Origin of the sequence: uncultured Clostridium sp., assembly GCF_963527835.1 — a bacterium.
GTDB lineage: Bacteria > Bacillota > Clostridia > Clostridiales > Clostridiaceae > Clostridium.
On the sequence record NZ_CAURTC010000008.1, the window covers coordinates 57,672 to 114,774 of the forward strand.

The window sequence follows — 57,103 nt, forward strand, 5'->3', positions numbered from 1 at the left end:
CAATAGTGTATATATTGGGTTTAGCTATGAACTTTTATATTATCCATAGATTTCAAACTGCTGGATGGCAAATTAATTATGAATTCTTCTTTAAAGATTATATGACTTTTATTGCTCCAACTATATTATTTCTAAGCTCTCTTATAATGTTCTTAGTATTATTTCTAAAGAAATCTATTGCTGTATTTCCATTGTATATTTTTTATGTTATCTTTAATGCAACTCAAGGTGCTTTTTTAGGTCAAAACCGAGTAAATTCACTTTATAAATGTGTCATTCGTTTAGATAATATAATTCCATATAATAATTTTATTTTATTAAATCGAGGATTGTATTTAGTGTTATCAGTTATTTTAATTATTATTTCTTGTATACTTTATAAATATTCAAGAAATAATCCAAGGAGGGCTGTAACCTTATGAGATCTTTAATTCATTATAATTTAAAACTCTTATTTTCACCACTTAAATGGCTTTGTTGCCTTCTATTTATTATTCTTATGTCTATATCAATGTATACTCCTACTTATTATGATTTTACAAATATTTGTGAGATATATATCCCACTGATAGGTATTATACTTATAACAGATATTATGTTAATTGATAAGCAGAATGATATGACAGAAGTATTATATGTTTCAAATAGCAATTTAAAAAAGACCTTTTGGTTTAGATATTTTATAATTGGAATTTTGCTTGCTGTCTTTATTTTATTAGCAAATGAAATTTTTTATATTAAAATGTACTTTAATGGTGAGCCATCTTTAAATGAGCCTATTACACATTTACAATTTTTAATTATTTCATTATTTAGTACCTTACTTTTGGGAACATTATCTATGACTATAGCAAATATTTTTTCTAACTCATATATAGGGTATGGATTTTCCATTGTATATTGGTTATATTGGATTATTAATCCCAAGAAGCAGTCAATATTTAATTTGTTTCCATTTGTAGCTAAGCCTACTGAATATATATCTTATATTTTAATAGAATTTGGATTTATTATTTTCTTATTATTACTAAATTCCATATTAGTTCAGAAGAGTCCATTTTTTATTATAGATAAATTCTCAAAATGTATATTTAAATATTAAGTAAGATAAGTAGAAATAATGATTAGATGACAAGCAATTTTAACTAAATACATACTTAAAACAGAGCCAAATTTATTAAAGAATTAAATGTATTAAGTACACTAAATTGCAAATAATAAAATAAATAGGTAAATGCAAGGAGTGTTCTTATGAAAAAATTACTTTATATAACTGTAAACTCAAAGCCTGAGGAGTTGTCTGCAAGTAAAACTGTAGGAAGGGCTTTTGTAAATAGATTTTTAGAGAGACATGATGACTTTGAAATGAAGGAGCTAGATTTATATAAGTGTCATATACCAAGACTTGAGTATGAATATTTTGAAAAGAGAAGCTGTCTAGTAAATAAAGAAGCATTTAATAAGCTAGATAAAAAACAGCAAGAAGAAGTCAATAAAATAATTAAACTAACAGATCAATTTAAAGATGCAGATGTATATGTAATTGCTGCACCAATGTGGAGTATGTCTTTTCCAGCTCCATTAAAAGAATACATTGATTGCATAGTTATGGATGGAAAAACAGTTGATATAAAAGATGGAGAAAAACCAGAGGGGTTATTAAATGATAAACCAAGAGGTGCTGTATATATACAATCATCTGGAGCAAAAATGAATGTATTATTAAAGATGGTGATGGATAAAGGTGTTCATTATATAGAAAGTATAATGAAATTTATGGGGATTGAAAAATTTGAAGAACTATTAGTAGATGGAACAGGAACAACAGAAGAAGAAAGAACCAAGGCCATAGAAAAAGCTATTGAAAAGATAGATTCTGTAATAGATGGTATATCTTTCGATAATGCTATAGATATTTTTGTGCAGTTTGTAAATTAATTATTAAAATATTACTGGAAATTGTGAATTCCAGTAATATTTTTTTATTTTAGAACTAAAGTTATTTTCTCAGCAGATATTTCGAGAAACATATCTAAAGTTTTCATTTCTTTTCTACAGATATTTAAAATTCTATCTCTTGATAATTTTCTTTGATAATAATCATGTATATATCTATTTCTTAATTTAACAATTCCCTGAAGTCTTTTTGAATCTTCTTTAGATATAAAACCAAAGTCGCTAGATAATTGGATTATATCTGGTCCAGATTTATTGGGTATGAAATTATAAGTTGAAACTAAATAAGTTTCGCACATATCAATTATAAATTCACAAAAAGAATTGAAATAAGATATCATAGCTTCATCAATTATTTCATCTTCACTATTTGGACTTCTTTCTAAACACTCTCGTATTCTAATTAAAGAAACTTTACTTTCAGAAAATTTTTCTTCTAACTTTTCTTTTTTGTATTTATAATAAACCATTTCTATACTCCTTTAAATATTTTAAATTTTCTTCGCTTATTATTTTCAAGTACTCCCTATCTCTTTTAAAAGTAGAGTATCCAAGAACGTAATCTAAATATTTTTCTTCTAAAATAATTATCTTATCATTATTATTTATAAGTAGTTCACCAAATGGATAAACAAAACCATTTATAAATGTTAGATGAATATTATCATGTTGAAAATGACTTTGTAAAATAGGCATTAAATAATCTTCAATTTCCAGTTCGTCTTCCCATTCTAGTTCTTTAATAGGTAGAATCATAATATCTATATCACTTCTGTTTTTATCAAAACAATCTTCATTATAACTTCCAAAAGTACCAATACATATAATGTTTTTTAGATTATTTAAATTTAATGTACAATCAGATAATTTAACTCTATCCATATATTATCACTCCAATTAGATTTTATTATATATATCTTTATTATAGCATAAAGCAATTAATGAAAATATATACTGATATTTAAGGGTATATATTATGCTTGATAAGTAAAAATAACTGGGGATATTTAAATAATTAATAGTCTAAATGGTAACTATTTGTAAAAAATCACTATAAATGGTAGAATGTATAGTGGCAAGATAGATTAATTAAATATTTTAAAGAGAGAGAGTTTAATGATAAATAAGAAATTAAGTAAAATATTAGGGCCAGTTCTTGGTGTTATGGTATTTATGACAAGTACAGGAATAGGACAAGTAAAAGCATTAGCAGATGATAATGTAAGTGAGGCTTCAGCAACTTGCGAAAATACAAGCTGTGATAAGGAGAAAGATTATTCGATTAATATAAATAAAAGTGTTGAACAAAATGGTGTAAAAGTAACTTTAGATAAGGTGATTGGAACAAAACATAATTTAGAAGTAGTAGTTAAAATTGAAAGTGACAAGCCTTTTGATACAGAAAATTATAATAATATAATATCAGAAGTTACATTTGGAAAAAGTGATTGCTGGGGCGGCGGCTCATCAGAGGATTATATAAACGATAAAACCCTATTAGTAACTATAGAAAAAGAAATTGATGATGAAGAGTTTCCTGAAAAGGGAGAATTAAGAGTAGATTTAGTAATGCCTAATTATAAAATTAATGTAGGAATAGATACTTATGTAGATTTTTCAGAAGCATTTAAAAATACATTAGAAATGAAATCATCTTCTAAAATACCTGAATTCAATTTTACATTAAATAAATTGGAGTCTAATGTTATGGGAACAAGACTTGAGTGTACTATACCATGGCAAGACTTTGATGAAAGACGAAAAGATCCTGTAGAATCTCAATATTCTTTAATGATATTAAAAGCTGGAGATAGGATGTATGAAACAGATAAATCAGGCAGTCATTCTTCAAATCATGAAAATATTATAGAAACATATGAAAGCAAATCAGTAACTTATGATAAAGTTAAAGATAACCAAAAATTAAGTTTAATACCAATAGTTTGTTATATGTCTAGAGATGAAATAAACAAAATGTATAATGAAGATGAAATAAAGAATAATGAAAAATTAAATTCTAATAAAGAAACGCTTAATAATGTTAGATATTTAAAATTATTTGAATTTTCTGATGGAACTAAGGGAGAGATATATAATATAGAAAGAAAAGATAATACAGTAAAAGTATATTGCAAAGGAGATTCAGAAAAAGAAAGTTTATTAATGGCAAGCAATATGTTTATGAATTATGATTTTAACGAGGATGAGATTATATTTAGCGATATGTATAATAATAGGAAAAACATGAGCTTTTATAAAGATTCTAATGAGGATTTAGGATATGTTGTAGAATTTAATAATGTGGAGAAAGATAGGATGATAAATTTAAATATTAAACCTGTTATAAATCAAATAGATAAATTTAAGATAGGAAAAGAAGTTGAACTATCTAAGTAACAGTTTAGTTTTTTAGAGTTAAACCTTAGGGCTGTTAGATTTAAAATGTTGAGTTACACCATAAAAAGTAGTTTAAAATAAGACTACTTTTTATGGTGTTTATTTAATTTAGAACTAAAGTTATTTTCTCGGCAGATATTAAAATTGTATTTTGTAAGAATTAATATTCATATTATATTTTAAAAGTTTCTTTCAAAGTTCTTATATCTTGTCCCCTGAAAAGTTAATTTACCAATATCACCCTCTACAAGAATTCCATATTCTGAACCATCAACATGGAATTCTATCCTGTCACCACTATCTACTTCAAAAGTAACGTAGTAAGTAGAACTAGAAGAAGAGCTGATATTATTAGCAGCACCATTAGCATGATGATTTACATGACATCTTTTGGTCACTACTTTTGCATCAACGGTAAGAAGTGGAGATTTATTATTCTTACTCCATTCTTTAATTCCATTAAAAACAATAAAAATAATCATACAAAAAATAAATAAAGGTACTAAGTTAAATAAAAGACCAAATGAATTAAACAAAATAATCTCTCCTTAAATTAATTATTAAATAGATTATATCATAAAACAATTTTTAAGTATAAAATGCATGTTAGAATCAGTTGTGTTTAAGGTGTGTGAATTATATCAAATGTGCATAAAAACACAATTGATGGTAAAATATTATTATAAAGTAAAAATAAGTAAAAATTGAGGGGGAATTTTAATGCTAAATAAAAAGATTAGTAGAATGCTAGGTCCAGTTCTTGGAATTATGGTATTTGCGACAAGCTTAGGTGTAGGACAAGTTAAGATTTTAGCAGATGATAATGTAAATAAGGCTTCAGAAATTTACGAAAATGCAATTTCTGAAAAAGACAAGGATTATTTTATTAATATTAATAAGAGTGTTGAACAAAATGGTGTAAAAGTAACTTTAGAGAAAGCTATTGCAACAAAACATGATTTAAAATTATCAATTAAAATAAAAAGTGAAAAGCCATTTGATATTGAAAAAATGGAGAGAATAACAGCTGAAGTAACTTATGGAGAGATTGATATAAATAGAAGTAGTCAAGCAACGATGCATTTAGATGAGAATACAATTTTAATATATATTGATCAAAGCACATATGAAGATGAAATGTTAGAAAAGGGTGAATTAAGAATAGATTTAATTATGCCACAATACAAAGTTAATGCTGGTATAGATGCTTATGTAGATTTTTCTGAATCATTTAAAAATACAATAGAAAAAGACATAAATGCTAAAATTCCAGAGTTTGATTTTACATTAAATAAACTTGTATCAAGTGTAATGGGTACAAAAATTTTTTATACTGCTCCATATAAAGAATTTGATGATATAAATAATAATCCAGCAGAATGCTCGTATTCTATCATGGTTTTAAAGGCTGGAGAAAGAATGTATACATTAAATCAAATAGGTGGCCATTCTTTTGGTGATGATTTAGTTAATGGAACCTATATTTCAGAAGGAGCAACTTATGATAAAATCAAGGATGCTAAAAATATAAGTATTATACCTTTAATTTGTTATATGACGCAAGATGAAATGGATGAGATATATAAATCAGAAGGTAGAGTTGAAATTTATGAAAAAATGGATAAGCTTAAAGAAATAAAAGATAATGTTAGATATTTAAAATCATTTGAATTTTCTGATGGAAGTAAAGGCGAAATATATAATATAGAGCGTAATGATGATGTAGTAAAAGTGTATTGCAAATGTAATTTAGAAAAAGAAACACTTTTGATGGTGAATAATATTGATATGTATCAAGAACTTGATGATAATATATTCGATGTTAAAGATATGTATGATAGTTCAACTCATATGAGTTTTTATAAAGATTCAAATGATTCACTTGGATATATTGTTGAGTTTAGTAATGTACCAAAAGATAAAATTATGAATATAAATATTGATTCTAATATAAGTAAAATAGATAAATATGAAATAGGAAATGAAGTAGAATTATCTAAATAATAATGTTTTAAGTTAGAAATAAAAAAATTAAATTGAGTTTATTATAGGACTTTAATGAAGCTCTAATTAATAACTTATAAATTATTTTGATTTAATGATTAAAATTTAAAGTTGAATTTTTAAAGGGGAGAGTTTAATGATAAATAGAAAAATAAGTAGAATTTTAGGAGCAATACTTGGTGTTATGGTATTTATGACAAGCTTAGGAGTAGGGCAAGCTAAAGTTTTTGCAGATGATAATGTAAATACAGCTGAAATGAATCTAGAAAATACATTTTGTGACACTTATAAAGATTATTCAGTTAAAATAAATAAAAGTGTTGAGCAAAATGGAATTAAAATAACTTTAGATAGTGCTATTGGGACAAAGCATAATTTAAGTGTGGTTGTAAAGGTAGAAAGTGATAAGCCTTTTGATAAGGAAAAGTTAGATAATTTTATAAGTGAAGTAAGTTTTGCCAATAGTTATGATAATAGTGATAGTAAATGGTTTGAGCATTTAGATGATAAGTCATTTTTGCTACATTTAGAAGAGAAAAATCGTGATGATGAATTTGCAGAGAAAGGAGACCTTAGAGTAGATATTGCATTCCCGCATTATAAAGTTAATGTTGGAATAGAGTCTTACGTAGATTTTTCAGAATCATATAAAAAAATAACCCAAGAAAAATTATTCACTAAAATATCTGAATTTAATTTAAATTTAGATGAATTGGAATCTGATATCATGGGAACAAGAATTAAATATAGTGGATATTATGATGCAAACAATAGTGATGAAGAATCAGTAAATTCTTTTATGATATTAAAAAACGGAAATAAAATGTATAGAGCTGATTCAATTAGTTAAATAAAGTATTTATATATTAGATGGGTCTTTTTAATATCTTAAATTTACATAGTAATTTAGTAGAAATATCGTATAAAACTTTATCTTTTGTAATAAGAAGAATTACTAAATAAGTAAGACTACATAACACAATATCTGTTAGACATAAAATGATAGGACTAAATATATAGTGCTTTAAAATAATAGTTATTGGAATAAACGATATTGAATAGAAAAGATATTTTATATTTTCAAAAGCAAATAAATTAATATCAAGTTTAAGCATTTTCTTTACAACACCATATTGTAATATTATTACTAACAAATTTGCTATTAATGTGGTAATTATAGCTGTTAATATTGTAAACTTTCCTATAAAAACTAGTAACACGTTTAAGAAAAAATTAAAGATTCCACCTAAGAGTATTAACACAGAATCAATCTTTTCTTTTTTATAAAGATATAAAATTTGATTTGATATAATGTTTTGAATTCCTAAACTTAGCATATACATAGAGAATACAGCAAGTACCGGAATTGCTTGTAGGTAGATGCCTTTTCCAAATACTAATATAATTTCTTTTGATAAACATGCAAGTCCAATTGATGCTGGAAATAAAAACAAGAAATAAATCGTAACTATTCTTTTTAATAATATTAAATACTCATTTTTTGAATCATTTCCTAAATAATTTGATAATCTTGGCATTGAAACGGTAACTAGCGTAAGCATTAATGTGTTAACTAAATTCATAATTCTTTGAGCTGTATAATAATAACCTACATCTGTTGTCCCAAGATTTCCTTTTACCATAAATTTATCTAGTTGTGTGTATAAAACACCTACATTTGAAAGTATTACAGCATAAATCATAGGCTTTATATGTCTCATAAAATGCATATTAGAAAAATCAAAAGGTATTTCTTTTTTTATATATATGAAACTTATAATATTATTTAAGAAGTTACTTCCTATAAGTAGATATAAATAAAGCAAATAATCTTCTTTATGCTTTATAAGAAGTAAAGTTAAAATGCAACTAATAATTCTTATAATCACAGTTTTTGTAGCAATGAATCCGTAATTTTCTAAAGCTTGATTTACCCATTCTACATAAAAAATATTAAATGATAAATTTAATCCCATAAGTACATAGGTATAAAAATAAGCTTCATTTCTATAGTTAACAACTGTAAATAACATATATATTGAAACAGCTAAAATATTTGTTATTGTTGTCAAAACAAACAAACTGGGAAAGGTTTGTTTAAGTTTAATTTTATTATCACGAACTCTACTTATTTCCCTTACTCCATAAGTATATACACCAAAACTTGCAAAAATTAAAAAATAAGAAGTTAATGAATCACTAGATCCAATAAAACCATATAATTCTTCACCAATAGTACTTGAAATCATTTGGAATATCATTATTGGAAGAATTATATTAAATAAATTTAAAATTGAATTAAATATGGCATTTTTCGATATTGATTTAGACATTACTAATCTCCTATATATCAACTTTTATTTTACAAGTTTATATTTTATTGGGTTAAATGTCAATTGTGTGGTTAGAAAGTAAGAAAATATTAATTTTATAAGATATATAATTAAAATAACAGAAATAGAGATAATAATAAGTAAATAACAAAGAAAAGGAGAAGTTTTATGAGGTATGTAGTAGTATGTGCAGTAAAAGGGGAAGCAGGAGATTTTAATAATAATTTAAGGAAAGAGCTTTTTAAGAATTTAAAGGCAAAGTCGTCTAAGTTACCAGCTCATTTTACTATTAAGGCTCCTTTTGAATATGATGGAGATATTACAGAATTAATTAATGTTCTTGAAGAAGTAACTCAAAAAGAAAAGATAACACCTTTTAAAATAAGCGGTTATGATCATTTTGGTGATAGAGTAGTGTATATGAATGTAGAGATGTCTGATGAAGGTAAAAGAGTTCATGATAAAATAATAGAAAAAATGAGCTTAGTTCCATATATTGAATTTGACAAAAGTGATGGCAAAGATAAAACATTTCATGTAACTTTAGCATCGAAAAGAATAAGATCTATTTATACAAAGGTATGGGAATATGTAAATCAGTATCCCTGTGAATTTGAATGTTTGTTTGATAATATTACAATATATAATTGGGATGAAGGAACTTGGAAAGTATATAAAGAATTTAAATTTTTAGGCTCTGTTTTAAATATGTGTTGATATATGCAATAGGTAAAGTGGCATTGTAATTGGACTTTGAGAATTCTCAATGAGTATTGTAACATTTACTGCTTGTCTCAATTTTATATTGGGAGCAAGCTAAAATGGGACTATAGTCATTTTAGTATTCCTAAGTTCAATTACTCCGTCCATTTTGCATATACATATATCAACACTCTGCTAAAACATAGCCAATTTTTAAAACAGGTTCTGTTTCAAATATGTGTTAATCTATGCAATTATTTTATCAGGGTTTACTTATGTATACAGGAACACTTTACTAAAATAAAGTATAAAAATAATAAGGGAATTGTTATAGAATTTTATAACAATTCCCTTATTTGTTTGTATATATTTATATAGCGCTTATTGAGGGGAGTGTATAAACACTATTCTAGTGAGGCTTTTGCTATTATTATATCTTGATCAGAAGTACCACCACTAACGCCAACAGCACCGATATAGTTTCCATTTTTAGTAATAGGTATACCTCCTCCAAAGACACAAAGTTTACCTGGAATTATATTTTCTAATCCATAAAATGGTTTACCAGGTTGTACAAGATTATAGAGTTTTTCTGTTGGCATTTTTAAAGCAATTGCAGTGTAAGCTTTATTAAAAGAAGCAGAAAGACTTATTAAAATTGCGTCATCCATTTTATGCTGTGCTATCATATTTCCACCATCATCTACGACTGTTATAACTACAGGAATATTTATTTCATCGGCTTTCTTTTCACATTTATCTATTATATCTTTTGCTGTTCTTAATTTAAGCTTATTATCATTTAAAGAATTAATTAATTTTGTTGTTATTTTTTTAGCTAAATCATCATTAATCATTTTAAATCACTCCAATAAAAGAAAGTATTATAAAGTAATAAAAATCTAGTATAAAGATATTATACATTTTAAATTTGTTCAAAACATGTAAATTACAAGTGTATATTTGTAAAATTCAAACTAATACTTAAACTTAAATGTTTTTAGTTAGGATAGTATCATTATTAATATTTGTAGCTATGTTACCATTAAATTTAATTATAATAATGACTTTGTAGTATAAAAAATAGAAAAGATCTCAATCTTACTATGAAAAGGTCTGCATTTTACATAGAAGAATAAAAGCTAAGAATATTAAAGGTAAAAATACAGATATAAATAAAGACTATTATATGAAGTAAAAACATAGTTTTAAATTTACAATGTTTGAGTCTGAATATTGTTATAGAGATTCAGGTTCCCTAATATATAATGAGGTTAAATCAATTTACAAAAACAATTTTTTGAATTTATTAGGGAGGGAATTAATATGATATCTAAAGGATTTTCAAAACCAACTGAAAGAATTGAAAGGCTAAAAAATATGATTTTCAATGCAGTTCCATATGTGGAATCTGAAAGAGCTGTACTTGTAACAGAATCATATAAAGAAACAGAAGGATTATCTCCTATATTAAGACGTGCTAAGGCGGTAGAAAAGATATTTAATAATTTACCTATTACTATTCGTGAAGATGAATTAATAGTTGGTGCAATTACTAAAAATCCACGTTCTACTGAAATATGTCCAGAATTTTCGTATGATTGGGTAGCTAAAGAATTTGACACAATGGGAACAAGAATGGCAGATCCATTCAAAATACCAAAGGAAACTGCTATGGAATTAAGTGAAGCATTTAAGTATTGGGAAGGAAAAACTACAAGTGATCTTGCTGATTCTTATATGTCACAAGAAACTAAAGATTGCATAGCTAATGGTGTGTTTACAGTAGGTAATTATTTTTATGGTGGAGTTGGCCATGTTTGTGTTGATTATGGAAAAGTATTAGAAAAAGGTTTTAAAGGAATTATTGCTGATGTTGTTGAAGCAATGAACAAAATGGATAAAAAAGATCCTGATTATATAAAGAAACAACAATTTTATAATGCAATAATTATTTCGTATAGTGCAGCTATTAACTTTGCACATAGATATGCAGAAAAAGCCAGAGAAATGGCAGCCATTGAGATAAACCCTACAAGAAAGGCAGAATTATTACAAATAGCAGTTAACTGTGATAAAGTTCCAGAAAATGGCGCGACTAATTTTTATGAAGCTTGTCAAGCATTTTGGTTTGTACAAATTATGCTTCAAATAGAATCAAGTGGTCACTCTATTTCACCAGGACGTTTTGATCAATATATGTATCCACATCTTGAAAACGATAACACAATATCAAAAGAATTTGCTCAAGAATTAATAGATTGTATTTGGATTAAACTTAATGATATTAATAAAACACGTGATGAAGTTTCAGCACAAGCTTTTGCAGGTTATGCTGTATTCCAAAATCTTTGTGTTGGAGGTCAAACTGAAGAAGGACTTGATGCAACTAATGATTTATCTTATATGTGTATGGAAGCAACAGCACATGTACAATTACCAGCACCATCATTTTCTATTCGTGTATGGCAAGATACTCCAGATGAATTCTTATTAAGAGCTTGTGAAGTTACAAGATTAGGTTTAGGGGTTCCTGCTATGTATAATGATGAAGTTATTATACCAGCACTACTTAATAGAGGACTTACTCTTAGAGACGCACGTAATTATTGTATTATTGGATGTGTTGAACCTCAATGTCCACATAAGACAGAAGGTTGGCATGATGCTGCATTCTTTAATGTAGCTAAAATATTAGAAATTACATTAAATAATGGTAAAGTTGGAGATAAACAATTAGGACCTGCTACAGGAGATATGACAACTTTTAATAATTTAGATGATTTTTATTGTGCATTTACAAAACAAATGGAATACTTTGTTCGTTACCTTGTTGAAGCAGATAACTGTGTTGATTATGCTCATGCAGAAAGAGCACCGCTTCCTTTCTTATCAGCTTTAGTGGATGATTGTATTGGAAGAGGAAAATCAGTACAAGAAGGTGGAGCAATTTATAACTTTACTGGCCCACAAGCGTTTGGCGTTGCGGACACAGGAGATTCAGTATATGCTATACAAAAACATGTATTTGAAGATAAAACAATTACTATGGAGCAATTAAAAGAAGCATTAAAGTCTAATTTTGGACATGCAATAGATGGAAATAACACAGTATGTGCAAATCCGAGTGCAGACACAACTGAAATGCAAATTTATGAAGCAGTTAAGAAAATTTTAGCTAATTCAGGATCTATAGATCTTGCTGATATTCAAAATAAGATAGTATCACAACTTAATACAACAACAACTGCTAATAATATTTCAGGAGATTTTGAAGGCATAAGAAGACTTCTTGATAATACACCATCTTTTGGAAATGATATTGATGAAGTAGATATGGTAGCACGTAAATGTGCACAAATATATTGTCTTGAAGTTGAAAAGTATACTAATCCACGTGGAGGTCAATTCCAAGCAGGGGTATATCCAGTTTCTGCAAACGTTTTATTTGGTAAAGATGTAGCTGCACTACCAGATGGAAGACTTGCAAAAACTCCACTTGCTGATGGTGTATCTCCAAGAGCTGGTAAAGATACTAATGGTCCAACAGCAGCAGCAAATTCAGTTGCTAAATTAGATCACTTTATAGCATCAAATGGTACTCTTTATAATCAAAAGTTTTTACCATCTACAGTTGCAGGAGATAATGGTTTGAAAAATTTTGCATCAGTAATAAGAAGTTACTTTGATCATAAAGGAATGCATGTTCAATTTAATGTAATAGATAAGGAAACATTACTTGCTGCACAAAGAGAACCAGAAAAATATAAAAATCTTGTAGTACGTGTTGCAGGTTATAGTGCACAATTCGTTGTTCTTGCTAAAGAAGTACAAGATAACATTATAGATCGTACAGAACAATCAATATAATTTGTAAAATAATTAAAAATTATGACTTTAAAATAAGGAGTTGTGCCTAATGGATACAATTAATTATAGTATGGAAGGATCAGTATTTGATATACAAAGATTTTCTATACATGATGGACCTGGAATTCGTACAATAGTTTTTCTAAAAGGATGTCCTCTATCATGTAAATGGTGTAGTAATCCAGAATCGCAAAAACTAAAATCATCAATAATGTATCAATCAATGAATTGTATTCATTGTGGAAGATGCATTTTAGCTTGCCCAAATGGTGCAATTAGTCCTAATAATAAATGGTTCATTAATCGAGATATTTGTACTGCTTGTGGCGAATGTGCAAATGTATGTCCAACTAGTGCTTTAACATTAAAAGGTAAAAAAATGACTGTAGAACAAGTAATTAAAGAATTAAAAAAAGATGCTACTAATTATAGAAGATCAGATGGTGGAATCACATTATCAGGTGGTGAACCATTAGTTCAATCAGATTTTGCAAAAGAAATACTTAAAGCGTGTAAAGGTCAGGGATGGCATACTGCTATTGAAACTACAGGATATGCAAATTCAGAAGTTATAGAAAAAGTATTTCCATACATTGATTTAGCTCTTATGGATATTAAAACTATAAATTCTAATGTTCATGAAAAGTATACAGGTGTTTCAAATAAAATTATCCTTGAAAATGCACATGAAATTTCTAAAATAACAAAAGCAGTAGTAAGAGTTCCTGTAATACCACAGTTTAACTCAAGAGAAGAGGATATTTTAGAAATTTGTAAATTTGTAAATTCACTTAATAACATTGATACAATACATTTATTGCCATATCATACTTATGGTGAAAATAAATATGAACTTCTTGGCAAAGATTATTTTATGAAAGAATTTAAATCACTTGATAAAGAGGAAATTGAAAATCTTAAATATGTAGTTGAAAGTCAAAATTTAAAATGTATTATTGGTGGATAAAAATTAAATATAGAATGGAGGAATTGGAATGGACCAACAATTAATCGAAAAAGTAATGAAGCAGGTTTCTAATGAACTAGGATTACCTGTAACAAATCAAAATAACGATTCTAAAGAAATCGATAAAAAAGAAGTTAGTATTGGAGTGACTGAATATGTAGGTACTGCAATAGGAGATACAATTGGGCTTGTTATAGCAAGTGTAGATCCCATGCTTACTGAAATTATGAATTTAGGAAAATATCGTTCTATTGGTATTATTGGTGGTAGAACAGGTGCAGGTCCACAAATTATGGCAGTAGATGATGCTGTTAAGGCTACAAACACTGAAGTAATCTCAGTAGAATTACCTAGAGATACAAAAGGTGGAGCCGGTCATGGTAGTTTAATTTATATAGGAGCAGATGATGTTTCAGATGCTAGGCGTGCTGTAGAAATTGCACTTTCAAGTTTAGATAAATATTTTGGTGATGTTTATGGAAATGATGCAGGCCATTTAGAATTCCAATATACAGCTAGAGCAAGTTATTGTTTAGAAAAAGCTTTTGGAACACCTCTTGGTAAAGCATTTGGAATGGTTTGTGCAGGACCAGCGGCTATTGGATCAGTTTTAGCTGATGTTGCTGTAAAATCTGCTAATGTTGATGTTGTTGGATATAGCTCTCCTAGTAAAGGGACTAGCTATTCAAATGAAGTTATATTAACTTTTAGTGGTGACTCTGGTGCAGTAAGACAAGCTGTTAGAGCATCAATTGATGTTGGTAAAAAATTACTAGGTGCTTTAGGTGATGAACCTAAATCAACAACTACACCTTATATTTAATATTATAAAAATTAATTTTAAAAGAAATATTTGTTTATATAAAATTTAAGGAGGTATTATTATGAATTCAGATGCATTAGGAATGGTTGAAACTAAAGGATTGGTCGCTGCAATTGAAGCAGCAGATGCTATGGTTAAAGCAGCAAATGTAAACTTAATAGGATATGAAAAGATAGGTTCAGGATTAGTAACAGTTATGGTACGTGGTGATGTTGGAGCTGTAAAAGCTGCAACAGATGCAGGGGCTGCTTCTGCTAATCTAGTTGGAGAAGTAATTTCTATTCATGTTATTCCAAGACCTCATACAGATACTGAAAAAATTCTTCCTAAAATTGAGTAATTAAAATTTTATATGAAAACACGAATATATGAAGAATTTTTAATAACTGTATTTTAGAGCAGAGGTGACACAATATGGAGATAAGTGAAGAAAGATTAAGAGAATTAATTATAAAAGCCATAGAATTATTTAAATCCGAAAGCTCTATTCAAAATACACCTATTGATAAAAAAAAGCTGTTTGTTATCTGTACAGATGAGTGGAATAGTTTATATTGGAATTTCTTTGAAAGATTAGATAAGGAAAATAAATATGACGTTCATATTGTTATACCATCTAATATAAAGAGTGAATTTTATTTAAATAATTTAAAGAAGTTTAATGTATGTAGAAATATAATTTACGAAAATGATTTGAAAAATTATGATTTAACAGAATATATTACTGTATTTCCTGTAGTACCAAGATCTTTAATAGTAAAAACTGCATTATGTATTGAGGATACTTTTGAAACAAAATGGATTTTTGAAAGCATGGAAAAAGGACAACAAATAATTTTTTTACAATCTGGATTGCGAAAATTCACAGGAAAAGAACCAAAGAATTATGTGAAAAAAATGTTAGATTACTATAGAACTTTGTTAGAATTTGATATTGAAATAAGTGAAGATATTGAGGAGCGAATTGAAGAGAAATCTGATTTTGAGTTAGTAGATTATAAAAACACTTATTATGATTCATCTTTAAACAAAGAGTACAGCAAAAAAATAATTACAGAAAAAGAAATAGAAAATTATATATTAAATAAAAAAATAGTTCTAAATAAGGGAGATATCATAACTGAAATGGCTAAAGATAAAGCGCGTAATTTAAATATTTCAATTATTAGAATGTAATAGATTTTCATAAAATGCAATTTTGCATTTTATGAAAATCTAAAAAATCATTATAGTTATATAAGTTATAAGAGAATTTTATATTAAACAATTTATTAATTAAAAATAAATTTTAAGTGAGGTGACAAGATGAATGAAGCATTAGGCTTAGTTGAAATAATAGGATTGTCAACAGCAATATTAGTAGCAGATGCTATGGTTAAAACTGCAAATGTGCATATACTTGAACTTGAAAATACAAAGGGTTCTGGATATATGACAGTAAAAATTGCTGGAAATATCGGAGCAGTAACTGCAGCGGTTACAAGTGGAAAACAAATAGCATTAGAAAACAATGGGTTAGTGTCATCTAAAGTTATTCCAAGGCCTTCTAAAGATATCGAAGTTGCTTTTTGTCAACCTAAAAAGAAAAAAGATAATGATAAATTAAATGAAAAACAAATTATTAATAAAGAAAATGATTTAGAAAATTGTGATGAAAATTCATCTGAAATAAATAAAGATATAGAAAAGTTAGAATGTAAATCAGAAGTAAAAAAAGAAGTGAAAACAGAAAATTTAGAATATAAACTTCAGGTTGAAAAAGAAAGTATAGAAATAGAAGTTGAAGAAAATCATATAAAACAAGAAAAATTAGAAGACGCAGCAGATCAATTAAAAGACATTAAAATAGAAGAGAAAAAAGCTAAGAAGAATGGAAGAAAAAAGAACGAACATCCTAAAAAATAGAATACTATTTAAAAATTGCTAATAATGAAAGGAATCTGATTAATATGTATATGGCTAAGGTTATTGGAAATATTGTAGCAACTAAAAAGGATGATTCATTAACTGGTTATAAATTAATGATAATAAAAAAAATAAATGCTCAGGGTGAATTTATTGGTCATGAAGAAGTTGCAGCAGATTATGTTGGAGCAGGAATAGGAGAATTTGTTTTATTATGTAAAGGTTCAGCTGTACGTGTTGAAGAAAAAAAACAAAAAGCAGCTATTGATATGGCTATAATTGGAATAATAGACACAATAGATGTTTAAAGGAATGTAAGATTAATTATATAACTAAGAAAGGAGGTTGATTATGGAGAAAAATTATAATTTTTATAATAGAACACAAATAAAAAGTGGTATTTTTTCATCTGTAAATGATGCTGTTTTACTTGCATCAGGAGCCTACAATAGATATATTAAATTAACTTTAAATGAACGACAAGAGATAATTGATGAAATTAAATCTAGACTTTTGTTAAAGGTAAAAGAAATTGCTAAGATGACAGTTGATGAAACAGGTATGGGAAATGTAAATGATAAAGTTGAAAAACTTATATTAGCAATTACCAAAACACCTGGAATAGAAGATTTAATTACTGAAGTAAAAACAGGTGATAATGGAATGACATTATATGAATTATCATCTTATGGAGTTATATGTGCTATTCATCCTTGCACAAATCCATGTGCTACATTAATTAGTAACACAATAGGCATGTTAGCAGCTGGAAATGCAATAGTACATTGCCCACATCCAAGGGCAATTAGGGTAACAAAATATATCACTGAAATAATAAATATTGCTATAAGAGAAAAATGTGGAATTGATAATTTGGTTGTTACATTAAGTGAAAGCTCTATGTCATGCACTAAGGAAATTATGACTCATCCTGATATATCAATGATAGTTGTAACAGGTGGTAATGAAATTTTGAAAGAAGCTATGTCATCTGGAAAAAAAGTTATTGGTGCAGGACCAGCGAATCCAGTAACTATAGTAGATGAAAGTGCAGATATAAAAAAGACAGCAAGAGATATAGTTAAAAGTGCTTCTTTTGATAATAATCTTATGTGTATATCAGAAAAATGTATAGTAGTAGTTTCAAGTATCGCAGATGAATTAGTAGAAGAGTTTTTAAAAAATCAAGTTTATTATGTAAATAATACTGAACAAATGATTAAACTTACAAGCACTACTGTTACTAGTGATATGAATTTAAATAAAAGTTTTGAAGGAAAGAGTGCAAATGAAATTTTAAATGCAGCAGGGATTGAATGCAATAAAGATATTAAACTTATTGTAGTAGAAACATTGAAACAGCATCCATTTGCAACTGTTGAAATGCTTATGCCACTTGTACCCTTAATAAAAGTAGATAATTTTGAATCAGCTTTAGAAATAGCAATTGAAATTGAACAAGGTTTTAAACATACCGCAACAATACACTCTCAATCTATTGAAAGACTAAATATTGCAGCTAAAATGATGCAAACTTCAGTATTTGTTAAAAATGGAGCTTCATTGGTAGGAATTGGTGCTAATGGAGAAGGTGATACAAGTTTTACTATTGCAACTGCAACTGGTGAAGGAACTACTACTGCAAGACATTTTGCTAGAAGAAGACGTTGCTCACTTACTAATGGTTTTTCAATTCGTTAAGAAATAGGAGGATAGAGTGTTGAATACTGTATATATAAAAACAAAAATTTATAGTGGGGAAAATTCATTAAAACATCTAGAAGATTTAGAAAACAAGAATATATGGATAATATGTGATAGCTTCCTTGTTAAAAGTGGAAAATTAAAAGATATATTAAAATTTATTGATGACAGTAATAAAATTTCTGTATTTGACAAAGTTGTTCCAGATCCACCTTTAGAGGTAATTGGAAAGGGGATTGCTATTGTAGGAAAGATAAATCCTGATATCATTATTGCTTATGGTGGAGGATCTGCTATTGATACAGCAAAAGGTATAATCTATTTTGCAAAACAACAAAATATTTTTAATAAAGCTAAATTTATAGCAATTCCAACTACAAGTGGAACTGGTTCAGAAGTTACATCAGCTACTGTGATTACTGATGCAGATACAAAAGTTAAACATATAATTTTTGATGACTGTATATTGCCAGATGAAGCAATTCTAGATGCAAATTTAACAATTTCTGTACCAGCACAAATTACAGCAAATACAGGAATGGATGTTTTAACCCATGCAATGGAAGCTTATGTTTCAAGTAACTCAAATGTTTATTCTGATGCATTAGCAGAAAAATCAGTAGAATTGATAATAGAATCATTAATGCAATGCTATAAAGATGGAAATGATATTAATTCACGAAGCAAGATGCATGAAGCATCCAATTTAGCAGGAATAGCTTTTAATATGGCAGGACTTGGAATAAATCACAGTCTCGCTCATCAAATAGGTGGACAATTTCATATTCCACATGGACTTGCAAATGCATTACTCTTAAACACAGTGATAGATTATAATTGCCAAAATAAAGAAACACTAAAAAAGTATTCTAAACTTGCGTATAAAACTGGAATGATTGAAAAAAATAAAGAAGATTATTTTACAATAAAAGTCTTAAAAGAATATATAAATACAATAATGAAATTAATGAAAATGCCAACAAGCTTAAGAGAATGCGACATAGAAAAAGAGGAATTTGAAAATACAAAATTAATTATGGCTGAAAACGCATTAAAAGATGATTGCACAAAGTCAAATCCAATGAAAATTAGCAAGGAGAGTGTTGTGAATTTACTTGAATTGATATACTAATCCAAACTTGGTGTGGTAGAATATATTTGGGATGAAATATATTCTGATATATGAAGGAGTGGGTTAAATGAAAGAACTCTATAATGATGATAAACCTGAATTTAATTATAATAAACCAATTGATGATAATTTAATTAATAAATTTAATATAATTGATTTATTCGGGAAAAAAAGACTAGAAGATATTCAGGATAAAATTTCTAAAGCAACAAGACTTGCGTTTGTAACTGTTGATTATAAGGGTGAACCTATTACTAAAATGACTTCATTTACAGATTTTTGTAGTGAAATAAGAAAAAAGAGTGGAGCTATTTGTAACTGTAAAGCGTCAGATGCCTTTGGTGGAATCCAAGCAGCAGTTACACAAAAAAAATGTGTATATTTTTGTCCATGTGGTCTTTTGGAAATTGCAATTCCTATTATTGTTGGAGGCCATTACTTAGGTGGATTTATTGGTGGACAAGTACGATGTCTAGATGCACCTTTAGGTGTTAGTAGACTTGAAAAAGTATTAGGACATTCAAGGCAACATAAAGATGATGATTATATGAAAGAATTATTTAATTCGACACCATTATATGAGTATGAAAGATTTGTTAATATAGCAGACTTAATATCTCTAATTATAAATCAATTAGGTGAAAAAGAAGCTTATAGATTGATGGAGCAAGATTCGCTAAAAAAAGAATTAGACGAATTAAGTGACTCTAAAAAACAATTACAGATAGAAAAGAGCTTAAAAGAAATCGAATTGATAAATTTAAAAGCGCAATTAAATCCTTACTTTTTAGTTAATGTATTAAATTCAATTTCAAACTTAGCAACAATAGAGAGTGCAACAAAAACCAATGAAATGATTATAAATTTTGCTGAATACTTAAAACAAAGTATAAGTAGTGAAAAAAACTATATGAGCTTATCTGAGGAATTTGAAAACATTGAAAAATTTTTAAAGATTCAAAAGATTAGATATGGCGACTTACTGCAATATTCTATTGACATAAACGAAAAAATGTATAGTCAAAAGATCCCATCACATATTATTATGCCATTTGTTGAAAATGCTATTTTTTATGGCATTGGTACTAAGAGTGAAGGCGGAAAAGTTAATATAAGTGCTTACTATGAAAATGAAAACGTTATTATAAGTATTGCTGATAATGGGCCAGGTTTTAATGAAGAAAAAATAGAAAAAAAATTCAAGTTATTTAATGGTGCTTATGAAGGGGAATCAATTCGTATAAGTATTGCTAATGCTAGAAAAAAGCTTATAACACTATTTGGGGAAAAATATGATGTTGCTATTGAAAATAGTGAAAATAAGGGTACAAAAAGTATTATTAAATATCCAATAAATTTTGATCAAAGGAATGTGTAGAGATATGTATAGCGTATTAATTGCAGATGATGAACCTCTTATGAGAAGAGCTTTAGAAATCATGATATCAAAGGTGGAAGGGTTTGATATTAAATATTCTGTTGGAAATGGTGAACAAGCAGTAGCAATATGTAAGAATAATAAAATTGATATTGTTTTTATGGATATCATGATGCCAGGAGAAAGTGGAATTGAATGTAGTAAGAAAATATATGAAAACAATTCTGACATTATTATTTTTATAGTATCGGCCTATAACAGTTTTGATTTTGCAATAGAAGCTTTAAAAACTAATGTAAAAGCTTACTTATCAAAACCAGTGTCTTTTTCTCAGATAGAAGTTCTGTTAAATAATTATAATAATGAAAATGAAAAAAATAAGAGTGATAGCAAATATGTTGATCAAGTAGAAGAAATTTTTTCAATAACAAAAGAAAAAGATTTTAGAAGGGTCTATTATGAAATTCCTAAGATAGTAGATGAAATTTATTCTCTATTGATTAATGATTTAAACACTTTAAAGGAAGTTTTTATGAATATAGGCCAGCAACTTATTAATTCGGTGGAACTAGTAGATGGTGAACCTAAAAGAGTAGAAGAGCTTTTTCCAATAAACGAGCTTTTGATTAAAGAAAAAAAAGCCTTTGAATTTTGGTTATTTAAAGTAATAGATTATGTTTTTAAGGAAAATAGTATTAAAAAATACAATGTATTAGAAAACGTTTTTGAATATATTGAAAATTATATAAAAGATGAAATCGGTTTAAATGAAATAATTAATAACTGCTCACTAAGTCAAGGCTATTTAAGCAGAATTTTTAAAAGACAGTTTAATATAAGTGTTATGGAATATTTGCATATGAGAAAAATTAATATAGCTAAAAATTATATCTGCTTTACAGATTTAAGCATAACAGATATTGCATTTAAGCTTGGCTATAATGAAAGCAGTTATTTTAGCAAGGTATTTAAAAAATATGAAAAAGTTACTGTTTATCAGTATAAAAAAATGCGGTGAAGTAAGAATTTTAAGGTGGTGATAAAAATATGAATGAATATTTTGTTACATCAGAATCTGTTACCGAAGGACATCCAGATAAGATTTGCGATCAAATTTCAGATGGAATTTTAGATGCTTATTTAACATATGACAAAAATTCAAGAGTAGCTATAGAAACTATGGTTTCGAAAAATACCATTATGATTGCAGGAGAAATTAGATCAAATGCAGATATAAATACTGTTAATATTGCAAGAGAGATTGTAAAAAATATTGGATACACTAGAGAGAATATGGGATTTGATTATAAAACATGTTTAGTATTTACTAATATAAATAAGCAATCTTCTGATATAGCTTTAGGTGTTGATAAAAGAGAAGAAAATAAAAATTCTAAATACGAAATATTAGGCGCTGGAGATCAAGGAATTATGTATGGATATGCTTGTAATGAAACCAATAATTATATGCCATTAACTTGTGATTTAGCGAATAAACTAACAATGAAATTATCAGAACTTAGAAAAGTTGGAGGAGAAACTTGGATTTTGCCTGATGGAAAATCTCAAGTTACTATGAAATATGACAAAGAAGGAAATCCACTTAATATCTCTAGTATAGTAATATCAACTCAGCATGATAAAGATATAGACTATGATTATCTTAAAAATGCAATAGAGTACGATGTTATTCGCAGTGTTATAGAGAATAAATGGATAAATTATGATACAAAAATTTATATTAATCCAACAGGAAGATTTGTTGTAGGAGGACCTGCTGGAGATACAGGACTTACTGGAAGAAAAATCATGGTAGATACTTATGGTGGCATAGGAAAACATGGTGGAGGTGCATTTTCAGGGAAAGATCCAACTAAAGTGGATCGTTCAGCAGCCTATATGACAAGATATATAGCTAAAAATATAGTAGCAGCAAAACTCGCAAGAAGAGCTGAGGTAAGTTTAAATTATGTAATAGGATCAATTGAACCAGAGTCAATTACTATTGATACTTTTGGTACAGAGCTTATAAAAAATGAGTACATCAATCAAATTGTTAAAGAAACTTTTTTACTTTCTGTTGCAGGCATATTAGAACAACTTGATTTAAGAAAGCCTCAATTTTTAAAAACAGCAGCATATGGACATTTTGGGAGAGAAAATCAAGACTTCAAATGGGAAGAAGTAGATAAGGTGGGAATCATTAAGACAAAAGCAATTAGATATATTTATGATGAATTTAATTAAAAATTTAAGGAGGAATTTATTATGGGTAATGAAGCTTTAGGTATGGTAGAAACAAAAGGTTTGGTAGCAGCAATTGAAGCAGCTGATGCTATGACAAAGGCAGCAAATGTTGTTTTAATAGGATATGAAAAGATAGGATCAGGTCTTGTTAGTGTAATGGTTCGCGGAGATGTAGGTGCGGTAAAAGCATCAGTTGATGCCGGCGTGGCGGCAGCAAACAATGTTGGACAAGTGGTTTCACAACATGTCATTCCAAGACCTCATAATGATACAGAAAAGATTCTATCTAAAACTATATAGTGTTATTTTAGATAACTAGAGAGTGAGTTGATTAGATGCACAGTGAAGAAGTTATTAAAATAATTACTAAATTAGTTATTGATAAAATGAAAGATTTAGAGAGTTATAAGATACCAATAGGAGTATCTAATAGACATATTCATCTTAGTCAAAAAGATTTAGATATCTTATTTGGCGAAGGATATGTTTTAACTAAAAAAGTTGATTTAAAACAACCAGGGCAATTTGCAGCTAAAGAAAATGTAACTATAAGAGGACCAAAAGGTGAATTTGAAAATGTTCGTATTTTAGGACCAGTAAGACAACAAAGCCAAGTTGAAATTTCACTTACCGATAGTTTTAGATTAGGAATTAGACCTCCCATTAAGGAATCGGGTCAATTAAATGATACACCAGGACTTGAAATCGTAGGACCAAAAGGAAGTATAAAGATTTCTAAAGGTACAATCATTGCATTAAGGCATATTCATATGACACCATATTATGCTGAAAAAATGGGTGTAAAAGATAAGGATATTGTTGAAGTTGGAGCATTTGGTGAAAGACAAGGTGTTTTAGGGAATGTTTTAATTAGAGTTTCTGATAAATATTCTCTTGAAATGCATATTGATGTAGATGAAGCTAATGCTTGTGCTTTAAAGAATAATGATTTTGTTATTCTTCATAAAGCTTAAGATGATATTACAATCATCGAAAGCAATGAAATATTAGATGAATTTTCAAAGCTAATGGTGTTTTGAAAAAAAATTGCAATTAAAACTATAAAATCTAATGAACCTTTACTTGTAACACCTTTAGGAATTGCAATGAATTGTAGTAAAGGCTAATAAATTTCAAAATGAGGTGTGTATATATGGAAATAGATACAATTTTAATTGAAAAGTTAATTAAGCAAGCTATAGAAGAAGCTAAGAATAGGAATTTAATAACTTTTGATACAGCTAGTTCTTCAAATAATTATGGAATTTTTGCTACCATGGATTCAGCAATTGAAGCATCCTATGTCGCTCAAAAAAAATTGTTAAAATCTTCTATGGAAGAAAGACAAAAATATGTAGATACTATAAAGAATGTAGTTTTGAAAAAGGAAAATTTAGAACTTATTTCAAGGATGTCAGTAGAAGAAACGGAAATTGGAAAGTATGAACATAAATTAATTAAAAATAAAGTTGCAGCGCAAAAGACTCCAGGTACTGAAGATTTAATTACTGAAGCAATAACAGGAGATAATGGAATAACTTTAACTGAATATTGCCCATTTGGAGTTATTGGTGCAATTACACCAACTACAAATCCTACAGAAACTGTTATATGTAATTCACTTTCTATGATTGCAGGTGGAAACACAGTGGTATTTAGTCCACACCCAAGAGCGAAGGAAGTAACTATAAAATTAATTACAATGGTAAATAAAGCACTAGAAGAAGTCGGAGCACCTGACAATTTAATAACTACAGTCAAAGAACCTTCTATTGAAAATACAAATATAATGATGGAACATCCTAAAATTCGAATGTTGGTTGCTACAGGTGGACCTGCTATTGTTAAAAAAGTAATGTCTACTGGGAAAAAAGCTATTGGAGCAGGGGCTGGAAATCCACCAGTGGTTGTTGATGAAACTGCTGACATTGAAAAAGCAGCTAAGGATATTGTAAATGGATGTAGTTTTGATAATAATGTTCCATGTATTGCAGAAAAAGAAGTATTTGCAGTTGATTCTATATGTGATTATTTAGTTAATTATATGAAGGTTAATGGAGCGTATGAAATTAAAGGTAGACTTGTTATAGATAAACTTCTAGATTTAGTATGTAATGAAAAAGGCGGTCCTAAAGTATCTTTTGTAGGAAAAAGTGCACCGTTTATTTTAGATAAGTTAGGAATTAAGGTTGATGATAATATAAAAGTTATAATTATGGAAGTTGATAGATATCATCATTTTGTTACAGAAGAAATGATGATGCCTATTTTACCAATTGTAAGAGTAAATGATGTTGATGAAGCTATTGAATGTGCTTATGTAGCTGAAAATGGTAATAGACATACAGCTATGATGCATTCAAAAAATGTAGATAAGCTTACCAAAATGGCTAAGCTTCTTGAGACAACTATTTTCGTTAAAAACGCACCTTCTTATGCTGGAATTGGAGTTGGTGGTGAAGGAAATACAACATTTACAATTGCAGGACCTACAGGGGAAGGTTTAACTTCAGCAAGGTCTTTTTGTAGAAAACGTAAATGTGTTATGACAGATGCCTTTAATATAAGATAGGGTTTAAAGATCTCTCAATTAAAATTTAATATAAACTTAGATCATGAAAAATCATTGCAAATTTTAATTTATTATTTGCAATGATTTTTTCTATTAAATATAGAAATCTAAACAGGACTGTATGATATATTTAAGATATATGTATAGTCCTATTCTTATATACATTTTGTTATTTAAGTTTATAAATTAAATGAAAATTTATAGAACACATGTTATGAAAAAATTATATAAATGAGGGTTTATACTTTAATGAGGCTTTAAGAAAATATTAAATTTACTTTTAAAAAATATAATATTTCAACAGTAAATTAAAAATATTGATAGATATATTGTTTTTTTAACGAAGTATTAAGTATAGGGGATAAGGCACATCTTCGAACTATTATTTTATTTCATGTGTCTAAATTAATATTGCAAGCTTGCTTTAGGGAGAAGGTTAAAAATGAAAATTGAAGAAGGAAACTTTATTTTTGAACTAAGAAAGAAAAATGAAAAAGCTTTAGATTATGTTATTGATAATTATGGGTGGATTATTAAATCTATAGTAAAAAAGCATCTATATAATCTACAAAGTATTCAAGATGAATGTATTAACGATATACTTTTGGGTATTTGGAATAATATTGAAAGCTTTGATTCAAGTAAAGGAGATTTTAAAAATTGGGTTGCTGGAATATCTAAATTTAAATGTATTGATTATAAACGAAAGTACTTAAAAGGTTTAGAGTATGAAAATATAGATGATTTAAATATAAGCACGCCAGATAGTGTTCACGAAGAGATTGTAAAGAGTGAATTAGAATCTGATATTGAAGATATATTAAGTTGCTTAAAAGAAAAAGATAGAGAATTATTTTATAAGTTGTATATTGAGGAAAAAGAAATGAGTGATATAACAAAAGAAATGGGAATTAAACGAGAAGTCGTATATAACAGATTATCAAGAGGAAAGAAAAAAATTCAAAAAATATTTAAGATATTAGAAAGTAGAGGGTAGAGATATGAAAAATGATATATATAATATGCTAAATGCAGTTAATATAAATATTGATGATTATGAAATAGAAGATTTTAATGATTTAGAGAAGAAAAAAATAAAAGCTAATTTAAAAAAATCAATATCAAAAAAGAAACCTAAAAAGAGAGGAATGATAGCAGCAGTTGCTATTGCAGCTTTAACAATTGGAGTATTTGGAAGTAACATTGAAGCCTTAACAATATTAAGCTTGAAAGAGGATGTAGCTAATTTTTTAGGGATAGAAAGAAATTTAGACGAATATAAAACTGTTATAAATAAATCAGTAACTGATAATGGGATAACCGTTCAATTAAATGAAGTAATATTAGACGGAGATGAAATGACAGTTTCTTGTAATATAAGCTCTGATAAAAAATTAGAAGAAGATGAATGGAGTATTCCTGATTGTAATATTTATATAAATGGAAAAAGGATGAACAACGGAGCTAGTGGTAGTGCTAAAAAAATTGATGAATACACTTCACAATCAGTTCTTACTTATGATTTAAAAGATGATGACTTAAGTGGAGATTTAAATATAAAAATTGCATGTTCAAATGTAATGTTGCCTGATAGAATGCAAAAAGGAAAGTGGAATTTTGAGTTTAAGACTAATGGTAATCAATTAAAAGTAGATACTAAGGAAATATCACTTAATAATAAATTTACTCTAGAAAATGGTACTGAGTACACACTAGAAAAGTATACAGACAATTCACTTGGACAAAAGATTTATGCTTCAATAAATTACTCTAAAAGTAAATCTACTTATGCTGTTGATTTAAAAGGAACTGATGATTTAGGAAATAAAGTTGAATTTGGTACATCTCATGGTGGAAAAGACGGAGTATTATTTAAAATACAAAATATTAATGGAAACCTTAATGAAAACGCAAAATTATTAAAATTAACTCCATATGCAGCTAAATATCCAGAAAAGAGTGGTAAGATGGATGGTGAATACAAACAAGTAGGAGAAGAATTTACAATAGATTTGTCTAAACTAAAATAAAACTTAAATACTTTTTATAAGGGGATGTTTTAAATATCTGTTGATATATGCAATAGGTAAAATGGCATTGTAATTGGACTTTGAGAATTCTTAATGAGTATTGTCACATTTACTGCTTGTCTCAATTTTATATTGGGGGCAAGCTAAAATGGGACAATACTCATTTTAGCATTCCTAAGTTCAATTACTTAGTCCAGTTTTACTTATGCATATATCAACATTATTGTTATATAAAAATTTCATTTTACTTGGATAATTAAGAGGAGATAATAGAACAATAATAGTGTAAATTAGTTAGAAATATTTAAAAATTAATAAGAAAATATAATAGTGTCTTATAATTTTTATTTAAAATTAAAAACATATTTGCTTTAGGAGGAATAGATAAATGAAGGTAACAAACCCTGAAGAATTAACTCAAAGAATTAAAGAACTAAGAGAAGCACAGAAGAAATATGCTCAGTTTACGCAAGAGCAAGTAGATGAAATTTTTAGGCAAGCAGCTATGGCAGCTAATGATAATAGAATTAAGTTAGCTAAAATGGCAGTAGAAGAAACTGGTATGGGTATTGTAGAGGATAAAGTTGTAAAAAATCACTTTGCTGCTGAATATATATATAATAAATATAAAGACATGAAAACTTGTGGAGTGCTAGAAGAAGATCTTACATATGGAGTTACAAAGGTTGCTGAACCAATAGGAGTAATAGCAGCTATTGTTCCAACAACTAATCCTACATCAACAGCTATTTTTAAAACTTTAATAGCTTTAAAAACTAGAAATGCAATAATAATATCACCACATCCAAGAGCTAAAAATTCTACAATTGCAGCTGCTAAAATAGTTTTAGATGCAGCGGTAAAGGCAGGAGCACCAAGTGGAATAATTGGTTGGATAGATCAGCCTTCAGTTGAGTTATCTCAAAACGTTATGAGAGAATCTGATATAATTCTGGCAACCGGTGGACCAGCAATGGTTAAAGCTGCATATTCATCAGGAAGACCAGCATTAGGAGTTGGAGCAGGAAATACTCCAGCAATTATAGATGAAACTGCTCATATTAAGATGGCTGTCAACTCAATCCTTTTATCTAAGACATTTGATAATGGAGTAATTTGTGCATCAGAACAATCACTTGTTGTATTAGACGAAGTTTATGATGAAGTCAAAAAGGAATTAGCTGCAAGAGGAGCTTATATTTTAAAAGGTAATGAGGTAGATAAGGTAAGAAAAATCATCTTAAATGAAAAGGGTGGCTTAAATGCTGATATGGTAGGCCAACCAGCCTATAAAATAGCTGCTATGGGTGGAGTTAATATTCCTGAAAGTGCAAAGGTGTTAGTTGCAGAAGTTGAATCTGTAGAACTTGAAGAACCATTCTCTCATGAAAAATTATCACCAGTACTTGCTATGTATAGAGCTAAATCTTATGAAGATGCATTAGAAAAAGCTGATAGATTAATAATATTAGGTGGTATGGGTCATACTTCAATACTTTATACAGATGAAATAAAATGTAAAGATAGAATAGCTAAATTTGGAGCTAGAATGAAAACTGCTAGAACACTTATAAATATGCCAGCATCCCAAGGTGCAATTGGAGATTTATTTAACTTTAAGTTAGCTCCATCTTTAACTCTTGGCTGCGGTTCATGGGGTGGAAACTCAGTTTCAGAAAATGTTGGGCCTAAGCATTTAATTAATGTTAAAACTGTAGCTAAAAGGAGAGAAAATATGCTTTGGTTTAGAGTTCCTGAAAAAACTTACTTTAAATATGGATGTTTACCTGTAGCTTTACAAGAATTAGGTGATATGGGCAAAAAGAAAGCATTCATAGTAACAGATAGAGTATTGTTTGATTTAGGATATACTGATAAGATAACTGAAATATTAGAAAGAAATAAAATTCATTATAAGATATTTGCTGAAGTTGAATCAGATCCAACTTTAAAGTGCGCTAAAGCTGGTGCAAGGGAAATGTTAAGTTTTAATCCAGATGTTATAATTTCTCTTGGTGGAGGTTCAGCTATGGATGCTGCTAAAATCATGTGGGTTATGTATGAACATCCAGAAGTTAGATTTGAAGATTTAGCTATGAGATTTATGGATATAAGAAAGAGAGTTTATAAATTCCCTGTTTTAGGTGAAAAAGCTATGATGGTTGCAGTAGCAACATCAGCTGGTACAGGATCAGAAGTAACACCATTTGCTGTTATAACTGATGAAGAAAGTGGAGTAAAATATCCATTAGCTGATTATGAGTTAACCCCAGATATGGCTATAGTTGATGCAGAACTCATGATGACTTCTCCTAAGGGATTAACTGCTTGTGCAGGTATAGACGTATTAGTTCATTCTATAGAAGCATATGTTTCAATAATGGCGTCTGAATTTACTAATGGTTTAGCTTTAGAGGCTATAAGATTAGTATTTAAATACTTACCAGACGCATATAATGAGGGATTAACTAATATTAAAGCTAGAGAAAAAATGGCTCATGCATCATGTATGGCAGGTATGGCATTTTCAAATGCATTTTTAGGAATTTGTCACTCAATGGCTCATAAATTAGGATCGTTCCATCACTTACCACATGGTATGGCAAATTCATTATTATTAAATGAAGTAATAAGATTTAATGCAAGTGATGCTCCAACTAAACAAGCAGCATTTGCTCAATACAAATATCCAAATGCTGAATATAGGTTCGCAAGAATTGCAGATTATTTACATTTGGGAGGAAATTCTGACGGCGAAAAAGTTGAATTATTAATTAAGGTAGTAGAAGAATTACAAAGAAAAGTTAATATGCCAATGACAATAAAAGAAGCAGGTGTAAGTGAGGATAAATTCTATGATTCATTAGATGAAATGGTTGAGCAAGCATTTGATGATCAATGTACAGGAGCTAACCCAAGATATCCACTAATGAGCGAAATAAAAGAAATGTATATAAATGCTTATAATGGGAAAGTAAAAAAATAAGAAAGTGAAAAAAAGCAAAATAAAAAGAAATAGTAAATATCAAAAAGACTAATTACAAATTTATAAGTAACTAGTCTTTTTAGTATATAAAAATGTAGAAATTAAATATTAATTTGTAGTAGATATGTCTATAATATATAATAAAGATAATGTATTTGAAAATATATATAGATTCGTTGAGAATTTTTTATTCTTTAGGAATTTATATTACTAAAGAATCTGTGGATAACTTCTAGAATACTGTATTTTAAAGGTATGATTAGGTCCCCTAAAGAATAAAAAATAATCATATGCCGCACCATTATTCCTGCACTACGTTTGGAAAGGGTGCATGGCTAAAAAAATTGACGCTCCACAGTCGCTTAGCGATTTTTTTATAGAAAATAGTAATTTTTTAAGATTAAGGGATAGAGATTTACTTGATTAATCAAAAATAATATATGATTTTACTACAACTGTGTTTGAAACTATGCTATCATATATTGAAATAATAAATAGAAGAGATGGATGAATGAATGGATAAAAATAAAAAACCAAGTATTGGATTAAACTATAATAAGGCAATAAAACAAAATAAAAATTTTATGTATAATGATTTAAAAAGAAGTAACTGTTATAATTGTGATTTCACAGGATCAAATTTCAATTTTACAAGTTTTAGAGGAGCTCACTTTAAAGACTGTAATTTTTTTGAATGTACATTTAAGTCTGCTGAGTTTGTAGGAAGTAATCTTAAGAAAAGTAGATTTAAAAGAGCAAAATTTGAAGATACTGTATTTGAAGGTGCAAATTTAAGTGGAGCAGATTTTAGAGATGCAAAATTTAAAAATGTAATATTTGTAGGAACTGATTTAAGTACTGCAAAAAATTTAGAATTTGATAAATCAGCAGTTAGAATATTTGAAGAAGCACCAGCAATTGATATAAGTGAAAATCTAAAAAAAGCTATAGATTCAGCACTAGAAAATGAAAAAATAAAAAGATCAAGACTTTTGGATAATAAAGATGGAGATATTAACACTTTAAGCATAATGATTCTTTTAGAAAAATTTAATGAGAAGAGTTTAATATCAGGATTGAAAATTCTTTGTGATAGAGCAGACAGAGATTTTTGTACATTAAGTTACATAATAAAATCCATACAAACATATCAAAAAGAAGGTATATTATAAAATAAAAGCGTGGCATAGCCACGCTTTTATTTTATAGTAGAATTAGTAGTAATGGTATTTTTAGTACTTTTAAGTTTATTAAATTTATCTGAAAATACTATTTTTAAAAGTAGGGGTGTAATTACTGTTGTTACAATTATCATTATTATTATAGGACCAAAAAATACAGATGACATTAGTCCTAAGGCAGCACCTTTATTCGCAATTATCAAAGCGACCTCACCTCTTGATACCATTCCAGTACCTATTTGAATAGATTCTAAAGAAGAAAATTTACATAATTTAGCAGCAAATCCACAACCTATAATTTTAGTTAAAATAGCAACTATTACAAGAACTATAGAAAATATAATCATTGATAGAGTCATTGCTGGTAATTTAAATTTTATTCCTATACTTGCAAAAAATACAGGAGAAAGTAGCATATAAGAAAGTGTTTCAAAACGTGATGCTATATATTTAGAGTAAGTAGTTTTTGAAATTATAAGTCCGGCTATAAAGGCACCAGTTATATTAGCAACTCCAAAAAATACTTCTGCACAGTAAGAAAGTATTAAGCAATATACAAAAGAAAGTATTACAAATCTACGCATACCCTTACCATGTCTTAATTGAACATTTGAAAAGAATTTATAAAATATAAAACAACAAATTGCTGCAAAAATAAAGAAAGCGAAAATTTTTAATAAAACTATCCAAACATTTACATTTGAATCTGCGAAGCTTGTAACTATAGTGAGTGCAATTATGCCTAAAATATCATCTATAATTGCAGCACCCAAAATTGCACTACCAACATTTGTACTAAGCTTGCCCATTTCTTTTAAAGTTTCAACAGTTATACTAACAGAAGTAGCAGTAAGTATAACTCCAATAAATATATTTTGTAATATTATACTTGAAGATGCATCTGAAATGGAAGGGTCATTATTAAAGAAAAAGCTAACTAAAAACCCACCAATAAGAGGTACAAGTACACCTATTAAAGCAATAATAAATGAAGAATGTCTACTTTTCTTTAATTCATTTATATCAGTTTCAAGACCGGCGCAAAACATTAAAACAATTACTCCAATCTCAGAAAGTTGTGTTATAAACTCTGTTTCATTTAAAAGGTTAAAAACTGTAGGGCCAAAAAGTACACCAGCCATTAAAGCTCCAACAACTTGTGGAAGTTGGAATCTTTTATTTGCTATACCTAAAACTTTTGTAGTTAATAGTATTAAGGCTAAATCAAATAAAAAATGATAAGAATTCATAATAATATCCTCTCTTTCTAATTTAAAATATCAAATAAAAACTCTTATATTATAGTATATGATATTATTGAAAATAGTACTAATTAGTATAAAGAACTAGGAAAAGGTTTTATATATTAGATAATAAGAGGATATTTATTTTATAATATTTATATAAAAATGTAATAAGGCTTAGAACATAAAGAAAGATAAGATAATAAAATTCATTAATTATAAAATTAAGATTGTTAATAGGTATTGCCATATAAAAGCAAGTAAAAAAGATGCGATTTTACAAATTAAAACCACATCTTTTTCTATACTTAAGAGTACTTTGTACTATTTTTAGAATAAAAATAACTTGCTATTATTGGAATGATACCTGCAACAAATATTGAAATCATTAAAACTATAAATTGTATATTTCCTTCAAAAAATAATGAACTTATCATTATAGCTAGTCCTGATAATACAAATAATTTACCACCTAATCTATGAGTTTTTTTCCAAGTATCTTCATTAGTTAATGTCCAAGGAGTTTTAATCCCAAAGAAAAAGTTACTTTTAGATTTTGGAAGATAATTACCCATAACAATAAATAATAAGCCAACCATAAATGGGATAACTTTGTTTATTGGAACGTTGTATCCAAGTGATGATATTATAACTACAATATGTAAAATAAAAAAGAAAGTTACCATAACATTTGTAATAATAGTATAACTTTTGTCAAACTTTGAATAATTGTTTCTTTTAGGATCAATTTTAGGAGTAAATAACATCCCACCCCATATAAAAAGCATAATTAAAGGAGGTAAAAAAGCCGCAAATAGCTTAGGACCATAATTATCAATTTCACCAGCTATATTCCAATGTATAGGCATTTCATTAGGTAGTGTATTGTATAATACAATACTTACTAAAAATGCAATAATTATTAATGTAATATTATAAATACTAGTTTTATTTTTCATTAGTTTAATCCTTTCCTTCATTAGCATTACCTAAAAATGATATAAACCATTTTACAACATCCTCAAAAACTGAAGTATTTAGTGAGTAATATATAAATTGACCTTTTCTTTCATCACTTACTAGTCCTGCTTGTTTAAGAATACTTAAATGATGAGATATACTGGGCTTGGTAATTTGAAAATAATCAGCAATATCACCAGCAGTCATATCTTTTTCATTTAGTAGATCTAAAATTTTTCTTCTTGTGTTATCAGAAAGAGCTTTAAAAGCATCATTAAATGACAAGTAATCACTCCTTTCAATAGATTAGATATTTAGATAATTATCTAAACATCTAATAATAATATATATTAAATATACTTATTTATCAATGGATATATTTTAGGAGAAATTCCAGAAAAATGAAAAAATATGAATATAGTTAGTAGTAACTATGGTAAAATAGAAAATAAAATGTTGTTTAATGAAAATACGGATATTTTAATCATAAAAAATATGGCTATGTTTTAGCAGCGTGTTAATATATGAACATATTTAAAAATAGAGCCTAATATTAAAAATTTATGAGAAAGGGTGAGTGCAATGAATTTTGATTTTAAGAAATTTAAAGAAGAACTTATTTTAGCTACCAAAAATGCTTTTTTAGAAATTATAAAAGCTAATAAAGAGGGGATAATATATGCTTTTTCATTAAATTGTTCATCAGATGTTAAATCAATTGGAATTATAGCAAATACTAAATATAAACTTAACACTATTGTTGGTGAATCTGAGAATGATTTTTGGTATTATAAGTTTTGTCCAGAAGAATGGGAAATTTGGAATGGTGCAGATGATGAATTTTGTAGAATTGGAAATATATTAAAAGCGTTTCAAGAGGACAATAAAAATAGAATAAGTGATTCAGAGACTAATGTTTATACATATTTTTTTCAGGAATTCAGAGAAAAAATTTTTGATGTATGTATAGATGCATTATTAGAATTAAAAGAAGAAGAATTTTTTGTGAATAATTCAAAAGAAAGTATCGAACTTAATTTTTGGGTTAGTGAGTTTTTAGATGAAGAAGAGTCTATAGATATATTTAGTAAGCTAAATAATGGGAAAATAGTTGAGGAGTATAAGGAACATATAGCAGAAATTTTATAAATAATTTAATAATTCCATAAAGATTTTTTATAGAAATTTATACGAACTTATAAGGAGCAAATATGAGTATATTTAACGGAAAAAAAGAAGTGAATATTGAAATTGGTGAAATAAAAGAAAGTTTAGTTGATTATTCAAAATCAATTGAAGAATTAACTATCTATTATGATGAACAATTAGAATTAATTAAACAAGAAAGAAATGAATTAGCCACTTTAGAACTAATGATGCTTGGTTATGGAATTGATTTTATTGAATGGATTAAAGAAGTATTTAAAATAGAACTTACATTAGGTGAAGAAAGTCTAAGTGAATTTGATAGAATACTAGAAGATATACATCAAATGTATACTAAAAATGGATTGAGAGAAGAATTACTTAGCGATCTATTAAAAAAATGCAGTGGATATTTTGGACTTGCAATACTTTCAAATTATAAAGGGAATTGGGTAGATTCAAATTTAGGTCCAGCAATTCAAGTAAATGGAGTTAATGCTTTGGTATACAATTGTATTAGAAGAAGAATACAAAACAATGAGAATAACGATATAATAGCATTCTATTATGCTTTAGGCGAAAGCTTAGATGAAAATTTCTTAATGTAAGTTAGTAATGTTTTTATATAATACTTATTAAAAGAATATTTTAAAATCATCAGGAGCTAAAAATTTACGATAGTTTTAAAATATATAAGTGTAAGGGTTGATGTTATATAAATGATAGACCTTTGCACTTATTTTAATTTTGTATAATATAAAATAATATAATAAATTATTACAATAATAAATTGGGTAGAAAAGCTTAGTGAAGAGGAAGTAAAAAATATGCAAGAACCTTATATTAATACATTTAAGGACTATAATGATTTTCAAAGTATTATTCCAAATTGGTATAAGGAAAACTGCACAAATTAATATAATCTAGAAATTGATATATTTTTTATTATATTATAACTAAATGATGAATTTATTAAAATTATACTTGCATCTTACCTAAGGTAAGGAAGTATACTATAGTTAATTTATATTATTATTTTAAGGAGATGATAAAATGAAATTAAGAATTCAATATAGCTGTTTAAATATTAATTGGAATTATGTAATTGAAATATTGAAAAAAGTTGGAATGGCATATTTTGATAAAGAAGTGCATAAGAAAGCATTTGAAAATAGTCACACTGTTGTTTTTGTTTTTGATGATAATAAACTTATTGGTTTTGGACGTGCAATTTCAGATGGAATCTATCAAGCGGCAATCTATGATGTAGCAGTATTACCAGAATATCAAGGGGAGAATGTTGGAAGAACTATTGTTAATAGCATTATGAATTGTCTTCCACAATGTAATTTTATATTATACGCCTCACCTGGTAAAGAAAGTTTTTATAAAAAATTAAATTTTAAAAAAATGAAAACAGGAATGGCATTATTTTATAATGCAGAAAAAATGAAAATAAAAGGTTTTATTGAATAAACTAAAATACTCCCTTTATAGAAAAAGTTTTATTATTTTAACTGTCTACTATAAAGGGAGCATATCACAAAGTTGAATTCATGGTGTTTTTTATATTCTATATCACAGTAGTTTTGATTTATTTAGTATAGTAGTTAAAAATTATTGTGTAATGTTAACTTGACATATAGATAAGATAAAAATATACTTATGAGTAAGGTAAACATTACAGAGGTGAGTGTAAGTGAAAAATCGATTGAAAGAATTTCGTGAAGCAAATAAATTAACTCAAGAACAACTAGGAAAACTTGTAGGAACATCAAGACAAGCTATAAACGCTATTGAAACAGAAAAATATGAACCGTCAATATGGTTAGCATATGATATTTCAAAAGTATTCAAGTGTTCAATAGAAGAAGTTTTTCTTTTTGAAGAAAGTAAAAGAAAATCAAGAGCAGATCAAAGTAGGGGTGTGGTTTAAATGGCATTAAGACAAATTAGGCTTTATGATGATCCTATTCTTAGGAAGAAAAGCAAAGAAGTTGAAGTTGTAGATGATAAGATAAGAGATATACTAAATGATATGGCAGAGACTATGTATAATACGGAAAATGGTGCAGGTTTGGCAGCACCGCAAGTAGGCATATTAAAAAGATTAGTTGTAATAGACATGTGGCAGGGACTTATTAAATTGATTAATCCAAAGATAATAAAGAAAGAAGGAAGTCAAGAAGTTATAGAGGGATGTTTAAGTAGTCCTAATATATTTGGAAAACTAAAAAGGCCATATAAAGTAATAATACAAGCACTAAATGAAAATGGGGAAGAAATCCAATTGACTGGTACTGGGGATTTAGCAAAATGCTTCTGTCATGAAATTGACCATTTAGAAGGCATTCTGTTTACTGATTTAGTTACAGAATATATCTAATAAATATTAAAATACCGCATTATTAAAAATGAAGTTGCGGTATTTTTTTATTGCATAATTTTAATACATCTATTATAGGGATTAAAGAGGAAAAAATATTATCTAGAAAAATTAAGGGATATCTCACCTCTGCCAACAATAATTATAGAATCATTTTCTTCAAGCATTATTTCTGATGTAGGAATATATGCTTTACTAAATTTTCTGAATATTTTTTGATTTCCTTTAGCATCAACTATTGATAAACTTGTAATATTATCAGGGGTAATTAGCTTAGCAGTCAAAGTGTAGTCATTAACATGATTGATTGTATAAACTCCTTCTTTATAAGAAGCGGATGTTGGACCAATAGCAGTAGCATTAACATTATATAAAAATGTAAATACAAATAACATAGTTAATATAAAAAATTTTAAAAATTTCATAATATAGATACCTCGCTTATTTCTATTAATAATAGTTTGGTCGAAAAAACAAATATTATTAAGGAAATAACTGGTGTATAAAAATATGATTAGTAAGTATTGGATTTTACTTACACACTTTGTAGATTTTGTGCAGCAAATTATAAATAAAAAAGATCTTTGAAAATTGAATAATGTGGCACTTATAAATAAGTTATGATAGCAGGTTGAACCAATCTACTGTAGAACGAATAATATAATATATACTAATGAATATAAAGTGATTATCATAAAGCAGGTGTTTGAAATGAATAACATGTTTAATCGAATTATGTTTAATATAAGACGAGGATATTATAGATATATTGGTTCTGGTTCTAGTAGAGACGTATTTGATTTGGAAAATGGATATGTAATCAAAGTGGCAAAAAATAGAGCAGGAATTGCACAAAATAAGTCTGAGTATAATATTTCATATTATGATAATTCAGGTCTATTTGCAAAAGTTGTAGATGTTTCAAATAACTTTGATCTGTTAATAATGGAAAAGGCAGATGAAATATATGACATTTCAGATGTATGGGAATACTTCGATGTTAGAGGGAACAGAGGATTGTTTAGTCTAGAAGAACTAAAGAATGTTTTGAGGCATTACGACTTATTATTGAATGATTTGAAGAGGGAAAGTAACTGGGGAATGATTGATGGAAGACCTGTAATAGTTGATTATGGTTTTACAAGAGAAGTTTACACAAGATATTATAAATAAGATGAGATATTATATTTAGAAATAAGCATCAAGATTGAGAATATATTACAGTATGCAAAAGATGAGAGTGATTATATGTCATGTTGCTTTCAATCTTTCAGATTTTGTAGATGTCGCAGATGTTGTAATAGATTTTGTTGTTTCTAACGCATGATGAATTAATAGATCAATAATAAAATAATTAATTTTAGATACCATATTATTTGATTTTTATAAATGAATAATATGGTATTTTTTAATGAACAATATGTAAATTTGACGTAGCAATTAATAAAGATAATGTTCTTTGAAAATTGAATAATGAGGTGTTTACAATATATGTTATAATTGAATCATAATAGTAAATTATAAGGAGTAAAATTATGAATTATGTAATTACAGAGGGGAAAAAAGAGATTGATAATATAAAAAGAAAAAGTTCTTGGTATATACATTTAGAAAAAGTAGATGGTGAATGGGAAATAACAAATAATGATGAATTATCTAAATTATTAGTCAATATATATTTTAAATAAAATATAGTGACAAGCATAATATTAGTAATAAAACAATAAGAATGAGAGGAAGAGCATTAATGGATATTAAAATTAGACAAGTATCTATAGAGGATTTAGATTCAGTAACAAAAGTGGAGGCAATCTGTTTTCCACATGCAGAAGCAGCTACTAAAGAATCTTTTGAAGAACGTATTAAAACATTTCCTGAAAGTTTTTTTGTAGCAGAAATAGATAGAAGAACAATTGGTTTTATTAATGGGTGTGTCATAAATGGAACTGTTATATATGATGGACTCTTTGAAGATTCTAGATTACATATTCCAGATGGAGATTACCAAACAGTTTTTGGACTTGATATTATACCAGAGTATCGTAATAAAGGAATTGCAGCTAAGTTGATGAATTATATGATAGAAATATCAAGATTAGCAGGGAGAAAAGGTGTTATTTTAACTTGTAAAGAAAAGCTTATTCATTATTACACAAAGTTTGGATATAAAAATCAAGGTATATCTAAATCAATGCATGGTGGCGCTGAATGGTATGATATGATTTTAGAATTTTAAATTTGATGAGGCAAAATATAAAAATGTTTTTTGTAATTGAATAATATAGAAAAGAAGGTGGATATATCTTAAGGTTTATAAAAATAAATATAGGTAAAACTATCTCATATCTTATATTTCAATTTAAATAAGCAGTCTAAGTTTTAAATAAAACAGTAGACTGCTTGTTTACATAATGAACAAGTTTAAATTATGTGATTTTTAATTTTTCTTATTGTATAAAACATAATAACAATAAAATTCAATTCTTCTACTTAGAAGAATGTAAGCCATAGATACTAATTGGAACATTCCCATAAGTGCTATGTAACAGCTAAGAAGTGTTAGAAAAATATCACCATTAGATGAACTAAAACTTTCGGATATAAATTTAAAAGACACGATACCACCTAGTAGAGGAAGTATAGCAATTTTTTTATGTCCATTTTTTATTGTATGTAAAAAGAAGAATAGTACTCCTATTTCTAAAAAGCATTGCACAATGTTACCATACATATCTTCTAATCCAAAAATTGATAATATAACATAAAATAAAATGATTATAACCCTAAAAGCTATTAATACAGCTTGTATAATATTTAGGGTTCGTCTGCTTTCTGCAATTAATTCTGGTTCTGGAAGGCTTTGATTAAGTCTTTCTTCCATAATTACCTCCTTGTATTTACATAAATTAAAAAAGCTACTATACAAGTATAGCATATTTTGTAATAATTAGTAATATAAAAATAGAGCGGAGTAAACTAAAAAGATCTATATTTACAAAATGTGATGTATTTAAGTATAATAGGTAATAATTAAATAAAAATGAAAAAATTGAAAAATGAAAAAACATAATCTAAAAAGAATTATGATTATAGGATTAATAGTGGTAATCATTTTAATAATAATTCCAATAAGTATAAGATCAATTTATGAAACATCTCAAAGTAAGAGTGATTATGGATATGAATTAATTATTCTAAGGAAAATAAAGGAAGATGGAACAGTTATTGAAGAACGTAAATACAAAATTGTAGGAAGTGAATCACAGCTTCAGTAGTGAAATAAAAGTATTAATGAAAATAAAAGTGTTGAATGTAATAGTATTGCAGGATAACAAATGAAAATGAGTTATTAATGAATAGAGGGGATAATTATGTATACAAAAAATGAAATTTTAGAGATTGCTAAGTCTCAGTTAGCACTTGACTACAGTTGCCAATTTTTTGATTTTGATAAAGAAAAAAATATAATAGTGGAAAAGAAATTTGCTGATGGTAGACGCATTTATGACAATGATAAATGTTTTTTGAAAATACTTTGTTTTGGTGGAAAAACAATTATAGGCGCAGAGTCTATAATTATACCTTGGTGTGAAGAAAATTTGAAAAATATTGTATATAATATAACGTGTTGTACTAGTTAAATTTTAATATAAAAAACTCTAACAAAATTTAACCATCTAAATTATAATTAAATTAACAAAACAAAAATATAATAAGGAGATGATTAAAATGTTAGAGTTCACTTATTATAATACCGAAAAAATTGATAATTTAAAAGATTTTTTTACAGTTTCTTTTGTGTTAATTGACAATGTTTACAACGAAATAATACCTAGTTCTATAAAAAATAGAAGAAATATTTCAGAATCTAAACTTTCAGACTCTGAAATTATAACCATTAGTATCGTAGGCGAAGCCCTTACAATTGATTCTGAAAAAGCCTGGTTTTATTTCGTTAAAAAGAACCTTCGAGATTTATTTCCTAATATTTGTGATAGAACAAGATTTAATAAAACTAAAAGAAACTTATACAAAGTAATTTTAGAAATTCAAAAATATTTCTCTAGTCTACCAATATTTAAAGAGGATGATACTAGAATTATTGATAGTATGCCTATTACAGTATGCAAATTTGGAAGAGATTATTTTAATAAATTGCTAAAAGATATATCAACTTATAGCTATTGTGCTTCAAAAAAGAAACATATTTTCGATTAAAGCTTCATGCTTTGGTTACTACTGATGGCTTTATTACAGATTTTCTTTTAACTGCTGCTAATATTGATGATAGAGAAGCTGTCTTTGAACTCGTTCAAGCAAATACCTCTATAAAGATACTAGCAGACAAAGGATACATTGGTAATGAACTTAAAGCATCATTAGCTAAAGAAAAAGATATCTTATTATTATCTCTAAAAAGAAAAAATACCAAAAATCCATTAGAAAAACGGCTTCGAAATGCTTTGTCAAAGACACGTCGGAGAGTTGAAACTAGTTTTTCACAATTGCAGAACAATTTAATATTAATAGGTTTTAGCTAAAACCAAATGGAGATTAATGTTGAGAATTACACTGAAAATACTTGCTCATAATCTCTCATTTGTATTAAACACAATTACAGGAAATAATATACATGTAGGCCAAATTAAACATCTAGTGTTTGGTTAAAATTTTATTCAAGGATATTTTGCGCATTTTTAAATTACAAGAATTTGTAATTTAAAAATTAGCACAACGCGTTAATATATTAAAATATTGCAGTATTCAAAGTGGAATTTGAGCCATTCTTGTTAAGTAAGATAATATATTGTTTTTATGAAAAATGGAGGAAAGTATGAAAAGAGTACTTTTAGTTATAAAAAAACTTTTAATAATATTTTGGTGGCAAGATGTAGAAAAATCTAATTTTTTTGTACGAATATTAAATTATATATTTGCATTTACATTAAGTTTTGGAGTTTTTTCTTGGACATATTTATCTAATATGAACTTAATTCTTAAAATAATTATAGGAACTTATGGAGTTCTTACATTTATGTGATTTTGGCCAGCTTCCCATTTATTAGATGAGAAAGATGAAGTTAAGGGAACAGTGTTTTACATTTTTCAAAATACACTTATCATATTTTCATTTATAATTCTTTTAAGATATGTTATTAAGGAAAGCCTAAAAGAGGAAAAACAAAATAAAGAATAGAAGTATTGTGTTTACACATAGAACATCTTCAGGATGGGATTTAATATACAATTCAATAAAGATATAGAAATTTTGGAGTGCTTCACCACCATAAATAAATGTAAACAGTTATGTAAATGGAGGGGATAACATGGAAATAAAACTTGGAAGATTTAGATATGAAGAAATTCCACAATTAATTTCGTGGATTCCTAATAAAGAATTCTTACTTCAATGGGCAGGTCCGTCATATACATTTGAATTGCTGGAAAAACAACTTCAAAGTGGAATAAACAATATGTTTGAGAAAACCCCCTCAAACTTAATGTTTAGTGCTAAGCTAAGTGAAAGTAATGAAACAGTAGGGCATATCCAGCTACTGAGAATAGACAGAGTAAACATGTCAGCTCGAATAGGTAGAGTACTTGTAGGGGGAAAAGAAAATAGAAATAAAGGAATAGGATTGCAAATGATTAATGAACTTTTGGACACTGCCTTTAATAAATTAAATCTTCATAGGATTGATTTAGGGGTATTCGATTTTAATGTATCTGCAATTACGTGTTATAAAAAAGCAGGATTTAATATTGAAGGAAGTTTTAGAGAATGTAGAAAAATAAATGAAAAATACTGGTCATTGCTCAACATGAGCATTCTTGAAGATGAGTATAGGAATTTAAAATAATATTATTTTAAAAATTAATTGAACAGCATATTTATTATTAGCAATTATATTCAATATTGTTACTATAATTATAGTAGTTGGATACTTTCTAAATTTTCATGGCATTTATATTACTTTTTAGAAATAAATCTAAAACAAATACAAATAAACAAAGTAGGTGTTACAATAGTAAATAAAGTAGATTTAGAAATCATTAAAACAAAAGATGATGTATTTAATATGTTAGATAGTATTTTAGAAAAGCACGATAGTGAGTGGTGGAATAACTTCTATTCTAACAAAGATAAACTGATTCCATTTTTTAAAAACAATTTTAGAAACATATTTTGAAATAATTGAATTTAGAGAAATGAAAGAATCTTTAGATGAGAATATATTTGGAAAATCTTTTTTATGGACAGTATTGATGAAGAAAAAATAAGTAGTTGTATAAGGGGGAAAGTATCAATGAATATTAAAGATTTTGAAAAAAGTGATGTGCTTACTTTTGAAGCAAAATGTACTCTTTGGAATAAAGAAAGTATTGGTTTTGGGGTAGATTTTCCAGATGAAACAAAAGGTAAAGAATTCGAAATGCTATCTCAACATTTAAGTGATATTGAAAAGCAGTTAAAATGGATTGAAGAAAATAGAACTGGTATTGAAAAAGTTTTGATTGACGACGATATGGTTTCTCTTGCTGAAGATTGGGCGGCTTCTTCAGATGAAGCAGAAAACGAAGAACAAGAATGTTATATAATGGAGGATGGTCAAAAAGTTTTTTTACCAATTTCAAATGAAGACTTTTGTAAAAGTCTTTATATAGATGGATTTAACATTAATTTTGAAGATGGGTGGGACAAACCTATTATTGATATGTATTTATGTTGTTCACCAGACTATTTTGCATATCATTGTATTAGTGTATCTATTGATGAAAATAAAAGTGTTGAATGCAACAGTCTTGCTGGATAAATTATGAACCATAATATAATACATATTAATGAAAATGAATTAAGATATTACAGTATTTAGAAATGAATTTTCGATATGTATTTATTTATGTAAACTAATTTAAATATAAAAGTTAATATCAATATGTATTTAGGTAAATACGATTTATAGAATGGATAGTGATAATATGTATACAAAAAATGAAATTTTAGAAATTGCTAAATCTCAATTGGCACTTGACTACAGTTGTCAACTTTCTGCTTTTGATAAAGAAAAAAATACAATAGTTGAAAAGAAATTTATTAATGGTAGACGTATTTATGATAATGATAAGTGTTTTTTAAAGATACTTTGTTTTGGTGGCAGAACAATTATAAGTACATCATCTATAATTATACCTTGGTGTGAAGAAAAATTACAAATTTATGATTCAGCATGGTTTTTTCAATATCCAAATTTACGATTAATTGATAATAAATTACAAGAACTTGGTCATGAAATAGCAGATATTCACCAATATTATCTACCAGAGCCTAATATATCATTTGTAGAGCCTATTGCTAATGTAAAATGGTATGAGTATGGGGATATTTTCAAATTCAAAAATGACCGTAGATTTAGAGAAGCTCTTGCTTTTGATAAAAATAATCCAGATATGCTTGCAGTTGCAGCTTTTGATGGAGATAAAATAATGGGGATAGCAGGCGCAAGTGCAGATAGTAAAACCATGTGGCAAATTGGTATTGATGTTTTACCTGAATATCGTAGTAACGGTATTGGGAAAAATCTAGTTACACTTTTAAAGAATGAGATTTTAAAAAGAGGTAAAATACCGTTTTATGGTACAGGAGAATCACATTTTCATTCACAAAATATAGCCATAAGTTCAGGATTTTTTCCAATATGGGCAGAGCTTTATTCTAAAATTAAAGAATGTTAAAATATCTTACTTCTATTTAGAAAGATTTAATCAACCAATCTTAATTGAATCTATCAATTAAATATTAAGAGGAGAATTATTAGGTATTATCAAAAATAAATTACAGGTTTAAATATCGCATTATTTCAGAAATGAATTTGCGATATTTTTTCATGTATAAATTTAAATACATCTCATGCTAATGTTAATTAATCGAAATTGTAAAATAACAATTCAACAAATGTTTCTTTAGTAGATACACCTTTGTCAATAACATTTACCTGCCACCAGATATTGTGAAATACATTTACACAAATTTTAGAGAACAATCTATAGTGGATTTATTGAGTTGATTAGAAATGAATTTGTAATATTTTTTGTAATATATATTTTTATTGTTTAGCAGATGTATTTGGAGGAATTGAGTAATAGAGTATTTTTAGAAGAGCATTAAAATAAACTTATGGCATATCTTGAGGATGAATATTATGCTAAGAGATATTGCTTTTTAAATCTTTAAATTGGTACAATATAGAATTTAAAAAATAGTTTTGGAGAATGTGTATCTTAATTGTTAGTTGATGTTAAAAAATACTATAAATAAAAACCATTAAAAAGTGAATGATAATATGTAAGGAATTTTATAATTAATAAAAAATAATTTACAAGGAGGAAAAAAATTGAAAAACAAATTAAAGTGTTTTTTATTCCTTGCGATAAATTTACTTCTTATTATTTCTATATTTGAACAAAATTTGAGTAGTGTTTCTGTATCATCTAACATAAAAAACATTGAAAAATTTAATACAAATGAAGAAACTAATAATTATAAGAAAAAAGTGATATATTTAACTTTCGATGATGGTCCTAGTTATAAAATAACAAATAAAGTTTTAGATATATTAAAAGAAAAGGAAATAAAAGCAACTTTTTTTCTAATCGGTAACCAAATTGAAGGAAAAGAAGATACAGTAAAAAGAATTAATAATGATGGGCATAGTATAGGACTTCATACTTATACTCATAAATTTAATTGTATTTATTGCAGTGAAGATAAATTTATTCAAGAAATGATTGATTGTCGTAATGAAATAAACAGAGTGGTTGGAATTTCACCTAATATAATTAGATTTCCAGGAGGCAGTTATAAACATTTAAACAAAAAATATTTAAAAAAATTACACGACAATAATTTAAAAATATATGATTGGAATTTAGACAATGAAGATGGTTTAAATCCTAAAATACCTCCATATAAATTATATAGAAAAGCTATAAATGGAAGTAAAGATTTACCCAATATAATACTACTTATGCACTGCACAGATATGCATAAGAATACTTGTAAAGCTTTGCCTGAAATAATAGAATACTATAAATCACAAGGATATGAATTTAGAACTATTACAGAGGATACACCAGAAATGTACTTCAAAATAACAAAAAAAACATTTGGTTTTTTTGAAAATATACTAACATACTAACTTGTTATTTTTTCATATGATTAAATTCAATAAACAAGCCTAATATATATTGCAATAATAAATTTTTAGATTGGTTATAATACTATATATGATATCATGTTTATAAAAAGAGTAAAAAATGATAGAGACCATAGGAAACATAACACTATAGGTTAATAATTAAGAACAGGATAGAAAGTTTTAAACTTAGAAGATGGATTTGAAATTAAGTCAGAGCATTTTATGGAACCTAATATGAATTATATAATAATTTAATCTTAAATAAATGAGGAGAAGTGAAGAAATGATAAATAAAATTGGGAAGATAACGTTATACGTAAAAAATCAAGAGGAAGCAAAGAAATTTTGGATAGAGAAAGTTGGCTTCGTAGTTAAGTTTGAGCAAGATATGGGTCCGGGGATGAAGTGGATAGAAGTGGGGCCAAGTGAAGGTGAATTTACTACTTTCGTTTTGTATGATAAGTCAATGATGGAAGCTCAAAATCCAGATGCTAATGTAGGTCACCCATCAATAATATTGAGTACAAATGATATAAATAAGACTTATGGTGAAATGAAAGATACTGGGGTTGAACTAGGTAAGCTAATTGAAATGCCTTATGGTAAGATGTTTTCATTTAAAGATATAGATGGAAATGATTATTTAGTAAGAGAAGATAAATAAAAAATTAGATGTTAAAAGGTTTAAAATATATCAAATATAGTGGTAGTATTTTTTATCAGGGCATTCTCATTAAGTATTATTTTAGTTCACACTTTAATTTTACTACAGAATGCCCTTATTTTTTATTTATTTTTCTTTACGGAATACTTGTTTAAAATCAAAGTATAGACAATCCATGATACTATAAACAATATAATAAGTTCACATTTAATAAATTGTTAAATAATTTTATTAGGAATACCATAAACATACAATATTAAAAAATATATAATATTACAAAAAGATTTCATATTTACATTTTTGTTACTTTTGACAAAATGTCAGCATTTTAACACTATATTTTTGTATATTTTTAAAAATACTACATATTATTACATTTATTTTATTTACTTCCATTTAATATTAAAGTATTATAGTAAAGACTTTTAAATTATAGGAGGTATATGATAATGAAAAAAAATAAAATATTGTGTTGTATAACATCTGCTTTAATAGCATTTAATATGTTTGCTTCAACGCAATTTACAACTACTGCAGAAGCTAGTTGTATAACTAACCAAATTACTACTACGGCAGGTGCAAATTATGCAATTAATCAAGAGAGTTCAGAAGAATCAACTTTAGATGCTGAAGTGTCTTTCTCACCTTTTGATAATCAAGTAGAAAAAGTACTTAAAGTTTTAGATGAAGCAGAAGATGAGGTAGTTATTGCACATTATAATGCACGTTTAACACCAATATTATCTAAACTTGTCGATTTATCAAAAAAAGGAGTAAAAATCAAGATAGTAGTGGACAAGGATAATGCACTTAAAGAATGGAATGTAGGTGATGATTATCTAGAAGAAAATGGGATAGAAGTTATAAGGTCTAAGCCTGAAAAGACAATAGGAACTACAAATTATTCAATAATGCATTTGAAATCAGTTGTAATAGATAAAAAAACTGTTATGACTGGATCACTTAATTGGAATGCTACAGCTGCATATTGTAATGATGAAAATATGGTTGTTATAAGAAATGAACAAGTGGCTAAAATTTATAGAAATCAAATTCTTCAATTATTTGAAAAAAAGCCTTTTGAAATAGAAAAGGATCAAGATAGTGATATAGCATCTATTCATTTTTCACCTGAACAAGGATTATCAGGATTTATTCAAAAGCAAATAGATAAAGCAAATGAATCTATTGAAGTTTCAATGTTTACATTTACGGAAAAATATATAAGCAAGAGCTTATTAAATGCAGCTAAAAGAGGTGTTAAAGTAAAAGTAATAATGGAAAAGAAACAATGTGATTTTTCTAAAGTAGATGAAGCATTAGAAAATCAACCAAATGTAGAATTACATAGAGTTGGCAATACATTATCGCAATTTTCTGCTATGCATCAAAAATATTGCGTAATTGATGATAAAACAGTTATAACAGGTTCTGCTAACTGGACAGCATCTGGTACAAAATTTAATGATGAAGATATTCTAATTTTAAGTAATAGAGATATTGCTAAGAAATATCATCAAAATTTTTTGGATTTAATACATGTTTATGAAGGCATATCATCTACTTTTAAAGGTGAAGAAATTCGTGAAAAAGCACCTGTATTATTCCATGCCAACTGTTCATCAACACAACCTGGAGATAAAGTTGTTGTAGTTGGAAATGTTCCAGAACTAGGTGACTGGAATGTAGAAAATGGGTTAGTAATGTCAACTTCTGATGATTTATTTCCTGATTGGTTTGTTAAGGCTGATATTGATCCAGGAATTAGTATTGAATATAAGTATGTAATATTAAGAGAAAATGGTAACGCTGAATGGGAAGATGGATCAAATCGTAACTTAGATATTCCAGATACAGCAAGAGCATCAGAAATAAGTGGAACATATGGAAATACTGCTAATAACTGGACCCCAGCACAAAGTAATAAAACTACAAATAATAATCCTCAAGAAGACTAAATATACGAGCTACTATTAACTAGCATATTGATTTGTTGATTTTTTGAATGTGTCTAATAGTAGTTCTTTAAAAAATCTAAAGACATAAGAATATTAGGGGGAGACTCAAGTTGAATAAATTTAAAAATATTAAAATCTTAGCTTTAATGTTGATTTTCATAACGTTTGTTAATTTTAATTGTGTAGCATTTGCAAGTACAATTGATAATAGTGAAATAAAGAAAGAAAATTTTGTAGGTACAACTGAGAATGTTGAAGCAAAACAAGAAAATATAGTAGATAAATCTGAAGCAACTAAAGTAAGTGAAGAAAATGTTACAGGTATAACTGAGAATGTTAAAGTAAAAGAAGAAAATGTAGCAGATAAAGTTGAAGATACTAAAGTAAATGAGGAAAATGCTACAGGTACAACTGAGAATGTTAAAGTAAATGAAGAAAAAGAGGAGAATACTGAAGCAAAAAAAGAAGATTTTGCAACGCCAATAGATTATGGATTTTGGTTTGATAAAGGTAGTAATAATAAAGATATGATTAAAGCCTATGTAGATTTAGGCGTAAATAACTATGAATATCATAAAAAAATTACTCTTAATATGCATATAGAGAGGGAAAATGGAGCTGTTGAACATTATTTATATTACTTAAAACATAAGGGTAATGCAGATGATGGCAGAGAAAAATGGGGAACTGATATAATAAATATTGATACTAATCCTAGTTGGAATGGTGAAATAAAAAATGTTTATATTACATACAATGTTTTAAACGATATAGATAATGATGGAAAAAGAGAGCTATGTCCTTCAAAAAATAAATATTGTATTGCAACTTTAAAAGACTTAGATAAAACAAAATTAAGAAGCAACCTTGGTATTCCTAAAGTTGCAAAAGATAATGATTATATAAATTCTAATGAAGTGGATACATCTCTAGCAGCAACTATGTCTCATAAATTTAAAGATTCTATACCAAAAACAGATGTATATTTTGCACCTTATGGTAATCCAGAATGTAGAGTTATTTCTGAAATTGAAAAAGTAATACAAAATAAGCAAGAAGATCCAGATGGATTTCATTATATACATGCTTCTTATTATGATATAAATGATTACAGAATTGTTGATAAACTAATAGAAGCTCATGACAAAGGTGTAGAAGTTAGGATATTAAGTGACTCTAGCCACATGTACACATCAAAAACATGGGAAACTGAATATAAAAAAATGCAACAAGCAGGAATTGACGTTGTAGGAATATGTAGGGATGGATTTGCAGCTTCAAACCACACTAAAATCGCAATATACGATGGTAATGTTGCATCTACTGGTTCTTATAATTGGGAATATGGAGCAGCTGAACAAAATTCTGAAAATGTATCTTTTTTCACTTCGAAAGAATTAGCTTCTGTTTATGAGCAAATTTTTCAAAGTGTTGCTGGATTAGGAGAAATCACATATAAAAATGATATTTCAAGTAAAATTAATGTCTACTATTCCCAATACCATAATATTCCTAAGGCTATTTATGATGAAATTGAAAATGCAAAAGAAGAAGTAGTTATATCAATGTTCACATTACGCCACTTAGACTTTGTTGATACTGGTGTACAAAAGGACATGATTGATGCCTTAATAAGAGCTCAAAAAAGAGGTGTAAAAGTTCGCTTAGTATTAGAGAGTAATATTGCAGACGAAGGAGAATACTACGGAACAATAACACCAAATGATTTAACAGATGAATGGCTTTCGGAAAATGGAATAGATGTAGTTAAAGTTCGCACTAATTATCATGATAATAAATATTCTACTATGCACCATAAATTTGCTGTTATAGATAGAAAAACTACACTTACAGGTTCTGCAAATTGGTTTTCAGCTACATTAGTTTCAGATGATGATCTTATTGTTATAAGAGATGAAAATACTGCAAAAAAATATTTTGGTGAATTTGTTAATTTAAGAAGCCACTATGATCCTAAATTTGATGCGACAGAATTCCCTGAAACTAAATTAAGTTTTTCAGTATCTAACAATAATACAAAATTCGGTGAAAAATTATACGTAGTAGGTAGTATTCCTGAACTAGGGAATTGGGATATAAACAACGCAATTGAATTGAATGGTGATAACTGGCCAAATTGGAAATCCAAAGATAGCATAGCTCTTCCTTCTGGAATGAATTTTGAGTACAAATATGTTGTTAAAACTTCCTCTGGTTTAATTTATGAATCAGGAGAAAATAGACAACACATTGTAAATCCTATTGATTCTGATGAAACTATACAAGAAAGCTTTAATTAATAGGCTTTGTTTTAAAACCGTGTTGATATTCATATTCCCTAAACTTCTTACTTAAATTATTTAATTTAATAACGGGTTTTGACATAGTGACCATGTAAATGGTAACTATCAGTTTGATGAAATTTATATTACTAAAGAGGATATTGAGGTGAAAAATAATATGTAATAGCTGAGGTGAAAAATTATCTTGTAGATTATTTTAAGCAGCAGAATTTAGAGTTCCCAGAAGGTTTTATTAGAGAAGAGTATGTAAATAGAAATGATGCTTCAGTTTTAATTCCAATGGAAGGTCTAATATATGCTGAAGGCGGAGAACCTTTTATTAGTCCTAATTCTGTTTCTATTGTTTACACAAAAGATAAGTTAAAAGATGTATAGAAAATTGTAAAACTTTAATATTTATAAATAAAATACATTTTTCTTATATTACGTAGAGACAAAAATAAATAACAGATTAAAATATCGCATTATTCAAGAAATTGAACTTGCGATTTTTTTATTGTGCACTACTAAAAGAGGAATGATAAGTTATGCAAATGGCACTGTTATTAGTATTTAATGATGAAACAGGAATTGAATGTAGTAAATGTGTGTTAAGTGGAACCAAAGGACAAGATCTCCATGGTGAAACAGTAGATTAGGAATTAGACCTAAATATCATGAAACAGGTTGCAGAAAAGATTGTCCGTTAATTCTAGTAGAAGAATAATACATCATACAAAAGGGTAGCAAAATATTTTAAGGAGGAAGTAAATAGTATGAAAGTAAGTTATAAATTTGAAATTGAAGTATCAGACATTTTTGAAATAGAAGATGAAGAAGTTCAAGAAATAACAAGGAAAGCCATTAAAGACAATATATCTTTAATAGGAGAAAAAAGTAAAAAAATATAATAGAATTCATTAAAGGTGAATTAGGAACAGATAAAGTAAACATAAAATTAAAAGTCTATTAAAATCAATTTATGCATTTGTTCAAGATTGTTTTATATCAAATATATAAATCTAAATGTAATATATATTTGACATTATGGAAAAAATATAGTATTATTTGTAATGAAAGGAGGGCGGTGGATGAAAAATCTTAAATTAAAATCAGCAAGGGCTGCACTGGATTTGTCTCAGGGGCAATTAGCTGAAATAGTAGGAGTAACAAGACAAACTATAGGAATGATAGAAGCTGGGAAATATAATCCCTCGTTGCAATTATGTATTGCAATTTGTAAGGCATTAGGGAAAACATTAAATGATATTTTTTGGGAGGAATAGAAATGAAGGATGAAAGAATTGAACAAGCAACTAATAAAATTAGAAGTGAATTGACTTTACTAATATATGGAATTGCAGTCATATCATTTTTAACTAAATCATGGATCTACAATATGGATTTGTCGAGATGCTGGACAGAATATATTATATTGATTCTTACTCCATTATACCAGTTTGTTAGAGCTCGTAGTATGAAAATAAGTCTACATACTAACAATAGTTCAAAACAATCTTTTAAAGTTTTGGCAATAACATTTGCTGCACTAATTGCTATAATCAGTACATTCGTTTATAAAACAGTAATTAATAATAGTAATTATGATTTTAAAAAAGCAGTCTGCAACGTTTTAGTATTTACAATCTTATTTATTTTTATCTATTTTAGAGTAAATAAATCAGAACAAAAGCAAGTAAAAAAATATGAAGATAAATTTGATGACTAATGAAAAAGCATATTATATTCATCTACTATTTTAAAATATGTTTTAAGGTATTTTGATTTGCTTAATAAGTATAGAGACTATGCAGAGATAGTATAATCTTCACTTATAGTTATGTTGTAATATTTTTATGTTATATATTAATAAAAATAAATAATGATTTAAAATATCGCATTATTCAAGAAATTGAACTTGCGATTTTTTTATTGCACACTACTAAAAGAACAGAAGGTATTGAGGTGAAATTAAAAGAATTAAGATGTGTATTAAGTGCAAATATGGTTGACTTAAATTTTGATATGGATGCTCTTTTGAGCATTATATTTATTGGTAAATAATTAAATGATATTAGTAATAGATTAGAAAAAGGTTATAATTTAGTTTCTAACTCAATTAAAATAAGCCCTGACTATAAAACCGATGTTTATATTTATAAAAATTTAAATGAGTTCCATATGAAAAAATATGGGTTATGGGGAAGGTTTTTTGGTCCTGAATGGTATATCGGAGATAATATAAAAAATAAAGTTATTATTGTTTCACCAAATTCTCCTGGGAAACAGCATGATTATGATGAGGTAGCAGATGCTGCTCTACATGAGTATATACATACATTAATGTGGAGTATTAATCCAAAAGTATCAAAGTTTTTAAATGAAGGTATGGCTGGATATATCTCAGGTAATGCAAAACCAGTTAATAAGTTTACAAGTGCTCCATCATATGAAGATACTAAAGTTACCGATCCTGTAACATTTGGAAATCATGGTTTGTATTCATTTTCCTATACTTATATTGAATACTTAGATAAAACATATGGTATGGAAAAAGTTTTAGAGTTAGTAAAAGATAATAATTACCCACAAACTTTTGGAAAAACTGAAAAAGAGATATTTGACGAATGGATAAAATTTTTAAATTCAAATTACTTAAACTAATTGAATATTAAATATATACAATACAATTATTTTCATCAAACTCTGTTAATCAAATGATAAGTGGTGAATACAAAAATGGTTTATGGCTAGATAACATAGATAATACTGAAACTGTTTTAAATTATGGACTTGGTTTTGATGAAACAGATGTATTTCCATTTAGCCAAGATGGTCTAAAAGAAATACCAGAAGGTAAGAGTGTTGCACTATAGAGATAATGGATACAATGTATGGCATAAGATCAATGATAATTTAGAAGGAAAAAAGATTACAGTAAAATTACCTGAAAATAGCGGATTTTTAGTATATACAAAAGATGGTGTATGTACAAATCAAAGCGCATTAACTAAAAATAATACTGCAACATTATCAGGTGGTGGTTATATAATGTTTGGTGGCGAAAAAGGTAGCAAAATTGACATTACAATAGAGTAGGATATACAAAAAAAGTGAGAAACAATTAGTTTTAGTGAAATGAAGGTGACTTATTATGGAAATCATATAAAATACAAAAGATTTAAAGTTGTTGATACTGCTAAATCATATTATAAATTTTTGTATCTTCCTTTTGTAGAAGGAGCAGAAAAACCATCATTTACAACATATAGCTTTTTCTTTTATTTTAATTCTTGTTGATCCATTAAGTGTAGCCTTTTATGCAATATATATTATTTGTGGATTTAGTGATATTATTAAAGGTAGATATAAAAAATACTTAGAGTTAGCTGGTTTAAGGTTGATTCTAGGTATTTTATTTTTATACATGTTTTAATAGGATATCAGCGATGTATTTACAAAATATGTTATAATCAACTCGTAATGGCATATAACATGAATCAAAAGTTATTTATTATAATTTTATATTGGAGTGATAAAATGTGAAGGGCTATGGCAAAGACTAACATTGCTTTTTATGTATATCCCATTTGGATTTAGAGGAATTGAAAATATTGAAGAAAAATAGTTCAAAATATGTAAATAAAACGACATTAGAATACAATCATTGTTCTTTGAAAACTGAATAATTAGGTATTGAATAAATTATTCTAGATTAATATATCTAATGAATTTTGGGAAAGATAATTTTGCAACAATATTTATTAGATATACTAGGAGGTAATTATGAAGAAATATTTAAGTTATTTTTTAATTGCATGTACTGTAATAGCAGTTCAGTCATTTTTGGGGAGTGATGCAAGTGCTAAACCTGTTATTGAGATTTCTACTACTTCTTTAAGCACTGTTAAGAATAGAGAATTTGCTATTCCAAAGCTAGTAAAGACTGAACAGATTTCACCTAATCAAATTCAAATAAGCTATGATAGGGATGTCGATATGGAACTAGGAACAAAAGCAACTAATTATTGGATTCAAGACACAAAGAATGTTAAACCAAAATATATAGCTACTCTTGGTAAAAATGATAAGGTGAATGAAAATAATTCACTTACTAATAATTTAGTTAAAATTAATTCCAAAGATGGTTCAGCAAAAACATTTATATTAACTTTTAGTCAAGATATTCCTAAAGGAGAAGAGTATAAACTAATAATTTGTTATGTAACGGTTAAAGGAGCTCCTTCTTATAGTGGAGATAATGGGATGATTACATTTGTTGGAAAATAAATAATAACTACATCTTTAAAAGCTAAGGTGAAAATTAGATTTAATCATGTAAAATACCGTAAAATTTAAAATTAAATTTTACGGTATTTTTTCATCACAATTCTAACAAGTGTACAACTTGTATACTTGGTGAGGTAAATATAAAAATGCTCTTTGAAAATTGAATAAATAGTTAATATACGTTATAATTTATTATTATGTAAAGAAATTACAGAATAAATTCAAGTATTATACAGGAATTTAATTATGAATAAATTAAAATTTCTAGGAAGACGATAAGCATATAATGTTAAGGAAGCTGAAAAGCAGGAATTTAATGTTGCTCAAGTAATATGATTTTGAAGGTAAAATTATAAAATATAAAATGATTTGCATACACATACAAATGTTTCTGATGGGGCATGTACTTATAAAGAATCGCCAGACAATGCTGTTAAAGAAAATATGCGATACTGCTCAAGAAATTTGGAATAAATATTTAAATCCAATTCCTTGAGGTAGTTTACTGACCAAGCAATAGTTGTCTTAAAAGGTGAATTATAGTCTACAACAGCTTAAATTATTGTTCTAATAACGGAAAATTGTATAACGTATTCATACGCTATGAATTAATAAAAATAAATTCAATAATGTAGTGTTTGTAAAATGTGTTACAATTGATACATAATGGTAATATATTGTGTAATTATTAAGATATTTTTAAGTCAATATTAATGGATAATTAATATTGACTTAAAAATGGAGAATGATTCAATAATTACATTATATTTAAGTATAAATCAATTAGAA

Annotated in this window: 64 protein-coding genes and 1 pseudogene (1 of these 65 running past the window's edge); 54 read left to right on the top strand and 11 right to left on the bottom strand. The window is 27.2% G+C overall.

Annotated elements, in window-relative coordinates; all coding sequences use genetic code 11:
- A protein-coding gene (locus RYM86_RS06440) for a hypothetical protein (RefSeq protein ID WP_315078839.1) crosses the window boundary here: on the top strand, positions 1-422 show its 3' end. The gene continues 661 nt to the left of window position 1, outside the view; only the last 422 of its 1,083 coding nucleotides appear in the window; its start codon lies off the left edge, out of view; it ends in the stop codon at positions 420-422.
- Between the two features lie 310 nt (positions 423-732).
- On the opposite strand, the gene RYM86_RS06445 is transcribed toward RYM86_RS06440, so the two are convergent.
- On the bottom strand, positions 733-927 hold the full coding sequence (locus RYM86_RS06445; RefSeq protein ID WP_315078840.1) for a hypothetical protein: 195 nt from the start codon (positions 925-927) through the stop codon (positions 733-735).
- 324 nt (positions 928-1,251) lie between these two features.
- Between RYM86_RS06445 and RYM86_RS06450 the strand changes: the two genes are divergently transcribed.
- Positions 1,252-1,938 carry an NAD(P)H-dependent oxidoreductase gene (locus RYM86_RS06450; protein WP_315078841.1) on the top strand — a complete coding sequence of 229 codons (687 nt, stop codon included), beginning with the start codon at positions 1,252-1,254 and terminating at the stop codon, positions 1,936-1,938.
- Between the two features lie 44 nt (positions 1,939-1,982).
- Here RYM86_RS06450 and RYM86_RS06455 read toward each other — a convergent pair whose 3' ends face one another.
- Positions 1,983-2,426 carry a HepT-like ribonuclease domain-containing protein gene (locus RYM86_RS06455; RefSeq protein ID WP_315078842.1) on the bottom strand — a complete coding sequence of 148 codons (444 nt, stop codon included), beginning with the start codon at positions 2,424-2,426 and terminating at the stop codon, positions 1,983-1,985.
- Entirely contained in the window at positions 2,413-2,838 is a 426-nt protein-coding gene (locus RYM86_RS06460) for a nucleotidyltransferase domain-containing protein (RefSeq protein WP_315078844.1), read from the bottom strand. Before RYM86_RS06460 ends, RYM86_RS06455 begins: the two co-directional genes overlap by 14 nt.
- A 234-nt stretch (positions 2,839-3,072) precedes the next feature.
- On the opposite strand from RYM86_RS06460, the gene RYM86_RS06465 reads away from it, so the two are divergent.
- Positions 3,073-4,353: a DUF4179 domain-containing protein gene (locus RYM86_RS06465; RefSeq protein ID WP_315078846.1), complete on the top strand. Its 1,281-nt coding sequence runs from the start codon at positions 3,073-3,075 to the stop codon at positions 4,351-4,353.
- A gap of 179 nt (positions 4,354-4,532) precedes the next feature.
- Here RYM86_RS06465 and RYM86_RS06470 read toward each other — a convergent pair whose 3' ends face one another.
- The gene (locus tag RYM86_RS06470; protein ID WP_315078848.1) at positions 4,533-4,889 is read right to left on the bottom strand and encodes a DUF2500 domain-containing protein; all 357 of its coding nucleotides are present in this window, start codon (positions 4,887-4,889) and stop codon (positions 4,533-4,535) included.
- A gap of 184 nt (positions 4,890-5,073) precedes the next feature.
- Between RYM86_RS06470 and RYM86_RS06475 the strand changes: the two genes are divergently transcribed.
- Positions 5,074-6,357 carry a DUF4179 domain-containing protein gene (locus tag RYM86_RS06475; RefSeq protein ID WP_315078849.1) on the top strand — a complete coding sequence of 428 codons (1,284 nt, stop codon included), beginning with the start codon at positions 5,074-5,076 and terminating at the stop codon, positions 6,355-6,357.
- A 136-nt stretch (positions 6,358-6,493) separates the two neighbouring features.
- Positions 6,494-7,207, top strand: coding sequence for a DUF4179 domain-containing protein (locus RYM86_RS06480; protein ID WP_315078851.1), 714 nt, complete (start codon positions 6,494-6,496; stop codon positions 7,205-7,207).
- A 16-nt stretch (positions 7,208-7,223) separates the two neighbouring features.
- Here the strand turns inward: RYM86_RS06480 and RYM86_RS06485 are convergent, their stop codons facing one another.
- Positions 7,224-8,690, bottom strand: a complete 1,467-nt coding sequence (locus RYM86_RS06485; protein ID WP_315078853.1) for an oligosaccharide flippase family protein — start codon at positions 8,688-8,690, stop codon at positions 7,224-7,226.
- A 168-nt stretch (positions 8,691-8,858) separates the two neighbouring features.
- Here RYM86_RS06485 and RYM86_RS06490 point away from each other — a divergent pair, with 168 nt between their 5' ends.
- Positions 8,859-9,407, top strand: a complete 549-nt coding sequence (locus RYM86_RS06490) for a 2'-5' RNA ligase family protein (RefSeq protein ID WP_315078855.1) — start codon at positions 8,859-8,861, stop codon at positions 9,405-9,407.
- Between the two features lie 389 nt (positions 9,408-9,796).
- Here RYM86_RS06490 and RYM86_RS06495 read toward each other — a convergent pair whose 3' ends face one another.
- The gene (locus RYM86_RS06495; protein WP_315078858.1) at positions 9,797-10,249 is read right to left on the bottom strand and encodes a heme-binding protein; all 453 of its coding nucleotides are present in this window, start codon (positions 10,247-10,249) and stop codon (positions 9,797-9,799) included.
- Positions 10,250-10,718: 469 nt separating this feature from the next.
- Here RYM86_RS06495 and RYM86_RS06500 point away from each other — a divergent pair, with 469 nt between their 5' ends.
- The 19 genes from RYM86_RS06500 (at position 10,719) to RYM86_RS06595 (ending at position 32,178) form a co-directional block, all read left to right on the top strand.
- Positions 10,719-13,262 (top strand): glycyl radical protein, encoded by a 2,544-nt coding sequence (locus tag RYM86_RS06500; RefSeq protein ID WP_315078860.1) that lies wholly within the window; start codon positions 10,719-10,721, stop codon positions 13,260-13,262.
- 49 nt (positions 13,263-13,311) lie between these two features.
- Entirely contained in the window at positions 13,312-14,229 is a 918-nt protein-coding gene (locus tag RYM86_RS06505) for a glycyl-radical enzyme activating protein (RefSeq protein WP_315078863.1), read from the top strand.
- A 28-nt stretch (positions 14,230-14,257) separates the two neighbouring features.
- On the top strand, positions 14,258-15,052 hold the full coding sequence (gene pduB / locus RYM86_RS06510) for a propanediol utilization microcompartment protein PduB (protein WP_315078864.1): 795 nt from the start codon (positions 14,258-14,260) through the stop codon (positions 15,050-15,052).
- Between the two features lie 61 nt (positions 15,053-15,113).
- Positions 15,114-15,392, top strand: coding sequence for a propanediol utilization microcompartment protein PduA (pduA, locus tag RYM86_RS06515; RefSeq protein WP_315078866.1), 279 nt, complete (start codon positions 15,114-15,116; stop codon positions 15,390-15,392).
- Between the two features lie 74 nt (positions 15,393-15,466).
- Complete coding sequence (locus tag RYM86_RS06520) at positions 15,467-16,228, top strand: hypothetical protein (protein ID WP_315078868.1); 762 nt, start codon at positions 15,467-15,469, stop codon at positions 16,226-16,228.
- Positions 16,229-16,357: 129 nt separating this feature from the next.
- Entirely contained in the window at positions 16,358-16,957 is a 600-nt protein-coding gene (locus tag RYM86_RS06525; RefSeq protein ID WP_315078870.1) for a BMC domain-containing protein, read from the top strand.
- Between the two features lie 50 nt (positions 16,958-17,007).
- Complete coding sequence (locus RYM86_RS06530; protein ID WP_399547372.1) at positions 17,008-17,265, top strand: EutN/CcmL family microcompartment protein; 258 nt, start codon at positions 17,008-17,010, stop codon at positions 17,263-17,265.
- Between the two features lie 43 nt (positions 17,266-17,308).
- Positions 17,309-18,658, top strand: coding sequence for an aldehyde dehydrogenase EutE (locus tag RYM86_RS06535; protein ID WP_315078874.1), 1,350 nt, complete (start codon positions 17,309-17,311; stop codon positions 18,656-18,658).
- Positions 18,659-18,674: 16 nt separating this feature from the next.
- Positions 18,675-19,793: a 1-propanol dehydrogenase PduQ gene (locus tag RYM86_RS06540; protein WP_315078876.1), complete on the top strand. Its 1,119-nt coding sequence runs from the start codon at positions 18,675-18,677 to the stop codon at positions 19,791-19,793.
- Positions 19,794-19,860: 67 nt separating this feature from the next.
- Entirely contained in the window at positions 19,861-21,171 is a 1,311-nt protein-coding gene (locus RYM86_RS06545; RefSeq protein ID WP_315078878.1) for a PocR ligand-binding domain-containing protein, read from the top strand.
- A complete protein-coding gene (locus RYM86_RS06550; protein ID WP_315078880.1) occupies positions 21,152-22,189 on the top strand; it encodes a response regulator in 1,038 nt (345 codons plus the stop codon). Before RYM86_RS06545 ends, RYM86_RS06550 begins: the two co-directional genes overlap by 20 nt.
- Before the next feature lie 29 nt (positions 22,190-22,218).
- Complete coding sequence (metK, locus tag RYM86_RS06555; protein ID WP_315078881.1) at positions 22,219-23,418, top strand: methionine adenosyltransferase; 1,200 nt, start codon at positions 22,219-22,221, stop codon at positions 23,416-23,418.
- A 21-nt stretch (positions 23,419-23,439) separates the two neighbouring features.
- Positions 23,440-23,718 carry a BMC domain-containing protein gene (locus tag RYM86_RS06560; RefSeq protein ID WP_315078882.1) on the top strand — a complete coding sequence of 93 codons (279 nt, stop codon included), beginning with the start codon at positions 23,440-23,442 and terminating at the stop codon, positions 23,716-23,718.
- A 35-nt stretch (positions 23,719-23,753) separates the two neighbouring features.
- On the top strand, positions 23,754-24,392 hold the full coding sequence (locus RYM86_RS06565) for a phosphate propanoyltransferase (protein WP_315078883.1): 639 nt from the start codon (positions 23,754-23,756) through the stop codon (positions 24,390-24,392).
- Between the two features lie 179 nt (positions 24,393-24,571).
- On the top strand, positions 24,572-25,990 hold the full coding sequence (locus tag RYM86_RS06575) for an aldehyde dehydrogenase EutE (protein WP_315078885.1): 1,419 nt from the start codon (positions 24,572-24,574) through the stop codon (positions 25,988-25,990).
- A 442-nt stretch (positions 25,991-26,432) separates the two neighbouring features.
- Positions 26,433-26,987, top strand: coding sequence for a sigma-70 family RNA polymerase sigma factor (locus RYM86_RS06580; protein WP_315078886.1), 555 nt, complete (start codon positions 26,433-26,435; stop codon positions 26,985-26,987).
- Positions 26,988-26,991: 4 nt separating this feature from the next.
- Positions 26,992-28,020, top strand: a complete 1,029-nt coding sequence (locus tag RYM86_RS06585) for a DUF4179 domain-containing protein (RefSeq protein WP_315078888.1) — start codon at positions 26,992-26,994, stop codon at positions 28,018-28,020.
- Positions 28,021-28,408: 388 nt separating this feature from the next.
- The gene (adhE, locus tag RYM86_RS06590) at positions 28,409-31,006 is read left to right on the top strand and encodes a bifunctional acetaldehyde-CoA/alcohol dehydrogenase (RefSeq protein WP_315078891.1); all 2,598 of its coding nucleotides are present in this window, start codon (positions 28,409-28,411) and stop codon (positions 31,004-31,006) included.
- A gap of 515 nt (positions 31,007-31,521) precedes the next feature.
- Entirely contained in the window at positions 31,522-32,178 is a 657-nt protein-coding gene (locus RYM86_RS06595) for a pentapeptide repeat-containing protein (RefSeq protein ID WP_252215436.1), read from the top strand.
- Positions 32,179-32,204: 26 nt separating this feature from the next.
- Here RYM86_RS06595 and RYM86_RS06600 read toward each other — a convergent pair whose 3' ends face one another.
- From RYM86_RS06600 to RYM86_RS06610, 3 genes are all read right to left on the bottom strand, one after another.
- Positions 32,205-33,437, bottom strand: a complete 1,233-nt coding sequence (locus RYM86_RS06600; RefSeq protein WP_315078894.1) for a cation:proton antiporter — start codon at positions 33,435-33,437, stop codon at positions 32,205-32,207.
- A 302-nt stretch (positions 33,438-33,739) separates the two neighbouring features.
- Positions 33,740-34,390, bottom strand: coding sequence for an SdpI family protein (locus RYM86_RS06605; protein ID WP_315078896.1), 651 nt, complete (start codon positions 34,388-34,390; stop codon positions 33,740-33,742).
- Positions 34,391-34,394: 4 nt separating this feature from the next.
- Positions 34,395-34,676 carry an autorepressor SdpR family transcription factor gene (locus RYM86_RS06610; protein WP_315078898.1) on the bottom strand — a complete coding sequence of 94 codons (282 nt, stop codon included), beginning with the start codon at positions 34,674-34,676 and terminating at the stop codon, positions 34,395-34,397.
- Positions 34,677-34,973: 297 nt separating this feature from the next.
- Here RYM86_RS06610 and RYM86_RS06615 point away from each other — a divergent pair, with 297 nt between their 5' ends.
- The 5 genes from RYM86_RS06615 to def all read left to right on the top strand — a co-directional run bounded on the left by RYM86_RS06615 (position 34,974) and on the right by def (position 37,923).
- Entirely contained in the window at positions 34,974-35,540 is a 567-nt protein-coding gene (locus RYM86_RS06615) for a DUF4303 domain-containing protein (RefSeq protein WP_315078899.1), read from the top strand.
- A 62-nt stretch (positions 35,541-35,602) separates the two neighbouring features.
- Positions 35,603-36,145 (top strand): hypothetical protein, encoded by a 543-nt coding sequence (locus RYM86_RS06620; RefSeq protein WP_315078900.1) that lies wholly within the window; start codon positions 35,603-35,605, stop codon positions 36,143-36,145.
- A 445-nt stretch (positions 36,146-36,590) separates the two neighbouring features.
- Positions 36,591-37,013, top strand: coding sequence for a GNAT family N-acetyltransferase (locus tag RYM86_RS06625; protein ID WP_315078901.1), 423 nt, complete (start codon positions 36,591-36,593; stop codon positions 37,011-37,013).
- Between the two features lie 223 nt (positions 37,014-37,236).
- Positions 37,237-37,473 carry a helix-turn-helix transcriptional regulator gene (locus RYM86_RS06630; RefSeq protein WP_315078902.1) on the top strand — a complete coding sequence of 79 codons (237 nt, stop codon included), beginning with the start codon at positions 37,237-37,239 and terminating at the stop codon, positions 37,471-37,473.
- Entirely contained in the window at positions 37,474-37,923 is a 450-nt protein-coding gene (gene def / locus RYM86_RS06635; protein ID WP_315078904.1) for a peptide deformylase, read from the top strand.
- A gap of 98 nt (positions 37,924-38,021) precedes the next feature.
- Here the strand turns inward: def and RYM86_RS06640 are convergent, their stop codons facing one another.
- The gene (locus tag RYM86_RS06640) at positions 38,022-38,348 is read right to left on the bottom strand and encodes a hypothetical protein (RefSeq protein ID WP_315078906.1); all 327 of its coding nucleotides are present in this window, start codon (positions 38,346-38,348) and stop codon (positions 38,022-38,024) included.
- A 286-nt stretch (positions 38,349-38,634) separates the two neighbouring features.
- On the opposite strand from RYM86_RS06640, the gene RYM86_RS06645 reads away from it, so the two are divergent.
- From RYM86_RS06645 to RYM86_RS06655, 3 genes are all read left to right on the top strand, one after another.
- Entirely contained in the window at positions 38,635-39,096 is a 462-nt protein-coding gene (locus tag RYM86_RS06645) for a hypothetical protein (protein ID WP_315078908.1), read from the top strand.
- A 362-nt stretch (positions 39,097-39,458) separates the two neighbouring features.
- Positions 39,459-39,611: a hypothetical protein gene (locus tag RYM86_RS06650; protein WP_315078909.1), complete on the top strand. Its 153-nt coding sequence runs from the start codon at positions 39,459-39,461 to the stop codon at positions 39,609-39,611.
- Positions 39,612-39,670: 59 nt separating this feature from the next.
- The gene (locus RYM86_RS06655; protein WP_315078910.1) at positions 39,671-40,159 is read left to right on the top strand and encodes an N-acetyltransferase; all 489 of its coding nucleotides are present in this window, start codon (positions 39,671-39,673) and stop codon (positions 40,157-40,159) included.
- A 201-nt stretch (positions 40,160-40,360) separates the two neighbouring features.
- Here RYM86_RS06655 and RYM86_RS06660 read toward each other — a convergent pair whose 3' ends face one another.
- Positions 40,361-40,804: a hypothetical protein gene (locus RYM86_RS06660; protein WP_315078911.1), complete on the bottom strand. Its 444-nt coding sequence runs from the start codon at positions 40,802-40,804 to the stop codon at positions 40,361-40,363.
- A 175-nt stretch (positions 40,805-40,979) separates the two neighbouring features.
- On the opposite strand from RYM86_RS06660, the gene RYM86_RS06665 reads away from it, so the two are divergent.
- The 21 genes and pseudogenes from RYM86_RS06665 to RYM86_RS06765 all read left to right on the top strand — a co-directional run bounded on the left by RYM86_RS06665 (position 40,980) and on the right by RYM86_RS06765 (position 56,314).
- A complete protein-coding gene (locus tag RYM86_RS06665; protein ID WP_315078912.1) occupies positions 40,980-41,198 on the top strand; it encodes a hypothetical protein in 219 nt (72 codons plus the stop codon).
- 96 nt (positions 41,199-41,294) lie between these two features.
- The gene (locus tag RYM86_RS06670) at positions 41,295-41,564 is read left to right on the top strand and encodes a hypothetical protein (RefSeq protein WP_315078914.1); all 270 of its coding nucleotides are present in this window, start codon (positions 41,295-41,297) and stop codon (positions 41,562-41,564) included.
- A gap of 88 nt (positions 41,565-41,652) precedes the next feature.
- Positions 41,653-42,591, top strand: a pseudogene (locus RYM86_RS06675) (IS982 family transposase).
- A gap of 166 nt (positions 42,592-42,757) precedes the next feature.
- The gene (locus RYM86_RS06680) at positions 42,758-42,964 is read left to right on the top strand and encodes a hypothetical protein (protein ID WP_315078915.1); all 207 of its coding nucleotides are present in this window, start codon (positions 42,758-42,760) and stop codon (positions 42,962-42,964) included.
- Between the two features lie 286 nt (positions 42,965-43,250).
- Complete coding sequence (locus RYM86_RS06685; RefSeq protein ID WP_315078917.1) at positions 43,251-43,784, top strand: GNAT family protein; 534 nt, start codon at positions 43,251-43,253, stop codon at positions 43,782-43,784.
- An 18-nt stretch (positions 43,785-43,802) separates the two neighbouring features.
- Positions 43,803-44,114: a hypothetical protein gene (locus RYM86_RS06690; protein WP_315078919.1), complete on the top strand. Its 312-nt coding sequence runs from the start codon at positions 43,803-43,805 to the stop codon at positions 44,112-44,114.
- A 117-nt stretch (positions 44,115-44,231) separates the two neighbouring features.
- On the top strand, positions 44,232-44,738 hold the full coding sequence (locus RYM86_RS06695; protein ID WP_315078921.1) for a DUF2262 domain-containing protein: 507 nt from the start codon (positions 44,232-44,234) through the stop codon (positions 44,736-44,738).
- 166 nt (positions 44,739-44,904) lie between these two features.
- The gene (locus tag RYM86_RS06700; protein WP_315078924.1) at positions 44,905-45,657 is read left to right on the top strand and encodes a GNAT family N-acetyltransferase; all 753 of its coding nucleotides are present in this window, start codon (positions 44,905-44,907) and stop codon (positions 45,655-45,657) included.
- Between the two features lie 659 nt (positions 45,658-46,316).
- On the top strand, positions 46,317-47,120 hold the full coding sequence (locus tag RYM86_RS06705) for a polysaccharide deacetylase family protein (RefSeq protein ID WP_315078926.1): 804 nt from the start codon (positions 46,317-46,319) through the stop codon (positions 47,118-47,120).
- 283 nt (positions 47,121-47,403) lie between these two features.
- On the top strand, positions 47,404-47,784 hold the full coding sequence (locus RYM86_RS06710) for a VOC family protein (RefSeq protein WP_315078928.1): 381 nt from the start codon (positions 47,404-47,406) through the stop codon (positions 47,782-47,784).
- A gap of 449 nt (positions 47,785-48,233) precedes the next feature.
- Positions 48,234-49,742, top strand: a complete 1,509-nt coding sequence (locus tag RYM86_RS06715) for a phospholipase D-like domain-containing protein (protein ID WP_315078929.1) — start codon at positions 48,234-48,236, stop codon at positions 49,740-49,742.
- A gap of 110 nt (positions 49,743-49,852) precedes the next feature.
- Entirely contained in the window at positions 49,853-52,042 is a 2,190-nt protein-coding gene (locus RYM86_RS06720; protein WP_315078931.1) for a phospholipase D-like domain-containing protein, read from the top strand.
- Positions 52,043-52,216: 174 nt separating this feature from the next.
- On the top strand, positions 52,217-52,420 hold the full coding sequence (locus RYM86_RS06725) for a hypothetical protein (protein ID WP_315078932.1): 204 nt from the start codon (positions 52,217-52,219) through the stop codon (positions 52,418-52,420).
- Positions 52,421-52,800: 380 nt separating this feature from the next.
- Positions 52,801-52,935, top strand: coding sequence for a hypothetical protein (locus RYM86_RS06730; RefSeq protein ID WP_315078933.1), 135 nt, complete (start codon positions 52,801-52,803; stop codon positions 52,933-52,935).
- Positions 52,936-53,115: 180 nt separating this feature from the next.
- Positions 53,116-53,310 (top strand): helix-turn-helix transcriptional regulator, encoded by a 195-nt coding sequence (locus RYM86_RS06735; RefSeq protein WP_012425343.1) that lies wholly within the window; start codon positions 53,116-53,118, stop codon positions 53,308-53,310.
- Between the two features lie 2 nt (positions 53,311-53,312).
- Positions 53,313-53,753, top strand: coding sequence for a DUF6773 family protein (locus RYM86_RS06740; protein ID WP_315078936.1), 441 nt, complete (start codon positions 53,313-53,315; stop codon positions 53,751-53,753).
- Between the two features lie 452 nt (positions 53,754-54,205).
- Positions 54,206-54,688 carry a hypothetical protein gene (locus tag RYM86_RS06745; protein ID WP_315078937.1) on the top strand — a complete coding sequence of 161 codons (483 nt, stop codon included), beginning with the start codon at positions 54,206-54,208 and terminating at the stop codon, positions 54,686-54,688.
- Positions 54,689-54,741: 53 nt separating this feature from the next.
- Entirely contained in the window at positions 54,742-54,900 is a 159-nt protein-coding gene (locus RYM86_RS06750) for a hypothetical protein (RefSeq protein WP_315078939.1), read from the top strand.
- A complete protein-coding gene (locus RYM86_RS06755) occupies positions 54,887-55,123 on the top strand; it encodes a hypothetical protein (RefSeq protein ID WP_315078940.1) in 237 nt (78 codons plus the stop codon). Before RYM86_RS06750 ends, RYM86_RS06755 begins: the two co-directional genes overlap by 14 nt.
- Positions 55,124-55,162: 39 nt before the next feature.
- Positions 55,163-55,324: a hypothetical protein gene (locus tag RYM86_RS06760; RefSeq protein ID WP_315078941.1), complete on the top strand. Its 162-nt coding sequence runs from the start codon at positions 55,163-55,165 to the stop codon at positions 55,322-55,324.
- A 486-nt stretch (positions 55,325-55,810) separates the two neighbouring features.
- Complete coding sequence (locus tag RYM86_RS06765) at positions 55,811-56,314, top strand: hypothetical protein (protein ID WP_315078942.1); 504 nt, start codon at positions 55,811-55,813, stop codon at positions 56,312-56,314.
- Positions 56,315-57,103: the final 789 nt, after the last annotated feature.

What these genes read in the sequence shown, in the direction of transcription:
- RYM86_RS06450 (WP_315078841.1), top strand. Translation starts at nt 1,252, where the DNA reads ATGAAAAAATTACTTTATATAACTGTAAACTCAAAGCCTGAGGAGTTG.
- RYM86_RS06455 (WP_315078842.1), bottom strand. Translation starts at nt 2,426, where the DNA reads ATGGTTTATTATAAATACAAAAAAGAAAAGTTAGAAGAAAAATTTTCT.
- RYM86_RS06460 (WP_315078844.1), bottom strand. Translation starts at nt 2,838, where the DNA reads ATGGATAGAGTTAAATTATCTGATTGTACATTAAATTTAAATAATCTA.
- RYM86_RS06465 (WP_315078846.1), top strand. Translation starts at nt 3,073, where the DNA reads ATGATAAATAAGAAATTAAGTAAAATATTAGGGCCAGTTCTTGGTGTT.
- RYM86_RS06475 (WP_315078849.1), top strand. Translation starts at nt 5,074, where the DNA reads ATGCTAAATAAAAAGATTAGTAGAATGCTAGGTCCAGTTCTTGGAATT.
- RYM86_RS06480 (WP_315078851.1), top strand. Translation starts at nt 6,494, where the DNA reads ATGATAAATAGAAAAATAAGTAGAATTTTAGGAGCAATACTTGGTGTT.
- RYM86_RS06485 (WP_315078853.1), bottom strand. Translation starts at nt 8,690, where the DNA reads ATGTCTAAATCAATATCGAAAAATGCCATATTTAATTCAATTTTAAAT.
- RYM86_RS06490 (WP_315078855.1), top strand. Translation starts at nt 8,859, where the DNA reads ATGAGGTATGTAGTAGTATGTGCAGTAAAAGGGGAAGCAGGAGATTTT.
- RYM86_RS06495 (WP_315078858.1), bottom strand. Translation starts at nt 10,249, where the DNA reads ATGATTAATGATGATTTAGCTAAAAAAATAACAACAAAATTAATTAAT.
- RYM86_RS06500 (WP_315078860.1), top strand. Translation starts at nt 10,719, where the DNA reads ATGATATCTAAAGGATTTTCAAAACCAACTGAAAGAATTGAAAGGCTA.
- RYM86_RS06505 (WP_315078863.1), top strand. Translation starts at nt 13,312, where the DNA reads ATGGATACAATTAATTATAGTATGGAAGGATCAGTATTTGATATACAA.
- pduB (WP_315078864.1), top strand. Translation starts at nt 14,258, where the DNA reads ATGGACCAACAATTAATCGAAAAAGTAATGAAGCAGGTTTCTAATGAA.
- pduA (WP_315078866.1), top strand. Translation starts at nt 15,114, where the DNA reads ATGAATTCAGATGCATTAGGAATGGTTGAAACTAAAGGATTGGTCGCT.
- RYM86_RS06520 (WP_315078868.1), top strand. Translation starts at nt 15,467, where the DNA reads ATGGAGATAAGTGAAGAAAGATTAAGAGAATTAATTATAAAAGCCATA.
- RYM86_RS06525 (WP_315078870.1), top strand. Translation starts at nt 16,358, where the DNA reads ATGAATGAAGCATTAGGCTTAGTTGAAATAATAGGATTGTCAACAGCA.
- RYM86_RS06530 (WP_399547372.1), top strand. Translation starts at nt 17,008, where the DNA reads ATGGCTAAGGTTATTGGAAATATTGTAGCAACTAAAAAGGATGATTCA.
- RYM86_RS06535 (WP_315078874.1), top strand. Translation starts at nt 17,309, where the DNA reads ATGGAGAAAAATTATAATTTTTATAATAGAACACAAATAAAAAGTGGT.
- RYM86_RS06545 (WP_315078878.1), top strand. Translation starts at nt 19,861, where the DNA reads ATGAAAGAACTCTATAATGATGATAAACCTGAATTTAATTATAATAAA.
- metK (WP_315078881.1), top strand. Translation starts at nt 22,219, where the DNA reads ATGAATGAATATTTTGTTACATCAGAATCTGTTACCGAAGGACATCCA.
- RYM86_RS06560 (WP_315078882.1), top strand. Translation starts at nt 23,440, where the DNA reads ATGGGTAATGAAGCTTTAGGTATGGTAGAAACAAAAGGTTTGGTAGCA.
- RYM86_RS06565 (WP_315078883.1), top strand. Translation starts at nt 23,754, where the DNA reads ATGCACAGTGAAGAAGTTATTAAAATAATTACTAAATTAGTTATTGAT.
- RYM86_RS06575 (WP_315078885.1), top strand. Translation starts at nt 24,572, where the DNA reads ATGGAAATAGATACAATTTTAATTGAAAAGTTAATTAAGCAAGCTATA.
- RYM86_RS06580 (WP_315078886.1), top strand. Translation starts at nt 26,433, where the DNA reads ATGAAAATTGAAGAAGGAAACTTTATTTTTGAACTAAGAAAGAAAAAT.
- RYM86_RS06585 (WP_315078888.1), top strand. Translation starts at nt 26,992, where the DNA reads ATGAAAAATGATATATATAATATGCTAAATGCAGTTAATATAAATATT.
- adhE (WP_315078891.1), top strand. Translation starts at nt 28,409, where the DNA reads ATGAAGGTAACAAACCCTGAAGAATTAACTCAAAGAATTAAAGAACTA.
- RYM86_RS06595 (WP_252215436.1), top strand. Translation starts at nt 31,522, where the DNA reads ATGGATAAAAATAAAAAACCAAGTATTGGATTAAACTATAATAAGGCA.
- RYM86_RS06600 (WP_315078894.1), bottom strand. Translation starts at nt 33,437, where the DNA reads ATGAATTCTTATCATTTTTTATTTGATTTAGCCTTAATACTATTAACT.
- RYM86_RS06605 (WP_315078896.1), bottom strand. Translation starts at nt 34,390, where the DNA reads ATGAAAAATAAAACTAGTATTTATAATATTACATTAATAATTATTGCA.
- RYM86_RS06615 (WP_315078899.1), top strand. Translation starts at nt 34,974, where the DNA reads ATGAATTTTGATTTTAAGAAATTTAAAGAAGAACTTATTTTAGCTACC.
- RYM86_RS06620 (WP_315078900.1), top strand. Translation starts at nt 35,603, where the DNA reads ATGAGTATATTTAACGGAAAAAAAGAAGTGAATATTGAAATTGGTGAA.
- RYM86_RS06625 (WP_315078901.1), top strand. Translation starts at nt 36,591, where the DNA reads ATGAAATTAAGAATTCAATATAGCTGTTTAAATATTAATTGGAATTAT.
- def (WP_315078904.1), top strand. Translation starts at nt 37,474, where the DNA reads ATGGCATTAAGACAAATTAGGCTTTATGATGATCCTATTCTTAGGAAG.
- RYM86_RS06640 (WP_315078906.1), bottom strand. Translation starts at nt 38,348, where the DNA reads ATGAAATTTTTAAAATTTTTTATATTAACTATGTTATTTGTATTTACA.
- RYM86_RS06645 (WP_315078908.1), top strand. Translation starts at nt 38,635, where the DNA reads ATGAATAACATGTTTAATCGAATTATGTTTAATATAAGACGAGGATAT.
- RYM86_RS06650 (WP_315078909.1), top strand. Translation starts at nt 39,459, where the DNA reads ATGAATTATGTAATTACAGAGGGGAAAAAAGAGATTGATAATATAAAA.
- RYM86_RS06655 (WP_315078910.1), top strand. Translation starts at nt 39,671, where the DNA reads ATGGATATTAAAATTAGACAAGTATCTATAGAGGATTTAGATTCAGTA.
- RYM86_RS06660 (WP_315078911.1), bottom strand. Translation starts at nt 40,804, where the DNA reads ATGGAAGAAAGACTTAATCAAAGCCTTCCAGAACCAGAATTAATTGCA.
- RYM86_RS06665 (WP_315078912.1), top strand. Translation starts at nt 40,980, where the DNA reads ATGAAAAAACATAATCTAAAAAGAATTATGATTATAGGATTAATAGTG.
- RYM86_RS06670 (WP_315078914.1), top strand. Translation starts at nt 41,295, where the DNA reads ATGTATACAAAAAATGAAATTTTAGAGATTGCTAAGTCTCAGTTAGCA.
- RYM86_RS06680 (WP_315078915.1), top strand. Translation starts at nt 42,758, where the DNA reads ATGAAAAGAGTACTTTTAGTTATAAAAAAACTTTTAATAATATTTTGG.
- RYM86_RS06685 (WP_315078917.1), top strand. Translation starts at nt 43,251, where the DNA reads ATGGAAATAAAACTTGGAAGATTTAGATATGAAGAAATTCCACAATTA.
- RYM86_RS06695 (WP_315078921.1), top strand. Translation starts at nt 44,232, where the DNA reads ATGAATATTAAAGATTTTGAAAAAAGTGATGTGCTTACTTTTGAAGCA.
- RYM86_RS06700 (WP_315078924.1), top strand. Translation starts at nt 44,905, where the DNA reads ATGTATACAAAAAATGAAATTTTAGAAATTGCTAAATCTCAATTGGCA.
- RYM86_RS06710 (WP_315078928.1), top strand. Translation starts at nt 47,404, where the DNA reads ATGATAAATAAAATTGGGAAGATAACGTTATACGTAAAAAATCAAGAG.
- RYM86_RS06715 (WP_315078929.1), top strand. Translation starts at nt 48,234, where the DNA reads ATGAAAAAAAATAAAATATTGTGTTGTATAACATCTGCTTTAATAGCA.
- RYM86_RS06730 (WP_315078933.1), top strand. Translation starts at nt 52,801, where the DNA reads ATGAAAGTAAGTTATAAATTTGAAATTGAAGTATCAGACATTTTTGAA.
- RYM86_RS06735 (WP_012425343.1), top strand. Translation starts at nt 53,116, where the DNA reads ATGAAAAATCTTAAATTAAAATCAGCAAGGGCTGCACTGGATTTGTCT.
- RYM86_RS06740 (WP_315078936.1), top strand. Translation starts at nt 53,313, where the DNA reads ATGAAGGATGAAAGAATTGAACAAGCAACTAATAAAATTAGAAGTGAA.
- RYM86_RS06745 (WP_315078937.1), top strand. Translation starts at nt 54,206, where the DNA reads ATGAAAAAATATGGGTTATGGGGAAGGTTTTTTGGTCCTGAATGGTAT.
- RYM86_RS06750 (WP_315078939.1), top strand. Translation starts at nt 54,742, where the DNA reads ATGATAAGTGGTGAATACAAAAATGGTTTATGGCTAGATAACATAGAT.
- RYM86_RS06760 (WP_315078941.1), top strand. Translation starts at nt 55,163, where the DNA reads ATGAAGGTGACTTATTATGGAAATCATATAAAATACAAAAGATTTAAA.
- RYM86_RS06765 (WP_315078942.1), top strand. Translation starts at nt 55,811, where the DNA reads ATGAAGAAATATTTAAGTTATTTTTTAATTGCATGTACTGTAATAGCA.